This window comes from Stappia stellulata DSM 5886, assembly GCF_000423705.1.
In the GTDB taxonomy this organism is placed as follows: Bacteria; Pseudomonadota; Alphaproteobacteria; order Rhizobiales; family Stappiaceae; genus Stappia; species Stappia stellulata.
Genome location: NZ_AUIM01000014.1, coordinates 1 through 51,252, shown reverse-complemented (window position 1 = coordinate 51,252; position 51,252 = coordinate 1). Strand labels below are relative to the sequence as shown.

Annotated in this window: 52 protein-coding genes, 1 tRNA gene and 2 pseudogenes; 23 read left to right on the top strand and 32 right to left on the bottom strand. The window is 63.1% G+C overall.

Going from position 1 to position 51,252, the window contains the following annotated elements:
• Together G572_RS26445 and G572_RS0112150 are read left to right on the top strand one after the other, a co-directional pair.
• Positions 1-289: pseudogene (locus G572_RS26445) on the top strand (methyl-accepting chemotaxis protein); the annotation flags it as partial.
• Positions 290-513: 224 nt separating this feature from the next.
• Positions 514-2,949 (top strand): methyl-accepting chemotaxis protein, encoded by a 2,436-nt coding sequence (locus tag G572_RS0112150; RefSeq protein WP_169391312.1) that lies wholly within the window; start codon positions 514-516, stop codon positions 2,947-2,949.
• A 65-nt stretch (positions 2,950-3,014) separates the two neighbouring features.
• On the opposite strand, the gene G572_RS0112145 is transcribed toward G572_RS0112150, so the two are convergent.
• Positions 3,015-3,500, bottom strand: coding sequence for an Lrp/AsnC family transcriptional regulator (locus tag G572_RS0112145; protein WP_037546752.1), 486 nt, complete (start codon positions 3,498-3,500; stop codon positions 3,015-3,017).
• 189 nt (positions 3,501-3,689) lie between these two features.
• Between G572_RS0112145 and G572_RS0112140 the strand changes: the two genes are divergently transcribed.
• The gene (locus G572_RS0112140; protein WP_029058719.1) at positions 3,690-4,628 is read left to right on the top strand and encodes a nucleoside recognition domain-containing protein; all 939 of its coding nucleotides are present in this window, start codon (positions 3,690-3,692) and stop codon (positions 4,626-4,628) included.
• Between the two features lie 91 nt (positions 4,629-4,719).
• Here G572_RS0112140 and G572_RS0112135 read toward each other — a convergent pair whose 3' ends face one another.
• From G572_RS0112135 to G572_RS0112120, 4 genes are all read right to left on the bottom strand, one after another.
• Complete coding sequence (locus G572_RS0112135; RefSeq protein WP_029058718.1) at positions 4,720-5,517, bottom strand: FAD binding domain-containing protein; 798 nt, start codon at positions 5,515-5,517, stop codon at positions 4,720-4,722.
• Between the two features lie 115 nt (positions 5,518-5,632).
• Positions 5,633-8,002 (bottom strand): xanthine dehydrogenase family protein molybdopterin-binding subunit, encoded by a 2,370-nt coding sequence (locus G572_RS0112130; RefSeq protein ID WP_037546749.1) that lies wholly within the window; start codon positions 8,000-8,002, stop codon positions 5,633-5,635.
• A gap of 197 nt (positions 8,003-8,199) precedes the next feature.
• The gene (locus G572_RS0112125; protein WP_029058716.1) at positions 8,200-8,688 is read right to left on the bottom strand and encodes a (2Fe-2S)-binding protein; all 489 of its coding nucleotides are present in this window, start codon (positions 8,686-8,688) and stop codon (positions 8,200-8,202) included.
• A gap of 129 nt (positions 8,689-8,817) precedes the next feature.
• Positions 8,818-9,618, bottom strand: coding sequence for an SRPBCC family protein (locus tag G572_RS0112120; RefSeq protein ID WP_029058715.1), 801 nt, complete (start codon positions 9,616-9,618; stop codon positions 8,818-8,820).
• A 338-nt stretch (positions 9,619-9,956) separates the two neighbouring features.
• Here G572_RS0112120 and G572_RS0112115 point away from each other — a divergent pair, with 338 nt between their 5' ends.
• Together G572_RS0112115 and G572_RS23615 are read left to right on the top strand one after the other, a co-directional pair.
• Positions 9,957-10,901 carry a class I SAM-dependent rRNA methyltransferase gene (locus G572_RS0112115; RefSeq protein ID WP_029058714.1) on the top strand — a complete coding sequence of 315 codons (945 nt, stop codon included), beginning with the start codon at positions 9,957-9,959 and terminating at the stop codon, positions 10,899-10,901.
• A complete protein-coding gene (locus G572_RS23615) occupies positions 10,898-11,773 on the top strand; it encodes a TrmH family RNA methyltransferase (protein WP_037546747.1) in 876 nt (291 codons plus the stop codon). Before G572_RS0112115 ends, G572_RS23615 begins: the two co-directional genes overlap by 4 nt.
• A gap of 19 nt (positions 11,774-11,792) precedes the next feature.
• On the opposite strand, the gene G572_RS0112105 is transcribed toward G572_RS23615, so the two are convergent.
• The gene (locus tag G572_RS0112105) at positions 11,793-12,128 is read right to left on the bottom strand and encodes a hypothetical protein (RefSeq protein ID WP_029058713.1); all 336 of its coding nucleotides are present in this window, start codon (positions 12,126-12,128) and stop codon (positions 11,793-11,795) included.
• A 144-nt stretch (positions 12,129-12,272) separates the two neighbouring features.
• On the opposite strand from G572_RS0112105, the gene G572_RS0112100 reads away from it, so the two are divergent.
• The 3 genes from G572_RS0112100 (at position 12,273) to G572_RS0112090 (ending at position 13,925) form a co-directional block, all read left to right on the top strand.
• Entirely contained in the window at positions 12,273-13,139 is an 867-nt protein-coding gene (locus G572_RS0112100) for an SDR family oxidoreductase (RefSeq protein WP_029058712.1), read from the top strand.
• 61 nt (positions 13,140-13,200) lie between these two features.
• Positions 13,201-13,587 carry a type II toxin-antitoxin system RelE/ParE family toxin gene (locus G572_RS0112095; RefSeq protein ID WP_029058711.1) on the top strand — a complete coding sequence of 129 codons (387 nt, stop codon included), beginning with the start codon at positions 13,201-13,203 and terminating at the stop codon, positions 13,585-13,587.
• A complete protein-coding gene (locus G572_RS0112090; protein WP_029058710.1) occupies positions 13,584-13,925 on the top strand; it encodes a helix-turn-helix domain-containing protein in 342 nt (113 codons plus the stop codon). Before G572_RS0112095 ends, G572_RS0112090 begins: the two co-directional genes overlap by 4 nt.
• A gap of 193 nt (positions 13,926-14,118) precedes the next feature.
• On the opposite strand, the gene G572_RS26250 is transcribed toward G572_RS0112090, so the two are convergent.
• From G572_RS26250 to glpK, 4 genes and pseudogenes are all read right to left on the bottom strand, one after another.
• Positions 14,119-14,751: a hypothetical protein gene (locus G572_RS26250; protein WP_156884584.1), complete on the bottom strand. Its 633-nt coding sequence runs from the start codon at positions 14,749-14,751 to the stop codon at positions 14,119-14,121.
• Between the two features lie 212 nt (positions 14,752-14,963).
• Positions 14,964-15,887: pseudogene (locus G572_RS26670) on the bottom strand (M12 family metallopeptidase).
• A 422-nt stretch (positions 15,888-16,309) separates the two neighbouring features.
• Positions 16,310-17,080, bottom strand: coding sequence for a DUF1194 domain-containing protein (locus tag G572_RS0112080; protein WP_084650100.1), 771 nt, complete (start codon positions 17,078-17,080; stop codon positions 16,310-16,312).
• A gap of 154 nt (positions 17,081-17,234) precedes the next feature.
• Positions 17,235-18,749: a glycerol kinase GlpK gene (glpK, locus tag G572_RS0112075; protein ID WP_029058707.1), complete on the bottom strand. Its 1,515-nt coding sequence runs from the start codon at positions 18,747-18,749 to the stop codon at positions 17,235-17,237.
• Positions 18,750-18,943: 194 nt separating this feature from the next.
• Between glpK and G572_RS0112070 the strand changes: the two genes are divergently transcribed.
• Positions 18,944-20,209, top strand: a complete 1,266-nt coding sequence (locus tag G572_RS0112070) for an MFS transporter (protein WP_084650098.1) — start codon at positions 18,944-18,946, stop codon at positions 20,207-20,209.
• 59 nt (positions 20,210-20,268) lie between these two features.
• On the opposite strand, the gene G572_RS0112065 is transcribed toward G572_RS0112070, so the two are convergent.
• On the bottom strand, positions 20,269-20,469 hold the full coding sequence (locus tag G572_RS0112065; RefSeq protein WP_029058705.1) for a cold shock domain-containing protein: 201 nt from the start codon (positions 20,467-20,469) through the stop codon (positions 20,269-20,271).
• A 461-nt stretch (positions 20,470-20,930) separates the two neighbouring features.
• Between G572_RS0112065 and G572_RS0112060 the strand changes: the two genes are divergently transcribed.
• Positions 20,931-22,535 (top strand): B12-binding domain-containing radical SAM protein, encoded by a 1,605-nt coding sequence (locus G572_RS0112060; protein WP_029058704.1) that lies wholly within the window; start codon positions 20,931-20,933, stop codon positions 22,533-22,535.
• Between the two features lie 28 nt (positions 22,536-22,563).
• Here the strand turns inward: G572_RS0112060 and lepA are convergent, their stop codons facing one another.
• Positions 22,564-24,369, bottom strand: a complete 1,806-nt coding sequence (gene lepA, locus G572_RS0112055; RefSeq protein ID WP_029058703.1) for a translation elongation factor 4 — start codon at positions 24,367-24,369, stop codon at positions 22,564-22,566.
• 109 nt (positions 24,370-24,478) lie between these two features.
• Positions 24,479-25,309: a hypothetical protein gene (locus G572_RS0112050; RefSeq protein WP_029058702.1), complete on the bottom strand. Its 831-nt coding sequence runs from the start codon at positions 25,307-25,309 to the stop codon at positions 24,479-24,481.
• A gap of 128 nt (positions 25,310-25,437) precedes the next feature.
• Between G572_RS0112050 and G572_RS0112045 the strand changes: the two genes are divergently transcribed.
• Complete coding sequence (locus tag G572_RS0112045; protein ID WP_029058701.1) at positions 25,438-25,764, top strand: hypothetical protein; 327 nt, start codon at positions 25,438-25,440, stop codon at positions 25,762-25,764.
• Positions 25,765-25,833: 69 nt separating this feature from the next.
• Here G572_RS0112045 and G572_RS0112040 read toward each other — a convergent pair whose 3' ends face one another.
• Positions 25,834-26,724 (bottom strand): hypothetical protein, encoded by an 891-nt coding sequence (locus G572_RS0112040; RefSeq protein WP_037546742.1) that lies wholly within the window; start codon positions 26,722-26,724, stop codon positions 25,834-25,836.
• Positions 26,725-26,908: 184 nt separating this feature from the next.
• Between G572_RS0112040 and G572_RS23610 the strand changes: the two genes are divergently transcribed.
• The gene (locus tag G572_RS23610; protein WP_029058699.1) at positions 26,909-27,250 is read left to right on the top strand and encodes a hypothetical protein; all 342 of its coding nucleotides are present in this window, start codon (positions 26,909-26,911) and stop codon (positions 27,248-27,250) included.
• A 153-nt stretch (positions 27,251-27,403) separates the two neighbouring features.
• On the opposite strand, the gene G572_RS23605 is transcribed toward G572_RS23610, so the two are convergent.
• The 4 genes from G572_RS23605 to G572_RS23600 form a co-directional block, all read right to left on the bottom strand.
• Entirely contained in the window at positions 27,404-27,670 is a 267-nt protein-coding gene (locus G572_RS23605; RefSeq protein WP_029058698.1) for a sterol desaturase family protein, read from the bottom strand.
• 53 nt (positions 27,671-27,723) lie between these two features.
• A complete protein-coding gene (mepA, locus tag G572_RS0112020) occupies positions 27,724-28,851 on the bottom strand; it encodes a penicillin-insensitive murein endopeptidase (protein WP_084650096.1) in 1,128 nt (375 codons plus the stop codon).
• 107 nt (positions 28,852-28,958) lie between these two features.
• Complete coding sequence (locus tag G572_RS0112015; RefSeq protein WP_029058696.1) at positions 28,959-29,996, bottom strand: patatin-like phospholipase family protein; 1,038 nt, start codon at positions 29,994-29,996, stop codon at positions 28,959-28,961.
• 126 nt (positions 29,997-30,122) lie between these two features.
• Positions 30,123-30,932, bottom strand: a complete 810-nt coding sequence (locus G572_RS23600) for an alpha/beta hydrolase (RefSeq protein WP_037546761.1) — start codon at positions 30,930-30,932, stop codon at positions 30,123-30,125.
• Positions 30,933-31,058: 126 nt separating this feature from the next.
• Here G572_RS23600 and G572_RS0112005 point away from each other — a divergent pair, with 126 nt between their 5' ends.
• The 5 genes from G572_RS0112005 (at position 31,059) to G572_RS0111985 (ending at position 35,545) form a co-directional block, all read left to right on the top strand.
• A complete protein-coding gene (locus tag G572_RS0112005; protein ID WP_029058695.1) occupies positions 31,059-32,225 on the top strand; it encodes a glycosyltransferase family 4 protein in 1,167 nt (388 codons plus the stop codon).
• Positions 32,226-32,824: 599 nt separating this feature from the next.
• Entirely contained in the window at positions 32,825-33,367 is a 543-nt protein-coding gene (gene infC / locus G572_RS0112000) for a translation initiation factor IF-3 (RefSeq protein WP_245566212.1), read from the top strand.
• A gap of 288 nt (positions 33,368-33,655) precedes the next feature.
• Positions 33,656-33,853, top strand: a complete 198-nt coding sequence (gene rpmI / locus G572_RS0111995) for a 50S ribosomal protein L35 (RefSeq protein ID WP_029058693.1) — start codon at positions 33,656-33,658, stop codon at positions 33,851-33,853.
• Positions 33,854-33,891: 38 nt separating this feature from the next.
• The gene (rplT, locus tag G572_RS0111990) at positions 33,892-34,251 is read left to right on the top strand and encodes a 50S ribosomal protein L20 (RefSeq protein ID WP_029058692.1); all 360 of its coding nucleotides are present in this window, start codon (positions 33,892-33,894) and stop codon (positions 34,249-34,251) included.
• Between the two features lie 235 nt (positions 34,252-34,486).
• On the top strand, positions 34,487-35,545 hold the full coding sequence (locus G572_RS0111985; protein WP_029058691.1) for an aromatic ring-hydroxylating oxygenase subunit alpha: 1,059 nt from the start codon (positions 34,487-34,489) through the stop codon (positions 35,543-35,545).
• A 24-nt stretch (positions 35,546-35,569) separates the two neighbouring features.
• Here G572_RS0111985 and G572_RS23595 read toward each other — a convergent pair whose 3' ends face one another.
• The 5 genes from G572_RS23595 to G572_RS26245 all read right to left on the bottom strand — a co-directional run bounded on the left by G572_RS23595 (position 35,570) and on the right by G572_RS26245 (position 39,742).
• Positions 35,570-36,544: a zinc metalloprotease HtpX gene (locus G572_RS23595; protein WP_051242272.1), complete on the bottom strand. Its 975-nt coding sequence runs from the start codon at positions 36,542-36,544 to the stop codon at positions 35,570-35,572.
• A 93-nt stretch (positions 36,545-36,637) separates the two neighbouring features.
• Entirely contained in the window at positions 36,638-38,128 is a 1,491-nt protein-coding gene (locus G572_RS0111975; protein ID WP_029058690.1) for a methyl-accepting chemotaxis protein, read from the bottom strand.
• Positions 38,129-38,161: 33 nt separating this feature from the next.
• Positions 38,162-38,452: a hypothetical protein gene (locus G572_RS23590; protein ID WP_037546738.1), complete on the bottom strand. Its 291-nt coding sequence runs from the start codon at positions 38,450-38,452 to the stop codon at positions 38,162-38,164.
• A gap of 250 nt (positions 38,453-38,702) precedes the next feature.
• Positions 38,703-39,365 carry a peptide-methionine (S)-S-oxide reductase MsrA gene (gene msrA, locus G572_RS0111965; RefSeq protein ID WP_208979104.1) on the bottom strand — a complete coding sequence of 221 codons (663 nt, stop codon included), beginning with the start codon at positions 39,363-39,365 and terminating at the stop codon, positions 38,703-38,705.
• Between the two features lie 53 nt (positions 39,366-39,418).
• Positions 39,419-39,742: a hypothetical protein gene (locus G572_RS26245; RefSeq protein ID WP_029058688.1), complete on the bottom strand. Its 324-nt coding sequence runs from the start codon at positions 39,740-39,742 to the stop codon at positions 39,419-39,421.
• 572 nt (positions 39,743-40,314) lie between these two features.
• On the opposite strand from G572_RS26245, the gene G572_RS0111955 reads away from it, so the two are divergent.
• Together G572_RS0111955 and G572_RS0111950 are read left to right on the top strand one after the other, a co-directional pair.
• Positions 40,315-40,404 (top strand) — tRNA-Ser (locus G572_RS0111955).
• 479 nt (positions 40,405-40,883) lie between these two features.
• Positions 40,884-42,005, top strand: coding sequence for a DUF3800 domain-containing protein (locus G572_RS0111950; RefSeq protein WP_029058687.1), 1,122 nt, complete (start codon positions 40,884-40,886; stop codon positions 42,003-42,005).
• A gap of 54 nt (positions 42,006-42,059) precedes the next feature.
• On the opposite strand, the gene G572_RS0111945 is transcribed toward G572_RS0111950, so the two are convergent.
• The 8 genes from G572_RS0111945 to G572_RS0111915 all read right to left on the bottom strand — a co-directional run bounded on the left by G572_RS0111945 (position 42,060) and on the right by G572_RS0111915 (position 48,996).
• The gene (locus G572_RS0111945) at positions 42,060-42,440 is read right to left on the bottom strand and encodes a hypothetical protein (RefSeq protein WP_037546735.1); all 381 of its coding nucleotides are present in this window, start codon (positions 42,438-42,440) and stop codon (positions 42,060-42,062) included.
• Complete coding sequence (locus tag G572_RS0111940; RefSeq protein ID WP_029058685.1) at positions 42,440-43,765, bottom strand: recombinase family protein; 1,326 nt, start codon at positions 43,763-43,765, stop codon at positions 42,440-42,442. Before G572_RS0111940 ends, G572_RS0111945 begins: the two co-directional genes overlap by 1 nt.
• The gene (locus G572_RS0111935) at positions 43,762-44,262 is read right to left on the bottom strand and encodes a DUF2924 domain-containing protein (protein WP_029058684.1); all 501 of its coding nucleotides are present in this window, start codon (positions 44,260-44,262) and stop codon (positions 43,762-43,764) included. The genes G572_RS0111940 and G572_RS0111935 overlap by 4 nt, the downstream gene beginning before the upstream one ends.
• Positions 44,259-44,480, bottom strand: a complete 222-nt coding sequence (locus G572_RS26240; protein WP_156884582.1) for a hypothetical protein — start codon at positions 44,478-44,480, stop codon at positions 44,259-44,261. The genes G572_RS0111935 and G572_RS26240 overlap by 4 nt, the downstream gene beginning before the upstream one ends.
• Positions 44,481-44,855: 375 nt before the next feature.
• Positions 44,856-45,683 (bottom strand): HNH endonuclease, encoded by an 828-nt coding sequence (locus tag G572_RS26235; RefSeq protein ID WP_156884580.1) that lies wholly within the window; start codon positions 45,681-45,683, stop codon positions 44,856-44,858.
• Between the two features lie 3 nt (positions 45,684-45,686).
• On the bottom strand, positions 45,687-47,408 hold the full coding sequence (locus G572_RS25935) for an ATP-binding protein (RefSeq protein WP_084650094.1): 1,722 nt from the start codon (positions 47,406-47,408) through the stop codon (positions 45,687-45,689).
• Between the two features lie 183 nt (positions 47,409-47,591).
• Positions 47,592-48,317, bottom strand: a complete 726-nt coding sequence (locus G572_RS0111920) for a hypothetical protein (protein WP_029058682.1) — start codon at positions 48,315-48,317, stop codon at positions 47,592-47,594.
• A 1-nt stretch (position 48,318) separates the two neighbouring features.
• The gene (locus G572_RS0111915) at positions 48,319-48,996 is read right to left on the bottom strand and encodes a LexA family transcriptional regulator (protein ID WP_037546733.1); all 678 of its coding nucleotides are present in this window, start codon (positions 48,994-48,996) and stop codon (positions 48,319-48,321) included.
• Positions 48,997-49,104: 108 nt separating this feature from the next.
• On the opposite strand from G572_RS0111915, the gene G572_RS0111910 reads away from it, so the two are divergent.
• The 4 genes from G572_RS0111910 (at position 49,105) to G572_RS23585 (ending at position 50,957) form a co-directional block, all read left to right on the top strand.
• Positions 49,105-49,788 carry a hypothetical protein gene (locus G572_RS0111910; RefSeq protein ID WP_029058680.1) on the top strand — a complete coding sequence of 228 codons (684 nt, stop codon included), beginning with the start codon at positions 49,105-49,107 and terminating at the stop codon, positions 49,786-49,788.
• A 214-nt stretch (positions 49,789-50,002) separates the two neighbouring features.
• Positions 50,003-50,212 carry a helix-turn-helix transcriptional regulator gene (locus tag G572_RS0111905; RefSeq protein ID WP_029058679.1) on the top strand — a complete coding sequence of 70 codons (210 nt, stop codon included), beginning with the start codon at positions 50,003-50,005 and terminating at the stop codon, positions 50,210-50,212.
• Entirely contained in the window at positions 50,209-50,568 is a 360-nt protein-coding gene (locus G572_RS0111900) for a hypothetical protein (protein ID WP_208979103.1), read from the top strand. The genes G572_RS0111905 and G572_RS0111900 overlap by 4 nt, the downstream gene beginning before the upstream one ends.
• The gene (locus G572_RS23585; protein ID WP_208979102.1) at positions 50,565-50,957 is read left to right on the top strand and encodes a hypothetical protein; all 393 of its coding nucleotides are present in this window, start codon (positions 50,565-50,567) and stop codon (positions 50,955-50,957) included. The genes G572_RS0111900 and G572_RS23585 overlap by 4 nt, the downstream gene beginning before the upstream one ends.
• Before the next feature lie 35 nt (positions 50,958-50,992).
• On the opposite strand, the gene G572_RS0111890 is transcribed toward G572_RS23585, so the two are convergent.
• The coding region (locus tag G572_RS0111890) for an integrase core domain-containing protein (RefSeq protein ID WP_029058677.1) at positions 50,993-51,252 on the bottom strand (260 nt) is incomplete at its 5' end.

Sequence of the window (51,252 nt, the reverse complement as noted above, 5' to 3'; positions counted from 1 at the left end):
CATCGGCGAGATCGCCCAGATCATGCAGGAGGTGAACGGCTACACCGCCTCCATCGCCAGCGCGGTGGAGCAGCAGGGCGCGGCGACGAGCGACATCTCGCGTTCGGTGCAGCAGGCCGCCCAGGGCACGGGCGCGGTCACGAGCAACATGACGCGCCTTGCAACGACGGTGGAAAGCACGAGCGCCGCCGCCGACAATGTGCTCTCCGCCTCCGGAGCCATGTCGCAGAACACCGATGCGTTGCGCGGGGAGATCGACCGCTTCCTCACCGACGTCGCCGCGGCCTGATACCCGCTTCCCGCAAGGGGACGACGACACGCGATCGACGGCGGGACGAAAGTCCCGCCGTTCTTGTTCATGCTGCCGTTGCGACAGAAAATCTTCCGACGTGGAATACTTCTGTTTTCCAGAATCGTAAAAGTTGCCAATGGCCAATATTACGCGTCGCTTTACCGAAGATTCACATAAAGCCGGCTAGGGTGCCTGCAATGAACTGGTGTTGGAGGATGGGGATGCCCCGGCTACTCAAAATTATTGGAAACCTCGGATTTGCAGCCAAGATCGGTGGCGGATTCGCAGTTGTTTTGCTGCTCACGGCCATTGTCGGCGGCGTTGGCGCACTGACGATCGGAAGCCTGACCGACCAGATGAAGACCTCTGAAGTCGCCGCCGATGTGATGGCGGGACTTCAGGATGCATCGGCCGCACGGGAAGCCTTCCTGCGCACCCGCGATCCTCAGGATGCCGCCAGAACCGCAGAGTTCGTCGCGAAGCTCGACGGCAAACTGCAGAAATTTCGGGCATCCGTTTCCGGTTCCCCCGAGGCGGCCGCGGAGGTCGACAGCGCGCTTCAGGCGGTTTCCGTTCTGAAGGCGGATTTCGACAGGATCGGAACCGAAATCGAAACCCAGAAACAGCTGCTCGCCACGCTCACCGAGTCGGTCGAAAAGCTCGGCAGCCTCGCGAACATGATCAACGCCGATATGCAGGGCGAGCGCCGCGACGCCAAACGCGCGGCCGTGCGCATGTCCGCCACCCGACGCAAGGTGGATGAAATCGGCCAACTGGTTTCGGAAGTCCGCGAATCCGCATTGCGCGTCCAGTATCTGTTCCTTCTGTCGACAACATCGACGGCAAGCAACGTCATGGAAGACACGCTCGCCGAAACGGGAAACCTGTTGGCCAATGCCAAGGCGTTGACCAACTCCAGCGTCGAGGGCATCGATTCCGAGCTTATCGAGACGCTCGCGGGCGAGGCCGGCGCACTGGAAGCCGCGCTGACCAAGCTTAGCGGCACCAGCTCCTTTGCGGAGGTCCATCAGCTGCGCCGCGAGATCAAGGACAGGCTGGGCGGCATCACGCTGAATGCGGCGGAGATCCAGACCGCCGCGCGGACCGCCATCGCGGATGTTCAAAAGTCCGCGCAGGCAAGCTCCATCGAACAGATCAAGGTGGATCTCGTTTCGGACTATGGCGGGGAACTCGCCGAACAGTCGGTCAAGGTCAAGGCCTCGACCCTGGGGCTGATTTCCGGGCTCGGCCAGGCGACGGCCGACCAGGTTCACAGCGAACTCGGCGAACTGACGCGGGTTGCCGGCATGATCAATTCCGCCGCCGCCAGATTTCCTGAAGTCGCGAAGATGGTCGACGAGATCCAGACCGAGATCGCCGCCTATCGCGAGGCCTTCGATTCCATGCTTGCAAGCATGGAGACAGTCACCGCGATGACCGGCGACCTGGGCGTCGTGGCCGGCGAAATGCGCAGTCAGGTTTCCGGTGTCGCGGCCCGTCAGGCCCAGGATGCCGCCGGCGCCGGCACCGCGAGCTTCTGGACCATCACCGTCACGCTGGCGATCGTTGCCGGCCTCGGCGTGCTTGTCGCGGTCGTGCTGTCGCTCGCCATCACCCGTCCGACCCGTCGCCTGACCGCGATCATGGGCCAACTGGCGGAAGGCGACACCGACGTCGAGATCGACGGGGTGGAACGCGGCGACGAGATCGGCGCGATGAGCCGCACGCTCGAGGTCTTCCGCGACAATGCCCGCGAACGCGCCCGCATGCGGGCCGAACAGGAACGCGAACAGGAAGCCGCGGCCGAGCGCCAGGGGCGCGTCGATACGCTGATCGCCGACTTCCGCACCCAGGTGCAGGAACTCCTGACCTCGGTTGGCGACACGGCCTCCGGCATGGAAGCAACCGCACGCGACCTGACGCGGATCGCGGGTGAAAGCGCCGGACGGGCGCAAGACACCAGCAACGCGAGCGGCACCGCCACGCAGAACGTCGAAAGCGTGGCAACGGCGGCGGAAGAACTCGCCGCCTCCATCGCCGAGATCTCGCGCCAGGTCGGCCAGACCACGCAGGTCGTCGGCGAAGCCACCGAAGGCACGCGGCGCACCAACGAGAAAGTCGCGGGGCTTGCGGAAGCCGCCAACAAGATCGGCGAGGTCGTGACCCTGATCCAGGCAATCGCCGAGCAGACCAACCTCTTGGCGCTCAACGCCACCATCGAGGCGGCGCGCGCGGGCGAGGCCGGCAAGGGCTTTGCGGTCGTCGCGGCGGAAGTGAAGGAACTCGCCACCCAGACGTCGAAGGCGACCGAGGAAATCGGCGCCCAGATCGGCGCGATTCAGGGCTCGACCAAGGAAGCCGTGGAAGCGATTGCCGCCATCACCGCCACGATGCAGGAGGTCGACAATTACACCTCCGCCATCGCCGCGGCGGTGGAACAGCAGGGATCCGCGACCAACGAGATCTCGCGCAACGTCCAGAACGCGGCAACGGGCACGACGTCGGTCTCCGCAAACATGGGCGAACTGTCCAACGCGGTGGCCGAAACCAATGCATCGGCGGACATGGTGCTGGTCGCCTCCAGCGACGTCGGCGAAAAGACGCGCGACCTGCGTGAACAGATCGACCGTTTCCTGAACAATGTCGCAGCCGCCTGACCCTCGACAACGCGGATCGAAGCAGCAAGACGGCCCGGGCACCCTGCCCGGGCCGTTTTCGCATGTCAGGAACCGGGCTGCGGGCTGGACGCCGCCGGAACGACCGGCTCCTGTTTCAAGCTTCCCATGATGAAATGGGTGGTAAAGGCCGCGACATTGGGGTCGTCGTCGAACAGGCGCCCGGCCAGCGCGTTGAAGGCAGCCATGTCGGCGACATCGACCTGAAGAACCGCACTCACCTGTCCGGACACGCTGTAGGCCATCGAGACGGCCGGTTCTTCGCGCAGTTTGCGCTGGAAGGCCGTCCGATACTCCGGCGCATGACGCACGAAGGACACGGTGACGATCGCCGAAAGCGCGTTTCCGAGCGCGCGGGCGTCTACAAGCGCCACGACCTGGCGCACGAGGCCGGCCTGTTTCAGCCGCTTCACACGACGCAGGCAGGCAGACGCCGAAAGACCGACACCTTCGGCCAGCCGCGCATTGCCGATGTCGGCATTGCGTCGCAACGCGTTCAAGAGCTGCCTGTCGATGCGGTCTGTCTCGATCATGTGCCTGAAAATTGCCTTTCGCTTCGAAGAACGCAAGTTTCGCGCGCACGGCCGGTGCAGAACGCCGGCAGTGCGCGCTTGGCAGGGTATAGCTTGCAACGGTCGCCCATGCTACGCGGTCACGCGCATCGCGGCGGCCGGTTGCACTCCCCGTTGCCGCCGCCCCTTCCAGGACAAGGCCACCGGTTCATGCCCGCCTATCTGCACTCCCTCACCCGTCGCTGCCTTGGCACCTTCTTCATGCTGGTGAAGATCATGCTGCCGGTCATGCTGCTTGTGCGACTGGGCGACCTGTACGGCCTGAGCGACATGCTCGGCCACGGGCTTGCCCCGGTGATGGGCCTGGTCGACCTGCCGGCCGAGGCCGGACTGATCTGGGCGGTCACGCTTCTCACCGGCCTCTATGGCGGTGTCGGCGCCTTCGTCTCGCTGCAATCCGACATGCAGCTCACCGTCGCGCAGATCAGCATCCTGTCCTCCTTGATGCTTTTCGCCCACGCGCTGCCGGTCGAACAGGCGATCGTGCGCCGGGCCGGTGCCAGCCTTCTCGCGACCACGGGGTTGCGGCTCGGGGTCGGGTTCGCCTATGCCGCCTTTGCCGCCTGGGTGTGCCGCACGACCGGCGCCCTGTCCGAGGTCGCGACGCCTGACTGGCTGCCCGCGGGCGTTGCCACCTCAAACTGGGGCGATTGGGCCGCCGCCACCGCACAGTCGCTGCTCAGCATGCTGGCAATCATCGTCGCGCTGTTCCTGCTGCTCGACCTGCTGAAGGCGTTCGGGATCATCGACCGGTTGACCCGCGCGCTCAATCCCGGCCTCAGGCTTCTGGGGCTCAATCCGGATCTCACCCCCCTGACCACCATCGGCCTGCTGCTCGGCCTGTCCTATGGCGGCGGGTTGATCATTCAGGAAACCATGGTCCGCAACTATGACAGGCGCGACCTGTTTCTGGCGCTGAGCTGCCTCTCGCTCTGCCACTCGCTCATCGAGGACACGGCCATCATGCTGGCGGTGGGCGCGGATGTCTGGATCGTTCTCGTCGGCCGCATCGCTGCAACCGTCCTTGTCATCGCCGTTCTGGCGCGCCTCCTGCGCCGCACCCGCCCCCATGTCACCGCCGGAACCTGAGCGACGCGGTTTCCGTCTCGCAGCCAAGAAAAAGCCCGGGCGCAAGGCCCGGGCCGTTTCTTCGTCACGCGGCAGAGACCGTTCACGGGCCTCAGGCGCAGGCGGCGACCGCGCGTTTGGCCATCACCGTAACCAGATTGGCGCGATATTCCGCCGAGCCGTGAATGTCGGCCAGAAGCTGGTCCGGATCGGTGGTCACACCGGCAACCGCATCGGCCGAGAAGGACTGCGCCAGCGCATCCTCAAGGCCGGCATGCCGGAACACGCCATTCTGCCCGGCGCCGGTCACCGCGACCCGCACGCCGCCATCGGTCCTGGCGACGAAGACGCCGGCCATCGCGTAGCGCGACGCCGGGTTCGGGTATTTGGCGTAGGCGCAGGCTGAGGCCTTGGGGAATTCCACCGCTGTCACGATCTCGCTCTCGTCCAGCGCGGTCTCGAACATGCCGGTGAAGAAGTCCTCGGCCGAAATCTGCCGGGCATTGGTGTGGATCGTCGCGCCCAGCGCAAGCGCGGCGGAGGGGTAGTCGGCGGCCGGATCGTTGTTGGCGAGCGACCCGCCGATCGTGCCCATATGGCGCACGTGCGGATCGCCGATATGGCCGGCAAGGGCGGCAAGGCCCGGCAGCATGCGCTTGACGATCTCGGAACCGGCAACCTCCGCATGGGTGGTCGCGGCACCGATGCGGATGCCGCCACCGCTTTCGGTGATGCCCTTCATGTCGGCGATATGGGTCACGTCGATCACGTCGGACGGCGCGGCAAGGCGCTGCTTCATTGTCGGCAAAAGGGTCTGGCCGCCGGACAGAACCTTGGCGTCCTCGGCCGCGCCAAGCTTGGCGGCGGCATCGTCAACGCTGGTCGCGCGGTGATAATTTGTTTCGTACATCCTGGGTTTCTCCTCACCCGTCTTGTCCTGTCGGGCCGGCGCCAGGGTCCGGCGCGCCCGCTCGTCGTCGGGCCGCACTTCGGGCAATCGCCCGGAGTGCGGCTGTGCTTTGCGTCTATTCCGCCGCCTGCGCCGGCTGGGCGCTCTTGAGCGCGCGCCAGACGTTGGCGGCCGTTGCCGGCATCTCCAGCGCGTTGGTGCCGATGGCATCCGTGATCGCATTGATCACCGCCGGCGGCGAACCGATGGCGCCGGCCTCGCCGCAGCCCTTCATGCCGAGCGGATTGCCCGGACATTCGGTGACCGTCGTCATCAACCGGTAGGAGGGCACGTCGTCGGCGCGCGGCATGGTGTAATCCATGTAGGAGGCCGACAGCAGCTGGCCGTCCGCGTCATAGGCGGCGTTTTCCAGAAGCGCCTGTCCGATGCCCTGCGTCAGGCCGCCATGGACCTGACCTTCCACGATCATCGGATTGATGATCGTGCCGAAATCGTCGGCCGCGACGAAATCCACCACCTCGGTCTTGCCGGTCTCCGGGTCGACCTCGACCTCGCAGACATAGGTGCCGGCCGGGAAGGTGAAGTTGGTCGGATCGTAAAAGGCGCCTTCCTTCAGGCCCGGTTCCATGCCTTCGGGCATGTTGTGGGCGGTATAGGCGGCAAGCGCCACCTGGAAGAAGGGAAGCTCCTTGTCCGTGCCGGCGACCTTGAAAGTGCCGCCCTCCAGCGTGATGTCGCCCTCTGAGGCTTCCATCAGATGGGCGGCGAGCTTCCTGGCCTTGGATTCCACCTTGTCGAGCGCCTTGGAGATCGCCGACATGCCGACCGCGCCGGAACGCGAGCCGTAAGTGCCCATGCCGAACTGCACCTTGTCGGTGTCACCATGGACGATGGACACCGTGTCGAGGCCGACGCCGAGACGCTCGGACACGAGCTGGGCAAACGTCGTCTCATGGCCCTGGCCATGGCTGTGCGAGCCGGTGAGGACCTCGATGGTGCCGACCGGATTGACCCGCACCTCCGCCGATTCCCACAGTCCGACGCCGGCGCCCAGCGACCCGACGGCCTGGGACGGCGCGATGCCGCAAGCCTCGATGTAGCAGGACAGGCCGATGCCGCGCAGCTTGCCGCGCCGTGCGGCTTCCGCCTTGCGGGCCGCGAAGCCGTCGTAGTCGATTGCCTTCAGCGCCGCATCCAGCGAGGCGTCATAGTCGCCCGCGTCGTAGCACATGATCACCGGCGTCTGGTGCGGGAAGGAGCGCACGAAGTTCTTGCGGCGGAACTCGGCCGGATCCATGCCGACCTCGCGGGCCGTCGTTTCCATCACCCGTTCCACCAGATAGGTCGCCTCCGGGCGACCGGCGCCGCGATAGGCATCCACCGGCGTGGTGTTGGTGTAGACCGTCTTCACGTTGCAGTGGATCGCCGGAATATCGTACTGGCCCGACAGCAGCGTCGCATAGAGATAGGTCGGCACCGAAGACGAGAACAGCGACATGTAAGCGCCGAGATTCGCCACCGTCTTGACGCGCAGACCGATGATCTTGTTGTCGGCGTCGAGCGCGACTTCCGCTTCCGAATGGTGGTCGCGGCCATGGGCGTCGGTCAGGAAGGCCTCGGTGCGGTCGGACGTCCACTTGACCGGCACGCCGGTCTTCTTGGAGGCCCACAGACAAACCATCTCTTCCGGATAGATGTAGATCTTGGACCCGAAGCCGCCGCCGACATCGGGCGCGATCACCCGCAGCTTGTGCTCCGGCGCGATGTTGTAGAAGGCGGAGAGCACCAGACGCGCCACATGCGGGTTCTGCGACGTGGTCCACAGCGTGTAATGCTCGTCGGCCTCCTCGTAGTGGGCGAGCGCGGAACGCGGCTCCATCGGATTGGGCACCAGACGGTTGTTGCGGATCTCCATCCTGGTGACATGGGCGGCGGAGGCGAAAGCGGCCTCGGTCGCGGCCTCGTCGCCGATCTCCCAGTCGTAGATCAGGTTCCCTTCCGCTTCCGGATGGATTTGCGGCGCGCCGGGCTTCAGCGCATCGAGACTGTCGACCACCGCGTCGAGCGCGTCGTAGTCGACGACCACGGCATCGGCGGCATCGCGGGCCTGGGCGCGCGTTTCCGCGACAACCACGGCCACGGCCTGGCCGACATGGCGCACCGTCTCGTGCTCCAGCGCGCGCCAGGCGCCCATCTTCATCGGCGTGCCGTCCTTGGAATGGATCATCCAGCCGCAGATCAGATTGCCGACGCCGTCGGCCGCCAGTTCCTCGCCGGTCAGAACGGCGATCACGCCGGGCATCGCGCGCGCCGCATCGGCATCGAGCGAGGCGACCTTCGCATGGGCGTGCGGCGAGCGCACGAAGGCGGCGTGGCACATGCCGGCCACGTTCATGTCGTCGGTGTAGCGCCCCTTGCCAATGATGAAACGCTTGTCCTCGCGCCGGGTGACCCTTGCGCCAATGCCTTCAGCTGAACCTGTCATGTGCATCCTCCCATGCGGTCTCCGGGTGGCCGCTCGGCAGCGCGTGGAGACCCTTGACCAGTGCAATCCCTCTAGGTGTCCGTTTGCCCGTCCCCGACGTGCGGGGATCGGCGGCTTCACCGGCGGATCCGCGTCCGCATCCCTTAACGCTCGGCCGCACGCGCCCCCCGCGCGCGCGGCCAAAGCCGCGTCGGGGCCTATTCGGCCGCGGTCTTCATCCCCGCCATGGTCTCGCTCGCCGCGGCAATTGCCTTGACGATGTTGTGATACCCGGTGCAACGGCAGATGTTGCCCTCCAGTTCCGCGCGGATCGCCGCCTCGTCGAGCGGTGCACCGAGACGGTTCACCATGTCGACGGCGGCCATGATCATACCGGGCGTGCAGAAACCGCACTGCAGGCCGTGATGCTCGCGAAAGGCCGCCTGCATCGGGTGCAGCTCGCCACCGGAGGCAAGCCCCTCGATGGTGGTCACCTGCGCGCCGTCCGCCTGGGCGGCCAGCATGGTGCAGGACTTCACCGCCTTGCCGTCGACATGCACCACACAGGCGCCGCATTGCGACGTGTCGCAGCCGACATGGGTTCCCGTCAGGCCCGCGCCATCGCGCAGGAACTCCACCAGAAGCGTCCGGCCCTCCGCCGGTTTCGACACGCTCTTTCCATTCACGGTCATGGTCACATTGGCCATGCTGTTCCTCCCTCTCAAACGTCAGACCCGCTCGTCGGGCACTCGTTCCTGATGTTCCGTTGCCTGTCGTTTCGTCGCCGAGTGTAGCGCCGGGCCGGCACCCGGCAATTCGCAAAAACCGAAAAGCTGCTAGCTCATCACCGCCAGAATGACGATCACCGCCGCAAGCGCAATGAGACCCCAGACCATGGGACCGCCGAAGGCCCCGCGACCGGCAGCCGTCTCCACTTCGGTCTCGACCTCGTGCATCGCCTTTTCCACCCGCTCCTCGACGTCATGCGCGGCCTCGCTGACCGATGATGCAAAGGACTGGTCATCCTCGCCGGAGGCGGATGTCTGCTCCTGTGTCTGCTTTTGCGACGCCTCCTGCTCCTGGGGCGCGGGGGCAGGCGTGGGCGCAAGCGCGGTTTCATCCGCATCCGCAACCGGCTCGCCCGCCGCGGCGGCCGGCGCGGCACTTGCCGGCGCCGCAGCGTCCGAGGTGCCGGCGTCGCCCTCCACGATATCCTTGAAGTTGGAGAAGAACTCGTCGGCCATCTTGCGCGAGGTGGACACGATCAGCCGGCTGCCGAGCTGGGCGAGCTTGCCGCCGACCTGCGCCTTGACCTTGTAGGTGAGCACCGTTTCCTCGCCGTCCTCGGCGAGCGACACATCGGCCGCGCCCTTGGCGAAGCCGGCAACACCGCCCTTGCCCTCGCCGACGATGGTGTAACTCTCCGGCGGATTGAGGTTTTCAAGCGTCACCGAGCCTTTGAAAGTGGCCTTCACAGGGCCGATCTTGGCGACGACGGTGGCGGACATTTCGGTGTCCGAACTCTTCTCCAGCTCCTTGCAGCCGGGAATGCACCGGCGCAGGACATCGGGATCGTTCAGCGCGTCCCACACCGCCTGTCGGGAGGCGCGGATCCGATACTCGCCACTCAAGTCCATAAAAAACATCCTCCGGCTGGACCGTCGCAAAACCGGGCGGTTGCGGCAATTTACAGCACAACCCTACACGCCCCGCAAGCGGTCACTCTGTCACTTGGCCGCTAGCTTGGCCAAGCCGGAGCACGCTTGCAAGTCTTTGAAAGACAATTGGCTGCAAAGTTCTCTTTGGTGCAGGGCAGCAGAAGGAGGGGCAACGCCCGCCAATCGGGCAATACGGCCGTTCGCGCCGCTTGCACCGCGCCCGGAGGGGCGAAACGGGTTTCGCTTTTTCCCAAATTGCTCTATGGCGATCCTGCAACACCCCGACAGTCCGAGCCGCCTGAAAAGAGGTCCCTCGCGTGACCGACGCCCCCTCCCCGCTTCGCCCGGCCGCCGCCGGTTCTCCGCCGCACGCCGCATGGCCGACCATGCTGGAAACCCGCGGCTGGGACGATTATGCGCTTCTCGACTTCGGGCTGGGCCGCAAGCTGGAACGTTACGGCGATGTCGTTGTCGACCGTCCCGAACCCCAGGCAATGGGCCGGCGCCACCTGAGCGATGCGACATGGGACGCAGCCGATGCCGTCTTCACCGGCCAGGACGACGACGACGGGCCGGGCCGCTGGCGGCTCAACCGCGACCTGCCGGAAACCTGGGAGATGCGCTACGGCAAGGCCGCCTTCCTGGGGCGGTTCATGTCGTTTCGCCATGTCGGCGTCTTTCCCGAGCAGGCCGCGCACTGGCAGTGGATGGCGGACATTGTGTCCGAGACACCGCGAGAAAAGCCGCTCAAGGTCTTGAACCTCTTCGGCTACACCGGTCTCGGCTCGCTGATTCCGGCGGCCGCCGGCGCGCAGGTCACCCATATCGACGCCTCGAAAAAGGCCATCGGCTGGGCGCGCGAGAACCAGGAGCTTTCGGCCATGGCGGATCTGCCGATCCGCTGGATCTGCGAGGATGCGATGAAATTCGTCGCCCGCGAGGTCAAGCGCGGCAACACCTATGACGGCATCCTGCTCGACCCGCCGAAATACGGACGCGGGCCGAAGGGCGAGGTCTGGGAGCTGTTCGACAGCCTGCCGGAAATGCTGCCGATGATCGAGAAGATCCTCGCCCCCGACGCGCGTTTCGTGATCCTCACCGCCTATGCGATCCGCTCCAGCTTCGTCGCCCTGCACGAGATCATGGCGGAAACGCTCGAGACCCGTGGCGGGTTGCTGGAATCCGGCGAACTGGTGCTGCGCACGCCCGACGACGGCCGCGCGCTGTCGACCTCCATGTTCAGCCGCTGGAGCATGCCATGAGCGAGCGTCCGCCTTTCTCGGACGCCGCTTCGCGGCGGGTCGCCGGCAGCGTCAAGCAGATCACGTCGTTTTCCAATCCGCTGGTGAAGGACATCAAGGCGCTGGTCGCCCAGCGCAAGCACCGCCAGCGCAGCGGCCGTTTCGTTGCCGAGGGGCTGAAGCTTGCCACCGACGCGCTGGCCGCCGGCTGGACCGTCGACATGCTGGTGCTCGGTCCCGAGGCGCGCGAGAGCGCTGCGGCCCGCGAGGTCGCCGCCACCGCCCGCGCCCGTGGCGCCACCATCCTCGAAGTGTCCACGCCCGTGCTCGCGGCCATGACCCGGCGCGACAATCCGCAAATGGTGGTCGGCGTCTATGAACAGCGCATTCTCGACGGGTCGGCCCTGACCCGCGCGCTCAAGGCGGATCCCGCCGCCGTCTGGGTGGCGCTCGACCATGTGCGCGATCCGGGAAATCTCGGCACCATCCTGCGCACCGCCGATGCGGTCGGCGCGAAGGGCGTCATTCTCGTCGGCGAAACCACCGACCCCTTCGCGGTGGAGGCCGTGCGCGCCACCATGGGCTCGCTGTTCCACGTGCCGCTGGCGCGGCTCACCCGCGCCGCCTTCCAGGAGATGGCGAAGACCTGGCCAGGCACGCTCGTCGGCACGCACCTCAAGGGATCGACCGACTACCGCGCGATCGATTACGCCCGCCCGACGCTGCTCCTGATGGGCAACGAACAGGCCGGCCTGCCGGACGAGATGGCAAACGCCTGCACCGCCCTTGCCCGCATTCCCCAGGTGGGCGAAGCCGACAGCCTCAACCTGGCCGTCGCGACCGGCGTCATGCTCTACGAGATCCGTCGCGGTGACCTTTCGCTCGACGCCTGAGGGCGCGTGACGGCCGCGATCAGCGATCGAGCCTCAACGTCTTGTCGGCGCCGAGCACCTCGATGCCCTTCTTGCCCATCGTATGGGTCACGTCGAGCGCTTCGGTATAGGGCGCGACCGCCGGCAGCACGATGCCCGACACGCAGCCGACCACCTCGACGCCCCAGTAGTCGGGCTGCATCACATAGTAAAGCGGCCGCAACTCCACCCGCATCGACACGGTGGGTTTCTCGCCGCTGACGACCAGAAACACGCGCTTGCCGCCATCCTCCGTCCGGAGTTCGGCCTTCTCGAAGTCGATCAAGCGACAGCTTTGCGAGGCCGGTTGCGCTTGAAGCTTTTGCATAATGTCCATATTGCCCCCCTGGGAGCCGGTTTTCGTCACCCGAAAACCGGATGGAAAATGTCAAAAAACAGAATTTGAAATGCGTCTGTAAAAGGCAAAGTTACGCGCCTGACGCTAGGTTAGCACACTTGCATCCGAAAGGAACGCCACCCCATGCGCCTGTTTGTCTTCGGCCTCGGATTTTCCGCCAACGCCTTCGTCGAGCGTATCGCCCCCGACTGCGCGTGGATCGGCGCCACGACGCGCAGCGCGGAGAAGGCGGAGAAGATGCGCGCACGCGGCATCACCCCGTTCCTGTTCGACGGCACGACGCCTGGCGAGGGCATCGCCGAGGCGCTTGCAAGCGCGACCCATGTGTTGGTCTCCATCGCGCCTGACGCGGAAGGCGATCGCGTGCTGACCCATCACGGCGCGGATCTCGCCGCCCATCCGCCCGAATGGATCGGTTATCTCTCCACCGTCGGCGTCTATGGCAATCACGACGGCGGCTGGGTCGACGAGGAGACGATCTGCAAACCCGTCTCCAAGCGTTCCGTGCAGCGCGTCGCCGCCGAAACCGGATGGACAGTGCTTGGCGAAAAAGCCGACATCCCGGTGCAGATCTTCCGCCTCTCCGGCATTTACGGACCCGGACGCAATGCGCTGGCGACCCTGGAAAAGGGCAAGTCGCGCCGGCTGATCAAGCCGGGCCAGGTGTTCAACCGCATCCATGTCGCCGATATCGCCGGCGCGCTTCAAGCCGCCCTGTCAAAACCGCTCGCGAGCCGCATCTACAATGTCACCGACGACGAACCCGCCCCGCCGCAGGATGTCGTCGCCTATGCCGCCAAACTCATGGACGTCCCGCCCCCGCCGGAACAGGATTTCGAAACCGCCGACCTCACGCCGATGGCGCGCTCCTTCTACGGCGAAAACAAACGCGTCTCCAACGCCCGCGTGAAAAGCGAGCTCGGCTATGCGTTCCAATACCCCACCTACCGGCAGGCGCTCGACGCGCTGTACCGGGAGGGGTGGGAGTGAACCGGTTTCCAGCAATTCCAAACTGGTTGACTCATTATGAGTAATTACTCATATTAAGTCCATGAACAACAAGCGCCGCTCGCTTAAGCAACTCCGCTGGATCGGTTCCAGCTACAATGACTTTATGGAGTTTCCCGAGCCGGTGCACGACAGCGTCGGATATGCCCTGCATCGAGCGCAGGAAGGCAAGGCACCCCGGAACGCCAAGAAACTGAAAGGCGCGCAAAGTGGCGCTGTAGAGGTGATCGCAGACCACGACGGCGATACCTTTCGCGCTGTTTACACGGTGAAATTCGCGAAGGTGGTCTACATCCTCCACGCCTTCAAGAAGAAGTCGAAAAAAGGCATTGCAACGCCCAAAACGGATCTGGACCTCATCAAGCAGCGACTGCGGCTCGCAGAAGAGGATTACAAGCTGAACCCGCCGCAACTGGAGCCGGAAACATGAGCAACGAACAGGTGAAAATCGGCAGCCGCAATGTCTTTGCGGATCTTGGCTATACTGATCCGCAAACGCAGCACCTCAAGGCGCAGATCGTCAGCGAGATCGAGGACATCATCAGCGATCGCAAACTGACCCAAAAGGCCGCTGGCTCGGTGATGGGCATTTCCCAGCCGGAAGTGTCACGAATGCTGAATGGTCGGTTCCGCGAATACTCGGTGGAACGCCTGATGGGCTTCCTCACGCTGTTCAATCGCGATGTCGAGATCGTGGTGAAGCGCCGCGACACGGAGACAGGCACGGGGCAGGTGACCTTTAGCGGCGCGCAGGCACTTGGTGTTTAGACCCCGCTCCACAACTGCCATGTGACAACTGCGGCAGAATGGCGCTGACCGGTCACACAAAATTGTCTATAAGCCGGTTTGTTCAAGTTGCTGACTAAGTCGCAAATCCGAAGGTTTTTGCAACGGTTTATCACGCCCTGCTATTTCAACGACTTAGGTGTAGCAAAATTTTGTCGCAAAACGATCTTTGATTTTATGACGTTGCAGCATGATTGATCCATTGACCAATGTCAGGAAAGTCCCTTGTTGTTTCCGCGATGATACGGTCAAAAATTAGCTGATCACCAAAATGATGAGCAGCGATTGATAGGTAGTAATTCCTGCCGTCGTGAGGGAGGTAAACGATCCACTCACCTGTTAGTCGGTTGTCAGCATTCCTCTGCTCTAACGGCTCGTGAGTCACACGCCTAGCGACCTCATCGATCATCTCTTTTGTTACAATATCCCCTTTGTCAGGATGCATTGCTGACTCAACGATTTGTGACAGTCCATTTTTTCCAAGACCAAGCAGCATGTTATGGACGAGAAAACGGGCAGCAAAGAAATGTTTGTGCCACAACCCTTTTAAAGGTGGGTTTCGGAATGGTGCAGCAGGCTTGACACCTTTAGGTTGCTCGCCATTTTCAAGCTCTTTTACTGACTCAAGGATTTCGTGGGGACTTATGCCGAACTCGAAATCCATGATGTAAAGGTCGAGCAAAAATAGCCTGCTCATTCGTGATTTCAGATTGTTGTCCGATACATACATATCGCGAAAATCATATAATCGTTCATCGGTGACGGTTTCCGTTTTTCCGTCTTTCAATTCAACAGTCCACGTAGCCATGTAGCCTCACAAAATTTGATTTTCATTCAACTTCCAGTCTGTCGCAGAAACCATCCTTTTCGCGACTCCCGCAAATCGGCTCTTTCAGCCTTCAAAAGCAGAAAATTGAGCCATCTTTTTGCGACAAGGTTTTGCGACAGCTAAGCCGTTGAAATAGCAGGGCGCGAAAAACCGTTGCAAAAACCTTCGTTTTTGCAACGGGAGAAGTCCGATTATTCGCACTGTTGCCCATTTGAAGGTGGGCCAAATTTAGCTTCGCTAATGCGCCTTGATTTCAAGCTTACAGCGGTTCCAAATTCAATTACTGCATTTGGTTCAGGGAATTGCGAATAAATCTCATTGTGATAACAAGTCCATTCGCAGACACCGACTGTGCACCAAGGCCGATTTAGTTTTCCTTCAATCAAGATTGGTCGCACCCCATATCTGTTAAAAATATGTTCCGTTCTGGCAATATCAGTTACAGAAATGGTTTGAAAATCTGGAACTCTTACCAACAAGATGTCACTAGGGTCCCGACCATAGGCGTCGACCATCCCCATTTTGTCAGATTCCGATATGTAATCTCGTTGTCCCATGCGGCAGTCTGGTTCGTCACCGAGTACGGTAATCGTATCCAATTTTGCAGGCTCTTTTGACAACCCATTTTTGGCGTAGTGCATTATCGAGCAATAGTCGTAGAACCCGAAGACCACAGAGTGTTTTGTAGAGACTTTATCGAATTTGTGATCTGCATCATCTTCAATATTATCTCAGTTAATTTTCACAAACTTGTCTCGTTCTGGAGAATTGTGCTGGTGTGCAAAACCAAGCGCATGAGCAATCTCATGTGCTATGACCCCTTCAATATCTCTATTTGCTAGCTTTAATTCCTGCTCGCCACCAATTCGTCCAACATAGGAGCTGTTTTCGTCATCTGATGATACGACCAAAATGTAATCCTTATGGAAATCCTTGTATTCGATACACTTGACTTTCGAGTATACTGACCAGAGAGCGCAGCCGTTAAAAAACGATGTCTTATCTGCTTCATCATAAGCATCTTCAAATTTGATAGGTAAGATTCCATCGGGCCACTTCCGCACGTCTTTTCGCAGAACTGACAGAGGACCTTCTCCATCAACCTCAATAAGCATGTCATCCATTATCTGAAAATAACGTCCATCATGCTGTTGAACGGCGAAATCTTCTATATCCTGCGCGGTAGCAGGTGCTATAGAGAATACCGACAATATCGCGGATAATATTACAGTTTTTCTAAAATTCATGATTGCCCCTATCGTGGTTCAGTATTTACTTTCTAAGTCTCTCTCTTTCCAAAGTCATTGCAAGCGCTGTTTTTCGTTCATCAGGTGTGCAGACCATCCATTTTGCAACATTCGGGTTCTTGATCTGATCGCCAGAATTTAAAACTCATTCGAACCAGACTCACTTGCCTATCACTAATCCATTTCATCAATGCAGAGTTGCATATGAAGCTCTTTCACGAATTTGAACGCTATTGCCGAAATCGCCTACGGAACTCTTGCGGCGGGGCTATATTCCGCCTCCCTCCCCCTCACCGCCCCGCAAATTCCCGCTCCGGCGTCTTCCCGGCAATCTCCAGGATCAGCTTCTTGCGCACGGCGTCCGCGAAGGTGGCGGTGCTGTCGGCGGTGACGACGAAGGAGCCGGGGCCGCCGATGATGCGTTCGGCGAAGGCGTCTTCCAGCACATAAGACGCCGGGCGGCCCGAGCAGTGGCGGCAGAGCACGGCCAGCCCGTTGATGACGATGCCCGACGCCACGACCTCGGCGCGCGCCGTTTCCAGCGGCGGGCCGTTCCAGTTGTTGGCGCTGTCGGCGGAAAGGTCGATCACCCGGCGGATGCCCTGATACGCGTTTTCTTCGATCATGCGCTTGCCCTTCAGAAGCGCCGCGCCGATGGCGTTGCGCCCGAAGGCGCGGCGCGGCGGCACCAGAAGCGCGGCCGCGAAGGCCTCGGCCGAGGTCGCGCCGTCGATCACCGTCCAGTCGACGACAACGTCCTGCGAACCGGCATCCGCCCATTCCACGTAGGTCACGACGATCTTGCCATGGCCGTTGCCGGCAATTGCCGAAAGCACAGCCGGATCGGTGATCGCCCGGGCATAGCCCTCGCGCTGGAAGCGGATTTCCGCGTCGTCGATGGAGCCGGTCGCATCGGCCAAGAGGACGAGTTCCAGATCGAGATAGGTCTCCTGGGCGCGTGCCTCAGGGAGCAGCATGGCCATGGCGAAGACCGCGGCAATCGCGCCGCAGGCAAGGCGGGCGGCATGGCGGCTGCGGTTTCGGATCAAGAACGCGGACATGGCGACCTCCGGACAGGCGGGCGGGGCGGGCAACGCCCACCCTTACCTTGCGGGAGGTTTAGGCCGGCGACCACCGTGTGCGCGGGAAAAACCGCATGGCGATTGCGCCGCTGTGCTTTCCCGCTCGCGCTTTCGCCTGTCCCCGGGGCATCGCTCAGCCGTTTGTGCGCGTGCGCCTGACGGCATCCTGCCAGCCGGCATAGAGCGCCTCGCGGTCGGTCGCGTCCATTTGCGGCTCGAAGCGGCGGTCGAGGCGCCAGCGTTCGGCAAACTCGGCCTCGTCGGGCCAGACGCCGGCCTTGCGGCCCGCAAGCCACGCCGCGCCCAGCGCGGTCGTCTCCAGCACCTGCGGCCGGTCGACCGGCGTGCCCAGGATGTCGGCGAGAAACTGCATGGTCCAGTCGGAGGCGGTCATGCCGCCGTCGACGCGCAGCACGATGGCCTCCATTTCCTCGCCCGCACCGGCGATCTGCCGCGCATCGGCGCGCATGGCGTCGATCAGGTCGCGGGTCTGGTAACCGACGCTTTCAAGCGCGGCGCGACAGAAGTCCGCCGGCCCGCTCCCCCGCGACAGGCCGAAGATCGCCCCGCGCGCGTCCGGATCCCAATAGGGGGCGCCAAGCCCGACGAAGGCCGGCACCATGTAGAGCCGGTTCTCAGGGTCGGCCCGCACCGCGAGATCCTGGCTTTCCGCCGCGCTCCCGATGATCTTCAGCCCGTCGCGCAGCCATTGCACGGCGCTGCCGGCGACGAAGATCGAGCCTTCCAGCGCATAAGTGGTCTTGCCGTCGAGCCGATAGGCGATGGTCGACAGCAGCCGGTTTGTCGAGGCGACGCGGGTTTCGCCGGTGTTGATCAGCGCGAAACAGCCCGTGCCATAGGTCGATTTCACCATGCCGGGGGCGAAACAGGCCTGACCGACGGTCGCGGCCTGCTGATCGCCGGCAACGCCGAGGATCGGCAGTTCGGCGCCGAAATGCTCCGCCTCGACACTGCCGAACATGTCGGCACTGTCCTTGACTTGCGGCAGCATCGACATGGGCACGTCGAGCAGACGGCACAGCTCCTCGTCCCAAGCGTTCTCGTCGATGTTGTAAAGCAGCGTGCGCGAGGCGTTGGTCGCATCCGTCACATGCGCTTGTCCACCGGTGAGCCGCCAGATCAGCCAGCTGTCAACGGTGCCGAACAACAGATCGCCGGCCTCGGCGGCCGCACGCGCGCCCTCCACCGTGTTCAGGATCCAGGCAAGCTTGGTGCCGGAAAAATAGGGATCGAGCAGCAGCCCGGTCTTCTGCGTGACCATCGGCTCGTGGCCTTCGCGCTTCAACCTTGCACAGAAATCGGCCGTGCGCCGATCCTGCCACACGATGGCGTTATAGACCGGCTTGCCGGTCTTTCGGTTCCAGACCACCGTCGTTTCGCGCTGGTTGGTGATGCCGATGGCGGCGATCTCCGCCACGCCGCCGGACAAACCGGCCAGCGCCTCGCGACAGACCGCCAGCGTCGAGGTCCAAAGGTCTTCCGGATCGTGCTCGACCCAGCCCGGATGCGGAAAATGCTGCGGAAATTCCTGCTGTCCCGTCCCTACGGATCGAAAGGTGTCGTCGAAGACGATGGCTCGGCTTGACGTGGTTCCCTGATCGATTGCGAGAATGTGTTCGCCGCTCACGTGGCCCTCCCAGGTCAGGTCATGGACCCGCAAATCTGCCCATAACCCATGTTCGTTTTCTTTCCTTATTGGTCGAAACGACAATCAAACGAAACCAAAACAGGGTCAATCGAAAAGCTCGCCATTTGACCGTCGCCGTCGCAGCGGAGCGCCCCCTGCCCGGAATCGACCTTTCAGGCCCGACGGTGCTATGGATGGCGGACACGGCGAGATCACGCAAGAGTCCGACAGCGGGCCGGCCGGCGTTTCTTGCAAGATCCTTCAATGCGTCGCGGGGCACAGCCATAAAAACGCTCTCCATTTCCCTGCTCGCGACGGCTTGCGTCGCAGCGCTTTCGCTGTGGTTTTCCTCCGCCGCGGTTTTGCCGGAAATGCTCGCCGAGACGGCGATTTCTCCGACCCGTCAGGCGCTTCTGACCAGCGGGGTGCAGGTCGGCTTCGTCCTTGGGGCGCTGTTGTTTTCCGTGCTTGGCCTTCCGGACAGAATTCACCCGGCGCGCCTGTTCGCCGCCTGTGCGGCGGCGGCGGCCCTCGTCAACGCCTCGCTTCTGATCGCCCCCGTCGGCGGCAATGCCGCCATTGCCGCGCGGGTCGCAACCGGGGCTCTTCTGGCTGGCGTCTATCCCGTCGGCATGAAGATCGCGGTGGGCTGGGGCACGCGCGACCGGGGCTTTCTGGTGGGGCTTCTGGTCGGCGCGCTGACGCTTGGGTCCGCCTCGCCGCATCTCGTCGCACTTGCCGGCGGCGCGGACTGGCGGGTCACGGTCACCGTCACCTCGCTCGCCGGGCTCGCGGCCGCCCTGCTGGCGCTCGGCGTGCGGCTCGGTCCGTATCACGCACAGGCCGCGCGCTTCGACATTCGCGCGGTCACCCGCGCCTGGACGGACCGGCGCATCCGCCTCGCCTATGCGGGCTATCTCGGCCACATGTGGGAGCTTTACGCCGTATGGAGCTGGGCGGGTGCCGCGATGGCGGCAAGCTTTGCCCTGCGCATGGCGCCGCAAGACGCTTTGCCGCTGGCACGCATCGCCACCTTTGTCGCCGTTGCGGCCGGCGGCATCGCCTGCGTCGCCGCCGGATGGGTGGCGGACCGCATCGGCAAGGCGCAGGTCGCGATCCTCGCGCTCGCCGTCAGCGGCAGTTGCGCAATCGCTGCCGCCCTCACCTTCGGCGGGCCGGTGTGGGTCGTGGTGCCGGTGTTCGTTTTGTGGGGGTTTTCGGTCATTCCGGATTCAGCGCAATTCTCGGCGCTGGTGGCCGATTTCGCACCGCCGGAGGAAGCGGGCAGCCTGATGACCCTGCAAACGGCGCTCGGCTTCGCCCTCACCTTCGTCACGGTGCAGGCCGCGCCGCTCGTCGCGGGCGCGGCAGGCTGGCCGCTGATGCTGGCGCTGCTGGCCCTGGGGCCGGCCTTCGGCCTTGTCGCGATGGTGCGGCTTCGGCGCATGGCGGAGAGCTGAAACGCAAAGCGCCGCGCAATGCGCGGCGCCCGGTTCCTGACAATTGCAGGCGTCGTCTCTTACAGGACGCGCAGATTGTCCGCGACAGAGGTGCCGCGTGCATATTCCAGATCATAGGCGACAAGCTGGCCTTCGCGCAGCGTCGCCTGGCCGGCCTTGCGCACGGCATCGATATCGACATGGACGAAGTCGCCTTCGTCTGCCTGGATCTGACCGACGCCACTGCGCAGGTCGAACCATTTTACGTTTCCAAGTTCCATTTCAGTTCTCTTTCGTCTTCTTGTTGTTGCTTCTTCAAGCTTGAGATTGTTCCCGTGCCGGACCACCCGGCCGCAAATCCCAATCGCTTCGGTGCAGGCCGGTGGCCGCATCGAACAGTCTGGAAAGGCGTGACATTCGGGGCGCAGCCTGCCCTCGAAACGGGGATCCGGGCTGCCGAACCGAGGCTGGCGCTCCCTCAGGAGCCGAACAGCGTCAGCGAATAATGAACAATCATTGTTAAGAATTGGTGACTATTGCGCAAAATGCAAGCCCTGTCTTTTTTTGCAGGGCAAAGGTAGCACTTCACACCTTCCCTTCGGGCGTTTTCACGCGCTTGTTCGAGCCGTCTTGCGTGGTAAGGTTGCGCAACGCCGACGACATATCTCATACGATGATACGGACATGCGCATCGGCCGTTGGCGATCCGGGCGGGCGAGCAGCAAAAGGCACGGAGACCTCAATGACTGCCAGCGTAAACGTGTTGCTGCTCTATCCGCAATTCCAGGCCGGGTCCTTCTGGAACTACAAGGCGACCTGCGAGCTGGTCGGCGCGAAATATCCCGCCCCGCCGCTCGGCCTCATCACGGTTGCGGCGATGCTTCCCGACCACTGGTCATCGCGGCTCGTCGACCGCAACACGGGCGATCTCTCGCCCGGCGATCTCGACTGGGCCGACATCGTGTTCACCGGCGGCATGCTGCCGCAGCAGTCCGACACACAGGCGATCATCGCATTGTGCCGCGAGGCAGGCACGCCCGTCGTTGTCGGCGGACCGGACGTCACCTCCAGCCCGGATCATTACGCCAATGCGGATTTCCGCGTGATCGGCGAGGCGGAAGGGGTTTTGGAGCGGTTCATCGAGGCGTTCGAGCGCGGCGACCGATCCGGCACCTTCGAGGCGGAAAAATTCAAGGCCGATGTAACGACGACGCCGGTGCCGCGGTTCGATCTTCTGAACTTCGACGACTACGTCCAGGTCAACGTCCAGTACTCGCGCGGCTGTCCCTTCACCTGCGAGTTTTGCGATATCATCGAGCTCTACGGGCGCAAGCCGCGCACCAAGACCAACGACCAGATCCTGGCCGAACTTCAGGCGCTTTACGATCTTGGCTATCGCGGGCATGTCGATTTCGTCGACGACAACCTGATCGGCAACAAGAAGGCGGTGAAACAGTTCCTGCCCGAGCTGATCGCCTGGCAGAAAGCGCAGGGCCGGCCCTTCGAGCTTTCGACCGAGGCCTCGCTGAACCTGGCCGACGACGAAGCGCTTTTGACGATGATGCAGCAGGCGGGATTTTTCATCGTCTTCATCGGCATCGAAAGCCCCGACCCGGACGTGTTGAATGCCACCCGCAAGAAGCAGAACACCCGGCGCGACATCGCGGCGAGCGTGCACAAGGTCTATGACGCCGGGATCATGGTGATCGGCGGCTTCATTGTCGGGTTCGACGAGGAGAGCGACCGGGTGGCGGACGAGATCGCCGGACTGATCCAGGAAGCGGCCATCCCCGTCGCCATGGCCGGCCTGCTCTACGCGCTGCCGACGACGCAGCTTACCCGACGGCTCGCGGCACAGGGCCGCCTGCACGCGGAATTCGACGTGGCCGACCCCGATCACGAGGAGGGCGACCAGTGCACCGCCGGCCTCAATTTCGAGACACTGCGCCCGCGCGCGCAGATCCTGGCCGACTATCGCGACGTCGTCGCGCGGGTCTATTCCCCGCAAGCCTATTTCGCCCGGTTGCGGGATGTCGTTGCACGGCTGGACATGTCCGGGCCGAACGGCGACACCTTCACCGCCCGGCTGGGGAGCGACCTGAAGATGCTCGGCCGTCTCGTCTGGTCGATCACCCGTCATCATCCGGAGCATCGCGGGCACCTGTGGCGGATGATCGCCTACACGCTGCGCACCAATTCGCGCGCGCTCAACCCGATGCTGCAGATGGTGGCGCTCTACGTGCACCTCGGCCCGTTCGCGCGTTCTGTGGTGGAGCGGATCGACGCGCAGATCGCGCAGATCGAGGCCGGCGACTGGCAGCGCCCGACCCTGGTCGCGGCGGAGTAAGCCCCGCCGCACAGTCCTGCGCGCAGTCCTATTCGTCCATCTTGAGGGCCTTGATGAAGGCTTCCTGCGGGATTTCGACCTTGCCGAACTGCCGCATCTTCTTCTTGCCTTCCTTCTGCTTTTCCAGAAGCTTGCGCTTTCTGGTCGCGTCGCCGCCGTAGCATTTGGCGGTCACGTCCTTGCGCAGGGCGGCAATGGTCTCGCGCGCGATCACCCGGGCGCCTATGGCGGCCTGGATCGGGATCTTGAACATGTGGCGCGGGATCAGGTCCTTGAGCTTCTCGCACATGGCGCGGCCGCGCCGTTCGGCCTGCGAGCGGTGGACGAGCGTCGACAGCGCGTCGACCGGCTCGGCATTGACCAGGATCGACATGCGCACGAGGTCGCCCTCGCGGTATTCGGAAATCTGGTAGTCGAAGGAGGCGTAGCCCTTCGAGATCGACTTCAGCCGGTCGTAGAAATCGAACACCACTTCGTTGAGCGGCAGGTCGTAGGTGACCATGGCGCGCGTGCCGACGTAGTTAAGGTCGACCTGAACGCCGCGCCGCTCCTGGCACAGCGTCAGGATCGCGCCGAGGTAGTCGTCCGGCGTCATGATGGTGGCGCGGATCCACGGTTCCTCGATCGTGTCGATCTTCACCGGGTCCGGCATGTCGGCGGGATTGTGCAGCTCCACCATTTCGCCGTCGGTCAGATGCATGCGGTAGACGACCGAAGGCGCGGTCGCGATCAGGTCGAGATCGAACTCGCGCTCCAGCCGCTCCTGGACGATTTCCAGATGCAGCAGCCCCAAAAAGCCGCAGCGGAAGCCGAAGCCGAGCGCGGCGGAGGTCTCCATCTCGAACGAGAACGACGCGTCGTTGAGGCGCAGCTTGCCCATGGCGGCGCGCAGGTCCTCGAAGTCGTTGGCATCCACCGGGAACAGTCCGCAGAACACCACCGGCTGTGCCGGCTTGAAGCCCGGCAGCGCCTCGGCGCAGGGCTTCTTGTCCTCGGTGATCGTGTCGCCGACGCGGGTGTCGGCCACTTCCTTGATGGAGCCGGTGATCACCCCGATCTCGCCCGGACCGAGGTCGTCGGTCATCAGGAACTTCGGGGTCATGACGCCGACGCGGTCGATCTCGTAGGTCGCGTCGGTGCCGAGCATCTTGATCTTCTGGCCCTTCTTCATCCGCCCGTCGATGATGCGCACCAGCACCATGACGCCCAGATACTGGTCGTACCAGCTGTCGACGAGCAGCGCCTTCAAGGGCGCGTCCGGATCGCCTTCCGGCGCCGGCAGACGGGCGACGATGGCCTCCAGAACATTGTCCACGCCAAGGCCGGTCTTGGCCGAGATCATCACAGCGTCGGAGGCATCCAGCCCGATCACGTCCTCGATCTGCTGCTTGATCCGGTCGGGTTCGGCGGCCGGCAGGTCGACCTTGTTGAGCACGGGCACGATCTCGTGGTCGTTCTCGATGGCCTGATAGACGTTGGCGAGCGTCTGCGCCTCGACCCCCTGGCTTGCGTCGACGACGAGGAGCGACCCCTCACAGGCGGCGAGCGAGCGCGACACCTCATAGGCGAAGTCGACGTGGCCCGGCGTGTCGATCAGGTTCAGCTTGTACTGCTTGCCGTCCTTGGCCGTGTAGATCAGGCGCACGGTCTGCGCCTTGATGGTGATCCCGCGCTCGCGCTCGATATCCATGGAATCGAGCACCTGCTCCTTCATTTCCCGGCTGGTCAGCGTGCCGGTCATCTGGATCAGGCGGTCGGCCAGCGTGGACTTGCCGTGGTCGATGTGGGCCACGATGGAGAAATTGCGGATGTCGGACAGGGTCTTTGTGCTCATGCGCGCTCGTTTACCATCGCCGCACGCGCCGGCAAAGGGGAATAGAGCGGCAGGGCAAGGAAAAACGCGGAGGGATTGAGACCACGGGGCGGAGGACGGGCACACAGGGTCACGGCGGAGCGGTGCAGGCGCGGGAGAGATGCGGGACGGCGACGCCCGAGGCTGCCGCTTGCGGCGGATCGTCCGCGCGCGCCTTCATCAAAAGAAGCAAGTCTTCATAAGACATGCCCGTTAGACCCAGCGTCGTCATGCGGGCTTGCAAATGCTGCCGATCCTGCCCGGACAAGACGATCTCCCCGACGCGGAGATAGGTCTCCATGTCGCGAAATGCTGGCGGATAGTCCTCGCAAAAGGCCAGTCGGTAGAGTGTGCGATAGGCGTCGCGGCGCTTGCGCAGCAGATCAACCGATTGCCCGAGCCGCGCGCTTTCCGCGCCCAGCGCAGCCTCATCGGCTGTTCCCGGCAGGTCGACAGGTTCCCAGGAGCCGGTCTCCCCGAAAGCGCGGCTTGCGACTCTTTTTAACGCGTGACGCGCAACGCAGCGGCGACCGGCGGTCGAACGATCGATGACGAGATCGAGGGCAAATCCGACCGAGATGTCGTCGAACACCGGTTCGAGATGGGGGTGACGCTCGAGAAAGCCGCGCTCGGCAAACCCCGTCATATGCCAGCAATAGCCCTCGTCCTGCAGGCGAAAGAACAGCTCCAGATCCTCGCCGGCAAGGCCGCGATGCATCGGCCAGTCGAGATAGGGCCGCAAGGGGCTTTCGGCATGGCCTGCGTCCGGCGAGCCCAGGTTCCAGCGCCAGCGGTCGTAAGCCGCGGCGAAGTCCTCTGCGGAAAGCTCCTGTGCCGCGGCCTCCATCGCCTGAGCGACGGCCACAGACGGCACCGCGAACAGCCATGCAATCACCACTGCCAACCGTATCGCGCCGTGCATATCCGCTCCGCTGTGCTTGCAACCAAATACAATCATAGAGTGCTCTCTTAAAATTAACACAATCTAATCCCCGGTGCCGTTTCAGCGCCAATACTTGGGCCCTCTCCATGACACGGAAAGGCAGATAAATGGCACTTCTGGCGGACGATCCGAATGCATGCTCACGTCTGAACGATGAAATGCGGCATTGGAGCCGGGTGATCGACGGGCTCAAACAGGACATTCGCCGCTATCGGAACGAACGCGAAGGCGTCACCGAAAGCCGTGTGCGCGCCCGTATCGAAAACGGGCAACTGCGCGTTCTCGACACTGGCGAAGAAGACGACCGCAAGAGACGCGCAGACGAATTGGACCGGCTCATCAAGGAAGCAGAAAACGAGAAAGAAGCTTTGATGAGGGATCAGACGCGACGGGAAAGCGAATGGGCGCGCCTGCGATGCGACCACCGTCCATGACAAGCACGTCCGACGGAACGCAAGGGCGCGCCTAAACACCTCGACCCGCCTTGCCGGTCCGTCCCCGACCTATCGGCACCGCTCAACCGCCATCGGGATGCCGCGCCGTCCGGGAGGCTGCGCGGCCTGCTTGGCGCGCGGCTCTGCCAGCGGGCGGTTCGCGCGCTCTTCCGCCTGCACGCGCATCGATGCAATCCTCTCTTCGTAAGTCGCCCCCGTCAGGCCCAGCGCCGACAGGCGGGCGCGCAGATGCTGACGGTCCTGCGCGGACAGCGCGATCTCGTTGACTTCCAGATAGGTCTGCATGTCGCGAAGTGCGGGCGGATAGTCCTCGCAAAACGCCAGACGGTGGAGCCCGCGATAGGCGTCGCGGCGCTTGCGCAGGAGATCCGCCGGCTGCCCGAGCCTTGCGCTCTCGGCCGCAAGCCTGTCCGGATCGGCTGTTCCCGGCAGCTCGACAGGTTCCCAGGAGCCGGTCTGGGCGGGCGCCTTGACCATGACGTCAAAGAGCTTCTCCTTCGCCTTGCAGCGCCGACCCGCGCGCGTGTGTTTTTCGACGAAATGGAGAGTGAAGCCGACGGACACCCGGACATCCTCGAAGGCCGCGCGCAACTGCGGATGCGCATCGAGAAAGGCGCGCTCCGCAAGCATCGCCATTTCCCAACACCAGCCCCCCTCCTGAAGGTCGAAAAAGACACGCAGGTCCATGCCGCGCAGTCCCTTGTGGAGCGGCCAGTCGAGATGGGGGCGAAACGGGCTTTTTTCGTGCGTTGCATCGAGATCCGCGCCGGAGCGAAGCACCCAGATCTTGTAGGCGTCGAGAAAGGCTCGCGATTCAGCGGCCATCGGGGCGTCGGGCTTATCCTGTCCGCCTGCCTCGGCCATGGCAAGCCACGCGCCGAGCCAGATGCCGAGCCCGACACCGATCGCCCGCAGGCACTGTCGCAAGCCTCTCAGCATTCCCCTCCTCCCGATCAGGGATCAACCGGATACAATCATAGAGAGAATTTGCGGCGGAGCACAAGAAAACGAAAGCGCCAACGCAGCAAGCCTCCGACAGACCGTCACGGATGACTTATCCTCCGCGCGTCAAGGCACCGCATAATCAGCCGTCTTCTGTCTCTGTTTTGAAAGGAAGACCGGAATGTCCTTGCGGCAAGATGAAACCACCGCATCCTCATCAAACAGGCGTGAGCGCTGCGAGAAACTCGCATTGAGGATCAGAAATGCCGAATACCTGATCGACTTTTACAAATCCGAAATCCAGCGAGATCGGGACGAATATCGAGAAATCGGAAACGAACGGGTTCGCGCCCGCATCGAGAACGGTGTCCTGCGCCCTCAACCGGCGATGGACGATGCGGACCTCAAGCGGCGCAAGGAAGACCTCCGCCAGCGAATTGCAAAGACGGAACGAGACATCAATGAACAGTCGCAGGTTCTGGCACGGGCCCGTGAGGAAGCGACACTAATCGGCTGCAGGTAGCCCCCTTCACAGCTCCGGCGCCCCCGCAGGCGGCGCCGCCTCCCTTTACCCCCGGCCCTCACCGTCCCGCCGCCGTCTTGTCGCCCTGCGCCGGTTCGCGCGCACCCTCAAACGCGCGCACCATTGCGTCATAGCCCGGGTGCACCGTGCCCATCATCCGGTCCAAAGCGAGAAGAAGTTGCCGTAATTGTAGCGAAACGTCGAATGATGCAGGTCGTGGAAGGAGGTGCAGATCATCGGCGAGGGCCAGCGGAAGCTTGGCGCGGCGAAATACTCGAAGCCCGAATGGCCGATCATGCCGGAGACCCGGTCGAACAGCTGCTGCGCGAACAGCGCGAGCGCGGGGATCGGCAGCACGAACCACACGACGAGATAATAGCCGTGCTCGATGATCGTATCGACGGCGGCGCAAGGCCGCATCTTCTCAAGACGAACACTTGCACACGACCGCCCGCCCCTCGCCGATCCTGTGCCTATCGCGCCACCAGCACCTGCGTGCAGGCGTTGGGCAGGCCGGCCATGGTGATGTCCTTTTTCTTTTTTGCCGGCGTCTTTTTCTTTGACGGGTCTTTCGGCTTTTTCGGGACCCAGGGCTCGTCGGAGAGCCACCAGGAGAGCGCCTTGCCGCAGCCGTCGCCGGGCGGCGGCGGGGCCTGGTTCTTGCAGCCCGCGCTTCCCGACGGGCATTTGATACGCACGTGGAAATGATAGTGGTGGCCCCACCAGGGCCGGACCTTTCTGAGCCAGGCCCGGTCGCCGGTCTCGAACTCGCAAAGCGCCTTCTTGATCGCCGGATTGACGAAGATGCGCGCGGTACGCGGATCCTGTGCGGCGCGGCGAATGAGACGCGCGCGGCTGTCGGACCATTTGCGCGGGTCGACGCTGCGGTCGGCGCCCTTCACGTCGAGGCGGCCTTTCAGCATGGAAATCGCCGACATGGATTCGCGTTCGTCGCGGGTCAGGCGGCGGTCGGGCATTTCCGTCAGCCAGATGTCGGCGTCGAGCCCGATCTGGTGGCTGGCGTGGCCGGATAGCATCGGCCCGCCGCGCGGCTGGGCGAGATCGCCCACGAGCAGCCCGTTCCAGCCGAGGTTCGGTGCGTCCATGGCAAGCCGCTGGAGCAGATCGATCAGCTCCGGGTGCCCCCAGTTTCGGTTGCGCGACAGGCGCATCACCTGCCAGCTCGGTCCGTTGACCGCAAGCGCACTGGCGCCGGCAAGGCAGCCGCGCGCATAGGAACCGATGGAGCGGGCTGCGAGCGGCGCCGGTTCGGCCCGGGCGCCGAACAGCGTCTTGGCGACCATGTCCGGGCGGATGGTCTGGCGTGACGGGACCAAAGCCGGCGGCGCGGTCGCCTCTCTTGCCAGGGCGCGGCGGTTGTCGGGTGCGGGCATTGGCAGCGGGGCGGAGGCCGTGACGACGGCGGTGCTGTCGGGCACGGTCTCGGGCGCGGTGGAGACGATCCGGGAGATGTCGACCGGAGGCTTCTGCTTCGGCCGCGGAGCTGCGTCGACGGCGACGGCCGTTGCAAGTGCGAGGAGCGCGCCGAGACCCGCGACCCGCAGCGTCCGGCGGAGATTGTTCGAAATCGCCCTTGCCATGCTTGCCACTCCCGAAAATCACCGCGCCCGACCGCGTTGCACGATGCGACGCGCTTGCCAGTCTCACCGGAGAAGCGTTTACGTTCGGTTAACCATGATTGCGTTCGTCAGTCCTCGCGTTCGCTCAGGCCCTCCGCCAGCCGGTCGAGCGCGGTGGTGTTGTCGCGGATGATCCGGTCGGCGGCACCGTTCAGCTCGATAATATTGCCGGGCCGGGTGTTGTCGAGATCGTCGGCGCCTTGCGGCAGTGCGCCGTCGAGGCGCAGGACGCTCGCGACCCCCGCTTCCGCCAGCACGCGGGTCGCCGCATAGGCGGTCGTGGCTGCCTGCCCGTGGCTCGCCATCGTGACCAGCGGCACACCGTTTTTCGCCGACAGCCAGCCGAGCGGCCCCCAGCCGACGGCACGGGTGTAGCTGAAACGCGGCGCAAACTGGCTGCCCGTTCCAAGCGAGACGATCACCATGTCCTCCGCCGCCCAGCCGAGCTTGCGCCCCTCCAGATAGGCCGCCATCACGGGATTGTTCATGAACAGACTGCCATCGACGAGCACGCGCTCGCCGCCCGCCCCGCCGATACGCTCTGTCTTCATCGGCTCGAACAGCGTCGGAGTGGCCATCGCCGCACGCACCGCTTGCCAGACGTAGAAGTCCTCCGGCCGCTCGCCGTCGCTCTCGCGCCCGTTGCTCATGATCACCGGCGCGCGCGCCTCGATGTCGTAGGCAGGCAGCGCCAGCCGGGTCAGCGCCGAGGCAATCGACGTCCAGCCGAATCGCTCCTTCAGCAGCCGCTCCAGCGGCCGCGCATCGTAGCGCTCGTCGAAAGGGGCCGAGGGATTTGCCACCAGGCGTTCCAGCAGGCTGCGTCGCCGCAACACCTCGCGCGCCTCCACCTCGAAGAAGCGTCGCAGTTCCTCCACGGTGGCCGCGGGCGCGCCGCTGCGGTCGTCGGGCTTCGGCGCGGCGATGCCCGCGGCGACAAGCGCGCCGGTCGAGGCGCCCGCCACGAGGTCGACATAGCGATGCAGCGGGGCAGACTTGCCGAGGGTGCGCAGGCGCGCCTCCAGCGTCTCCAGGATGCGCAGGGGAATCAGCCCCCGGATGCCGCCGCCGTCGATCGCCAGAATGAAATGCTTGCGCCGTGCCATGAAATCCTCGCGTTGCCGGACCGGACGCAAACCGTGCGCCGGTCTGTGATACTGCCGCGCCAAACCTTGGCAGGAAATACGACGAAGCGATGGCCCGTCCGGCAAAAATCGCGCGGCTGGAGCGATTCAGCCTGCACCAGCTTCCAGCGCCGCGGCCTGGCGGTCAATGGCGGCGATCAGGCGTGCGATATCGGCGGGGCGCGACAGGCGGTGATCGCCGTCCTTGATCAAGGTCAGCACGACATCGTCGAGGGCCAGACAGTCGACCAGACGCAAGGCATGGCGCCAGGGCACCGCATCGTCGCGCTGTCCCTGCAAGATGGTGACCGGACAGCCGGTCTCGATCGGACCGCCGAGCAGCAGGTTGTCGCGGCCATCCTCGATCAGCGCGCGCGTGATCACATAGGGGCTGTCGTCATAGTCCGACGGACGCTCGAAGCGCCCTTCGCGCAGGATCGTGTCGCGGATCTCGTCGGTGAACTCGTGCTTCCACATGAGTTCCTCGGTGAAATCCGGCGCCGGCGCGATCAGCACCATGCCGGCGAGACGCGCGGCGAGATCGCTTCGGCCCTTGAGCGCGCGCGCGAGCAGAAGCGCGATCCAGCCGCCCATGGAGGAGCCGACGACGATGGTGGGTTCGCGGCAAAAGGCGTCGAAGACCGCGACCGCTTCCTGCGCCCATTTCGAGATCGTGCCGTCCTCGAAGTCGCCGCCCGAAATGCCGTGGCCGGAGTAATCGAGCCGCGTCACCGCCCGGCCGGTCGTGCGGGCAAAGGCCGCGATCTCCTCCGCCTTGGTGCCGGCCATGTCCGACTTGAAGCCGGACAACCAGAGGATCCCGCATTTTCCCGGCGCGCCGTCCTCGCGCAAAACCGCGATCTCGCGTGCATCGACCCCCGTGCCCACGGTGATCGTCCGGGCGTCGTCCTCTTGCATCATTTCCTGCCTCCGCTTGCCGATGTCCCGACCGATGTGGCACACAGCACGGGCTTTGAGAAGCCGTCGCCCGCCGCATCGGTCCAAAACCGGGACACGGGCCCGCGCCCGCCGACAGGACCCGCCGTGACACGCCACACCATCTTGCAGGTTATCCCGGAACTCCAGACCGGCGGGGCGGAACGCACCACGGTCGATATCGCCGCAGCCCTTGTTGCAGCGGGGCAGCGCGCCGTGGTTGCCTCCGCCGGCGGACGGCTGGTGGACGAGCTCACGGCGGCGGGCGCCACGCATGTGACGCTGCCGCTCGCCGCCAAATCGCCGTTTGCGATGTGGCGCAACATGCGCGCTTTGAAGCGGCTGATCCTGAGCGAGGGCATCGATCTGGTGCATGCGCGCTCGCGCGCGCCGGCCTGGTCGGCGCTGTGGGCGGCAAGCGCCTGCGACGTGCCCTTCGTCACCACATATCACGGCATCTACGCACAGAAGAACGCGGCGAAGGCCTTCTACAATTCCGTGATGGCGCGCGGCGATACGGTGATCGCCAACTCGCGCTACACGGCCGAGCTGATCGCCAGGCGGCACCCTTTCGCCAGGAGCCGCATCACCGTGATCCCGCGCGGATCGGATCTGTCCGCGCTTGCGCCGGAAGCGGTGTCGCCGGACCGCCGACAGGCGCTTGGCGCGCGCTGGGGACTGCCCGCCGACACGCCGGTGATCCTCAACCTTGCCCGGCTGACGAACTGGAAGGGGCAGACAGTGCTGGTCGACGCACTCGCCCGGCTTGCCGCCGAATCCGACCGCCCCTGGACCGCGATCCTCGCCGGCGACGACCAGGGACGCGGCGACTACACGCAAAAGCTCCGCACGCGGATCGCCGAGGCCGGCCTTGAAGGTCGCATCCGCATCGTCGGCCATTGCGACGACGTGCCGGCGGCGCTTGCGCTCGCCGATCTTGCCGTCGTCGCCTCCATCGAGCCCGAGGCCTTCGGCCGCGCGGCGGTGGAAGCCCAGGCGGCCCGCGTCCCGGTGATCGCCACCGATCTCGGCGCCGCGCCGGAAACCGTACTGACGCCGCCGGAGGTCGCCGAAGACGCGCGCACCGGCTGGCGTATTCCGCCGGGCGACCCGCAGGCGATGGCGCGGGCCATCGGCGACGCCCTTGCACTCGACGACAAGGCACGCGCGTCCCTGACGGAGCGCGCGGCAGCCCATGTCAGCGATCTCTATTCGCTGGAGGCCATGTGCAGCCGCACCCTCGCGGTCTACGCAAGGCTGCTCGAAGCCACCTGACACGAAACCGCGCCCGCCTCGGGCCACGCGGCTCGTCTGCAGCTCATGTGCAGGACGCGCCCGACCTCGTCGCGCATCCGGTCCGGCCGTTGCATGAGACTTCGCGCCGAGGCCTTGGCGGTTTCCGCCCGCGCTCCGATTCGTTCCGTGGCGTCCCGCGCACTCACGACACGGTCTTGGATTTCCTCTTCCCCCGCGGGAATCGCCGGAAATCCAGGAAGAAATTCCCTTTTGTTGAATGAACCGAAATCAATTCAATATATTCAATTTTTATACTCCCGCGCATTCAGTGTCGCCGGCACGCCGAGCAATCGGGCGGCCGGACACAGCGAGCGTCGGCGCTCATGCAATGCCGGTTGACTTTGGCGCGGATTCGCTGGATTTTCGTGGACGGTGAGCGGGCTGCAGGGTCCAGTGCTTCCCGGCGCGACGCGTTGGGGATGTCTTGTGCCAGCTCCGGATTGAGGCGTAGCGCCTCCGCCGGGGTTGCGCGCGAGGGCGTGAAGGCGCATATGGCACAGGGTGCGCCAGCCGACACGTCCGACAAAGACCGTTTGGCTCGCCGCACGTTGTTGAAACAGTTAGAGGAGATCGCGACCATTCGCCGTCCATACCGCGCACCGCCGCCGACCAAGGAAGGCCCGCGCACGAACCTTGAGATCCGTGTCCGCGACGTCCAGCTCATTGACCAGGACGGGCAGAACCTCGGCGTGACCCCCACCGAAGAGGCAATGAGGATGGCTGAGGAAGCCGGTCTCGACCTCGTGGAGATCGCTCCGAATTCCTCGCCCCCCGTCTGCAAGATCCTCGACTTTGGTCGCTACAAGTACCAGAGTCAGAAGAAGGCGGCCGAAGCCCGCAAGAAGCAGAAGGTCGTTGAGGTCAAGGAAATCAAGATGCGTCCGAACATCGACACCCATGACTATGAGGTGAAGATGCGGAACATGAAGCGGTTCTTCGATGAAGGCGACAAGGTCAAGGTGACCCTTCGCTTCCGGGGCCGCGAAATGGCGCACCAGGATCTTGGCATCGCCCTTTTGAACAAGGTGCGCGACGAGACCTCCGAATTCGCCAAGGTGGAATCGCATCCGCGCCTCGAGGGCCGGCAGATGGTCATGGTGATGGCGCCGATCGCGCGCTGATCGCCGACACGCGACTTTGAAGCACAAGGTCCGGCCCCCGGCCGGACCTTTCGCGTATCTGCCTGCCGGCTGTCTCGGCAGGGATACGATTGATGGGGGCAAGGAGCGACAAGGCGCTTGTGTTTTCGCACATGCGCGCCTATAAGCCCGTGTCCCGAGCCGCCCGGCTTCGCGGGACTATTGGTTTTGCCCGAGGTCTCGCGACATAAGGGCATGCCGTGGCGGTTCGAAACAGCTTCCAACAACAACCGGTGGACTTCAGCCTCCGCCGGAAAGAAAGGATGCAAAATGCCCAAGCTGAAGACGAAGTCCGGCGCCAAGAAGCGCTTCAAGCTGACCGCGACCGGTAAGGTCAAGACCGCCCAGGCGGGAAAGCGGCACGGCATGATCAAGCGGTCGAACAAGTTCATCCGCAATGCCCGCGGCACGACGACCCTGTCGGAGCCCGATGCCCGCATCGTCAAGCAGTTCCTGCCGTACGGCTGAGCTGACGACGTTCCCACTATTCCTGGAGTTAGAAACCCATGTCGCGTGTCAAAAGGGGCGTCGCCGCCCACGCAAAGCACAAGAAGGTCATCAAAGCCGCCAAGGGCTATTATGGCCGTCGCAAGAACACCATCCGTGTCGCCAAGCAGGCCGTGGAGCGCGCAGCGCAATACGCCTACCGCGACCGCAAGGCCCGCAAGCGCAATTTCCGCGCCCTGTGGATCCAGCGCATCAACGCCGCCGTGCGTGAAGAAGGCCTCACCTACGGCCGCTTCATCGACGGTCTGAACAAGGCCGGCATCGAAGTCGACCGCAAGGTTCTCTCCGATCTCGCGATCCGCGAGCCGGACGCGTTCAAGGCGCTGACCGAAAAGGCCAAGGGCGCGCTGTCGGCCTGAGCCGACGTCGACCGAGCCTGACGAACAAGGGGCGTGTCCTGCGGGCACGCCCTTTTTGCATTGCCCCGGACAGCCGGTTGCGCCCCGCGCAGCTTTTCCGGCCCCGCGCGTCTTGAGCGCAGCTTTTCCGGGCCCGCGCGTCTTGAGCGCAGCTTTTCCGGCCCCGCGCGTCTTGAGCGCGCGAGACGGACCGGCTACGTCATGGGGCATCCTTGTCCCGCTGGAGTCATTTCCGATGCACAATCTCGAAGCCGACCTTTTGCGCGGCCTGTGGTATGTGGCGTGCCCCTCCTTCGAGATCAAACCCGGCAAGATGCTGGGAAAGACGCTGATGGGCGAACCGCTGCTGATCGCGCGTGCCGCAAATGGCACGGTGTTTTGCCTGCGCGACATCTGTCCGCACCGCGGCATCCCGCTGCGCCACGGCTGGTTCGACGGCGAGACCGTGCAATGCTGCTATCACGGCTGGAAGTTCGATACCGATGGCGTGTGTGTCGACATTCCCTCCACTCATGAAACCCAGACGATCGACTACTCCAAGATCAGCTGCGGCGCCTATCCGGTGCGCGAGCAGAACGGGTTGATCTGGATCTATTTCGCGGAAAACGGCGAGGCGCCGGAAGACGGCCGCCAGCCGGAGCCGCCGCGTCTGCCGGATTTTCCCGCCGACGCGCCCCCGCGGCTTCACATCATGCTGCCCTTCGTGTGCTCGGTCGATCATGCGGCGCTCGGCCTGATGGATCCGACCCATGCCGCCTTCGTGCATACCTCCTGGTGGTTCAAGAAGAACGCCGCGAAACTCAGGTCGAAGGAAAAGCTGTTCGAGCCGGCCGAGCTCGGCTGGGCCATGGCGCGGCACAAGCTGCCGCCGCAGAACATCGCCTACAGGATCCTGGGCGACGACGTCACCACCGAGATCCGCTATGCGCTTCCGGGCCTCAGGATCGAGCACATCCAGGGCAGCCGGCACAGTGTCGTCGGACTGACGGCGATCACCCCGGTCGACCGCTCGCACACGGAGGTGCGGCAGATGTTCTGGGCGAGCATGGGCTGGGTCGGGCCGTTCAAGCCGCTGATCCGGCACTTGATGAAGGTGTTCCTCGACCAGGACCGGCGCGTCGTCGTGCAGCAGCGCGAGGGGCTGAAGCACAACCCGCGCCTCATGCTGATCAACGATGCCGACACGCAGGGGCGCTGGTGGATGCAGCTCAAGGACGAGTGGACGCGTTCGGGCGCGGAAGGCCGCCCCTTCGCCAATCCGGTCAAGGGGCGCACCCTGCGCTGGATGAGCTGAGCCGACCGACGGCCGTTCGTCCGCTCAGTACCAGGCGCCCAGCCCCCTCAGCCGGCGGCGCGGCGCGCCCGTATCCGGCACCGGCGAGTGCCCGCGCACATGCGGGCGGCCGCCCGTGTCCACCCAGCGTCCCGGCTCGGCCCTGAGGGCCTTCAGCCGGCGCACCCGCTCCTCGGTCTGCGGATGGGTGCGCAATACGGACGGGTCGGGGATGCGCGCGCCCTGCGGCATCATCGCCTCCCACATCCGCCCCTGGATGCGCTCCAGCTTCCGAAGCGCGCTCGCCAGACCGTCCGGATCCCCGGTGAGCGCCGCAGCGCCCAGGTCCGCCTCGTATTCGCGCGTGCGCGACAGGCCGAGCTGCAATGCAGTGCCGAGCGTCGGTGCGACGATCAAAACGGCAATGGCCGCATAAGGCACATCGCCGCCGCCGCTCAACAGCCCCGGCAGGTGAAAGATCACCAGAAACAGCCCGAGCACGGACATCACCGATGTCATCCGGCTGACAATGTCGGCCAATGCCATCACCCTGATGTCCTCATGCACGATATGGGCAAGCTCATGCGCCATCACGCCGACGAACTCGCGCGCGTCGAGGCGGGCGATCAACGCATCGGTCATGCAGATCACCGCCTCGTCGCGCCGGCCGGTGGAAAAGGCATTCATCATCCGGCTGGGCACGCGGTAGAGCCGCGGTGGCGCGGCAAGCCCGGCCCGCTCCGAAAGGAGCCGCACGATCCGGTAGACTTGCGGGTAGTCGTGGCGGGACAATTCGCGGGCGCCATAGAGCCCGAGCACCATTTGCGGCGACACGTGCATCGCCATGACGAGCGACACGCCGCCGCCGAGCGCGGCCCACACGACCCCCGTGGGACCGGCAAGCGTGAAAGCGCAAAGGCCAAGCAGCAGAATGGCGCCGACCGCCAGGAACAGCGTGTGCGCGCGGTTGCGGCGGCGGTAGCGGTCGCGGGTCTCGGGGTCGATCGAAACGGGCAGCATTCCGCCTTCATACAGGAGCGCGGGCGGAAAGCGAAGACCGCGCCGGAGGCTCTCCGGCGCGGCCTGGAAAAAAGGGATCGGGCGGCGTCCGCGTTATGACGCGACACGCTCCAGGAAGCGGTCGACGGAATGGCGCACCGCATCCGTTTGACGCGTGACCTCCTCGATGGTGTCTTCCATTTCGGTTGCCGCCGATGCCGTACGCGACACGGCCTCGCCGAGGCCGGCAATGTTGCTCGACACCAGGCCGGTGCCGGATGCCGCTTCCGCGACATTTCGAGAGATCTCGCCGGTCGCGGATCCCTGCTCCTCGACCGCAGCCGCAATCGACGACGTGTAGCTGTTGACCTCCTGCATCGTCTCCGCGATCTCGGCGATGGCGGAGACCGCCTGCTCCGTCTCGGTCTGGATCGCGGTGATCTGGGCGCCGATTTCCTCGGTCGCCTTCGACGTCTGGGTGGCGAGCTCCTTCACTTCCGCCGCGACGACCGCAAAGCCCTTGCCGGCCTCGCCCGCGCGCGCCGCCTCGATGGTGGCGTTGAGCGCCAAGAGGTTGGTCTGTTCGGCGATCGCCTGGATCAGGGTCACGACCTCGCCGATCTTGTTGGCGGAATCGGCAAGCCGCGCGACGCGCTCATTGGTGCCCTGCGCGCCGTCCGTGGCCCGCGCGACGATGTTGTTGGTCTGGGCGATCTGGCGCGCGATCTCGGCGATGGAGGATGACAGTTCCTCCGCGGCCGCCGCAACGGAGCGCACATTGGCGCTCGCCGTTTCCGAGGCGGAGCCCGCGGCCTGCGACTTGCCCGAGGCATCGCCGGCGATGTCCTCAAGCGAACGGGCCGCCTGCAGCATCGCGTTGGCACGGGCCGTCACGTCGTCCAGCTTGGCCTCGATGTCCTGGCGGAATTCGACGATCCCGGCCTCGATGTCGGCCTGACGGGCCAGATCGGCCTCGCGGCGCGCATCGTCCACACTCTTCAGTTGCTCGCTCTCGTGACGGGTGGCGTTCGCCTCTTCCACGGCGGTCATCGCCGCCGCGAAGGTCGCCTGGATGCGCGCGGTCAGCCAGATAAGGGCGCCGGTTTCCATCACCACGATAGCTGCGTGAAGAACCACCCGCAGGAAGTTGGATCCGTCCGGAAACACCATCATCGGCATCAGGAAGTTGAACACCAGATGGTGAACGGCGACGACGGCGGAAAAGGCGACCAGCGCGCGCCAGTCGACCCAGCCGGCGAGGATCGCAAGCGCCGCGAAGAAATACATGTGCCCGTCGATCTGGAAGGAATGCGCCGGATCGCCGCCGCCCATCGCGGCCACGAGAAGGCTGACAAGGCCCGCCATGGAGATTGCACTGACGATGCGCACGGGCACGCCCGTGCCCTCCCTGATCCAGGCTGCGGTCGTGGCCGCGCCCATCAGCAGGGCTGCGGCACTCACCAGAACGGCGGAGACGTTGTCGCTGCCCCAGGCGACACCCATGACGACGAGAACGTTCAACCAGACGAACATCACGAAGACCTTGGCGAAGCTCTTCCGCATTTCGTCCAGGCCGATCACCTTCGTTCCCACCATCTCATCCATTGCTCAATTCGCCTCGGTTGTGCCGTCCCGGCATTAAAGACAGGCTTCCGCCACGCTCGGCGACGTCACCAGAAATGCGCCCGCCTGGTACAAACGATCCACGAAATCCCCGCCCTGGCCACTGGCGACGGCAATCCAGTTTCCGGACCCGACCTGCAGCAGGTCGCCTCCGGCTGCGGCAACGATCGCGGCAGCCGGCGTCGACCCCGGCCAGACGACCACCGCAACGCGGCCGTCGGTGCCCGGCGCGAACATGCCGATCGCCATCGCCGCGACAACAAAGACAGCATAGAGCGTCAGGAGAATGTACCAGGTGCGGGTCATCTCGCCTCTCGGAAGCGGCCGGACGATCCGCAGAATCAGGCACGCATCTTCCGTCAGGTGAGGAGGATGCCGCACAACCTTTAACAGGCCATGAAGCGACTTATCCGCTGCAGGGATTGGTATTACTTCGTAGTTTTGTGCGCCATGCCGTCGTCTTGACCCGAAGCCGGCAAGAAAAAGGCACGCCCGCCGGGCGTGCCTCCGATTGTGCTGTGCCGGGGGGAGCCTTGCCCGACGGCCCGAGATGCCCTCAGACGAGCGAGGCGGGCGCGGGACAGGTGACGCCTGTCCCGCCCAGGCCGCAATAACCGCCCGGGTTCTTGGCGAGATACTGCTGGTGCGGCTCTTCCGCGAAATAGAACGCTTCCATCGGCTTGATCTCCGTGGTGATGGCGCGCGCATGCCCCGCCTCGCGCAGTGCCTGCGTGTAGGCGGCGGCCGTTGTCTCTGCGGCGTCCTTCATCTCCGGCGTGGTGTAATAGATCGCCGAACGATACTGGGTGCCGGTATCATTGCCCTGACGCATGCCCTGCGTCGGGTCATGCCCCTCCCAGAACGCCTGCAGAAGCGCTTCACGCGACAGTTTCGCGGTGTCGAAGACCACGCGGACCACTTCCGTATGGCCGGTGCGTCCGGTGCAGACCTCATTGTAGGTCGGGTTCGGCGTCGGCCCGCCGGCATAGCCGACCGCCGTGACCGCGACGCCGGGAAGCTGCCAGAAGAGCCGCTCCGCGCCCCAGAAGCAGCCGAGCCCCAGAAGCACCTCCTCCTGGCCCTCGCCCGGCGAAAGGCCGATGGGCACCCCGGTGACCGCATGGTGGCCCGGGGTCATGATCGCCGTGTCGCGCCCGGGCAGCGCAGCGTCGCGATCGACGAGCGAGAACTTGTTGCTGAGCATGGTCATGAAAGACATGGACGTCTCCTGTCGAGGGCCGGCGTGTGGCCCCGTGAATGCGGCTGACCGCCTTAAACCAAGCTGGCCCGCCGGCGCGAAAACCAGCGTCGCTCGCCCATCCAAAGAAGCAGGAAGCCGAGCGGGGCGAAACTGGCCCAGACCGGTGCGGTCAGCAGCGTCTGGATCACCGGATCCCAGAGAAAGGGGGCGACATGACGCTGCACCGCCGCCTGGGCGGTGTTGAGCGAGGCCGGAGCGAAGTCATACCAGTACTGCCCGAGCGGCGTCGTCACCCAGGCCGTGGCGGCAATCGTCTTGGTGCCGTCGATGACAAGCGCCACCAAGGCCATCGCGACGAACCAGAGACCGATCAGCCGCGCCAGAAATCGAAACATGTGCAACCCCTTCCGTGTCGAACGCACACCCGCCCGACGGGCCGCGCGTGCATCGCAGGCGATCGCCCGCCGCATCGCTTTCCGGGCCGGCCGGACCGGTCCCCGGGGTGCGGGCGCCTGTCTTTCGCGCTTGCCTTGCCGTGAAAGATAGGCGCGCGCCGTCCACTGTGCAACGCCGTGCGGGCGCGCATCGCGAAAGCGTGAGATCGCGCGAGCGCGCCACGCGGCCCGACCCCACCCGGCCGAAAGATGCACGCGCGCGACCTCACGCCGTTTCATCCGCGATCCGGTCTCCGCCGGGACCGGCCCTGCCAAGGGATCCTGGGGCCACAAGGCGTTGGAAACGCGAAGATTCCAGCATGCCGGCGTCCCCGGCCGGGGCGTGGGTGTTGAAAAGGACCAGGCAAGGCGGATCAGCGCTTGAACTTAGTCGCGCGCTCAGTATAGTGCGCGACTTGCGGACGGCATTCGCGTGGCTTTTCAAGGCGCGAAGAGGTCGGCAAGAGATTCGTCACTCGACTGCCGGAACCGGGCTTTTGCCACGTTTTCACACCGCGTGACGGGTTGGCTGCGGAGAGGTGGCCGAGTGGTTTAAGGCGCACGCCTGGAAAGCGTGTATACGGGAAACCGTATCGAGGGTTCGAATCCCTCTCTCTCCGCCATTATCCCCATTGCGAACCAGTGACACCGCCCTGACGGGCACGGATTTTTCCTTGTTATCAAAGGGGTTTGCGGAAACCGACCGAACCTCATAGACGCGCCGCCAGGCCGAAGCTGGGCTCAGAATGGCCCTCAGTCTCAGTTTGGGCGAACCTCGCTCGCTCCGGTTCGGTCCTGTTTTTATATTGTATTTCAATGCTCTACCGCCGAGCGCCGCTAAAACCCAAGCATGCGATCCGAATGACGCCGAAGGCTACATAGACGGAACACGCGGTAGGCGCGTTGCTCGGGATGCCAGCGTAAACAGGCGGATTGCTGGGGCTGGTTCGCTACCATTTTTTCTAAGGGAAGCTAACGTGCATTGAAGCACTTCCGAGGCTCGGGGGTGGGGATCTTTTCTCATCCAATGCGACAGCGCGGGTGCGGCCAGATGCGCAACATGCTACTTGCTTCAAGCAATAGATTTGAAAGCTGAATGTCCATGTACTGTTTTGTTGACGAGAGCGGAAATACCGGATCGAACCTCTTCGATGACAATCAACCGACGCTCTACTACGGAGTGATTACTTGCAAAGTGAATCTCGATGTAGTTGCCGAGCCGATGCTGAGAGGTCTGAGACGCAAGCTTGGAGTGGATCGACTTCACGCCAACGAACTCGGCGTCGCTCGGCTGTCAGAAGTTGCTTCCACAATTGCGAAATTTAGCACCGAGCGGGACGTCAGGTTTTCGCTCTACAAAGTATCGAAGCCCGATCACGCCGTTATCAGCTTTTTCGATCAGGTTTTCGACTCCGGGATCAACAAAGCTATCACATGGCAGCACTACTGGACGCCTTTGCGCTATGCGCTTCTCTTCAAGGTCGCACACCTCTTTGATCGGGCAACTGCGGAGAAGGCATGGGCGGCGCGGCAGGAGCGACATCCAGCCAGGTGCGCTGAACTCCTAAAAGAGATCTGTGCGACCTTGTTGGAACGGGTCAGCTGGTTGCCGGATCAACGATCCAGAGAGCTGGTTTCTGGCGGGCTGAAGTGGGCAGCGGCGAACCCGTTTGAGATCGACTATGGCGTCAGCAATAAGGATTCGGCGTTACAGATATCTCCGAACTTGGTCGGCTTCCAACAGGTACTCCAGTCGGTTGCGGAGCAGGCCGCGCGTCAGTCCAGAAAGGTGCGGGCAATAACGGTTGATCGTCAAACCCAGTTCAACCGCGCCCAACTCGAACTGTCCGAGATTTACCAAAAAATGCGAGGTCACAAAGGGGATATGGGGCCGGGAATGCCGTCGTTCGACATGTCGAACATGCCCGAGGTATCGCCGATCTTTCGGCCAGGCGATGAGAGTGCCGGTTTGGAACTAGTCGATGTGACACTGTGGATAGCGAAGCGTTGGGCCGAGGAAAAGCCGCTGTCGCCGGAGCTCGCTGGTTTGTTCAATTTACAGGCAAAGCGCGGTCGAACCGATGAGGTTTCATTTGAGGGGCTGGATAGAAGGTGGCGGCATCTAAACGAACTGCCGATGCCTGATGGCCCGTTGCCTGGGGAGATGCAGGATTTGATCAGGAAGTGGGAAGAAGAACGCCTCGATGCTATTTCCGGACTCTGACAAAGGTTATGCCTGATCGCACTCCATACGATTGGGCTCGAGAAGGCCAGAGCGTCAGTCAAACACCCGTTCCGGCTGCTCGGCCCACTGCAGCTCCGCCACGCCGCAGAGGTCGAAGATCGACAGTACCGTGGGCTCACGTCGCAGGACCAGTCGCTCCAGCACCGATGGTGCGAGCCATACCAGCCGGATCACGCGGCTGACATAGCGATCGGAGATGCCTTCCGCTTTGGCGAGATCGGCGATGGTGTTCACGTCGCCGCGCTCCAGCCTGTGCCGCCAGTCCCAAGCGCGGCCAATGGCACGCAGAAGGCGGGCGTCCTGGCCGCGCTCCATGGCGACCTCGATCTCCTTGGGCGGCAGAATGCGGGGGCGGCCGCCGCGATTGCGAAGGGTGAGCGGGATGTGGACGCGCAGGGTTTCGGGCTCTGCCATCACGCCACCTCCGACTTGGCTGGGGCCACAAGAGCGGCAATTGCACCCAAACCCTCGTGGCGGAGATCGACCGCCAATCCGGCCTCGCTGGCGGTAACCCGCGCCACCAGAAGCCTGACCACGCGCGCCTGCTCGGCCGGGATCAGTGCCTTCCACATCTCATCGAACTGGGTGAGCGACGCGCTGATGTCGGCCTCGCTAAGGTCTGGCCGATCCTTGCGCAGGGTCCGCGACACACGTGCTGCGACCTCCGGGGTGCGCAGCAGGCGACGGATTTCGCCGACCACGGCATCCTCGACCATGCCACCCGGCAGCCGCTGCGGGCCGCGGATCTCGGCCTTGGGCCGTTTCTTGATTGCGTCCATCGAGACATAGTAGCGATAGCGCCGCGTGCCCTTCTTGGTGTGATGGAGTGTCATCGCCACGCCGGTCTCGGTGAAGATCAGTCCGCGCAGCAGCGCCGGTGAGGGTTCCTTGGCAACGGCAACCCGTTTGACGCGGTTGTTTGCTATGACATCGTGCACCTCGTCCCACAGTGGCTGGTCGATGATCGCGTCGTGCTCGCCGGGATAGGCCGTGCCCTTGTGCACAGCGAGGCCGCGATAGACCTTGTTGTGCAGGGTCTTGAGGAGCGAGGTCTTGTCGTAGGGCCTGCCGGTCTTGGTCAGGATCGCGCGGGCGTCCAACTCGCGGACCACCTGCGCCGTGGAACTGGACCGGGCATAGAGCGTGAAGATAGTCCGCACCGTCTCGGCCTCGTCCGGGTCCACAATCAGCTTGCGGTCCTTCACGTTATAGCCGAGCGGCACGGGCCCGCCCATCCAGATGCCCTTCTTGCGCGAGGCCGCGACCTTGTCGCGGATCCGCTCACCAATCACCTCGCGTTCGAACTGGGCGAAGCTGAGCAGGATGTTCAGCGTTAGCCGCCCCATGGACGTGGTGGTGTTGAAGGACTGGGTGACAGACACGAAGGTAACGCCGTGCTTGTCGAAGATCTCGACCAGCTTGGAGAAATCCATCAACGCGCGGCTGAGGCGATCGATCTTGTAGACCACGACGATGTCGATCAGCCCGTCCTCGATATCGGCGATCAGGTCCTTCAGAGCGGGGCGTTCCAACGTGCCGCCGGAGAAACCGCCGTCGTCGTATTTGTCGCGCAGGCAGACCCAACCCTCGGCCTTCTGGCTGGCGATATAGGCCTCGCACGCCTCCCGCTGGGCGTCGAGACTGTTGAACTCCATGTCGAGCCCTTCCTCGCTCGACTTGCGGGTGTAGATTGCGCAGCGCAGGCGGCGGGGCGGTTGCGGCTGTGTTTGGCGCGTCATTTGCTGATCCTCGGGCGTGGGGTGAAGCCGAAGAACTTCCAACCGTTCCAGTTCGCACCTGTGATGGCCCGCGCCGCGCCGGAGAGCGATTTGTACCGGCGACCTTGCCACTCGAAGCCCTTTGTCAGCACCGTGACAGTGTGCTCGACGCCATTCCATTCACGGACCAGCTTGGTGCCCGGCAAGGGACGTCGTGGGTCGGTCATCACCTGACCGGGTTCTCCGGAAGCCACTTCCGCCGCCAGCGCATCCAGCGTCCGCCGGGTGTCGCGGCCAACGCCGCCGAGGGCCAGTTCCTGGATGCGGTAGCCAAGCCGCAGTTCGAGGTTCTGGCGGCTGGTGTTTGGCGCAGGCGCATCAAAGATTGCCGCCCATTTCTCGCGCAGCTCCGGCACGGTCATGGCCTTCAGCGCGACCAGGTCCGCAAGGACAGCGTGGTCCTGCGCAGGACCAAGATCTGTTCTCTTTCCTACTGATTTCGTTTTGGTTTTCGTCATTCGTCCTCTCCAACTCGGGTTCGCAACTGGTGACGACGACGGCGAACAAGGGCGAGGATGTCCAGCGAACTGTCTCCGTCGTTCGCAGAATTCTCGTTTATTCTAGGAGGGTTGGTGCGATCCACGGCCGTGGCGAGGATCCGGGCAAGTTCAGCCAAACGCTCGTCGGTGGTGAGCGTATCGGGTGGCGGGGCGAAATTGACGTCGTTGTCTGGCATGGCGGGCGAACCTCAGGAGCTGTCTTGTCCTGTGGTGGCCGCGATGCGGATGGGATTTCAAGTTAAAACAATGGGTTGTCGTAGTGCCGCGAAACTAAGAGAAGCCAAGCGTTCGTGTGGTTTGGGTAGGATTGATGGACGTGCCACGGGCTTCCGTCGCACCAAGGATCAACGTCGAAAATTCGCAGCAGGCGGATTTTGCTAAATCGGAGAGCGGCGAGGCTTTATACTGGTATTCCACCAGCATGGAACTCAGTTCTCACAGCGCCACGAGTGTAAAGTTGCGCATCCGGAAACGGACTTGGTCAGGCGTATAAAAAAGGGAGGCGGCGGTGCGACCACGCAATACAAAGAATACCTTAATTTCAGCTTAGGTCACGCCACAGGTGGAAGAACGGCGGTGATCGCTTCATCACACAGATATTGAATTGCGTCCGGATTGCGCTGAATGCCACGAAAGAGAGCTGCTTGCCAGCTATTCTGACCCTTTGCGGCACATGCCACCCGAAGTTCTTGATCGACCTGAGTCGTTATACTGGCGATGCTCGGTTCAGTATCACGAATTTTGATTTGTGTTGGAAGCGATGACCATTCGGTTGCCATCGATAATTGAAACTGCGTCCCCAAGACATTCTTCAAGTGGAACTCCACAATTTCGTCGCGTGGCACTTCAAGGCCTGGAAGGCCAAGTGGAATAAACCTAGCTGCCTTGAATGGCGGTACGATCTCTACGTACCAAATTTCCTGTCCGGCCCAGTCGTCAAAGTAGGGATGAATGAAGCGCCGAGGCTCACCACCATGAACAGTAGTTCCCTTTCCACCGGAGTTGCAGTGGCTGCATGCGGGGACGAGGTTTGCCCGCATGATCGAAAACTCTGGATAGACTGTGCGAGGTAGGTAGTGGTCGAGATCACCAGTTACTGGCGACCCGCAAATCGGACACGACTTCAGCCCCTCTTTCCTTCGCATGCGCCGAAGCTCACCGGAACCCTTGCGAGTGTCGTAAAGGGAGTATTGGCGGTCGCCTACACCGGGGCCGAAGTCGCTCGGAGCAACGGCAAAAGGACTTCCGGCATTTGCCTGGTATGCCTTATACGCGGCGATCCAAGCGGCTTGGTGGGGCTCCCACTCAGGCTTCTTGGCTAGTCTGTTGATTTCCGCCTCATCATCTTCGGCGGGGACAGGAAAAGGCAGGTGCTGCATGTCTCAGGCTTCTGGTTCGTCATTCTCTGGCCCGTCAGCCTGTGGTTCTGCCAGCCGACGAGCGATGAAGGAAAGGCTTTCCGAATTAAGTTGGTCCCCAAATCGTTCGATGACACCTTCAATACCAAGTTCACGCCCAGTCTGGTCGGCCCAATCAGTCAAGGTTTTCTGAAAGCCATGTGACATGGACGTATCTCCAAATACAAACTGAGAAATGCTGTCGATGGTAGCGCCGAATGTCTGCATGCGAGGCTGGTCGATGCGGATCTGACGGTTCTCCAAGGTGAGGACATTGACGCAGTTTCGAGGCGTTTCGCGCACCACATATGCTGAGTGCGTCGCAATTATTGCAATTGATCCAGTCGACTGCAGTAGATTATCAAGAATTTCCATGAGGTTAGAGATAAAGTTTGGGTGAAGATGTGTTTCGGGCTCGTCCAGAAGAAGCAAGCTGCCCTGTTCAATCGCTGACGCTGCCTGAGCTGCGAACCTCATCATTGCATACTCACCGCTGCTGAGGCGACGCACTTGGCCGTGTTCATTCAGAATTACTGCGGCTCGATCCCAGTCTATTTGGTGGATCAGGCGGATTGAGTTCTGTTCGTTCAGTGCCCTGCGAATAGGAAAATAGTCTTGCCCCCCGACGTCGATGGCATGAGGCAACCTGTCTTCTGCAGCCTGGGCAAGAATTGGCAGGTGAAGGCCCCTCCACAGCCCAATGGAGTTAAGAGCCTCCTCAATAACATCCATTCGAGATTTGTCGTGCAAGGGTCCGAAGGCGTTCAACTCGTCAGTTTTTCGACATGCAACTAGGGCGGCCAGAAGAGAATCGTTCTGATCGTCAATTGGAGAATTCACCGCATAGTACTCATAATCGATACCGCGCCACGCCCCAATTGATCGAGGGAAAGGATCCGTCGGAACCGAAGAGAATACGATTACCCGAGAGGGGTTCAGGCTGGGCATAAACCGTTGGCGCCCAATCTCCTCTCCTAGAGAATTGTGAAGCCCATCGACAATTGCCTTAAGAAGATGTGTCTTTCCAACACCATTTCGGCCTATTAGAACAGCGGTTCTGTTTCGAAAGACTGCATCGGGGTGGAAGTGGAATGGCAGCGTATAGGCGTTGTCCGCACTGAGCATTCGGGCCGAAAAGACGAAATTTGCAGCCAATTCGGCCACCGGAGGTGGCGGGTCGGGCCTAAAGTGGCGACCGCCACGTCTGAGAGCATCATAGGCACCACCGAGCCGAAGAGCTCCAAAATGGAAATCTTCGGTACTTATCAGTTCGAGGAGCTCAGGATTGTTCCCCTCCGTCCGGGCGACCGTGGCATCGTGCATCATCCGCAATGCGCTTATTCCAACATCGAATCCAAGCGCTCCAATAACATCACGGTACATTTCGACATCAGGTAATAGCGTAGCGAAAGGCTGTTCAACGGCGTCTACTTGCAGGACGTTGCCGTACTGTTCAAAGAGCTCAGCGAAAACAGCCGAACTGCGGTGCCTTCCCTGGAACATCACCCGCATGTGAAAGTCTAAGGTACCTCCTGCCACGGGACGAACGTATAGTTTGGCAAAGAAGTTGCGACCAAAGTCATTCCAACCCGGGTTGTCGTTGTCGGGTATAATCGCAATAACGGGCGTGGGAAAATCTTCCAGGTTCGCAATGGATCGCGCAAAGAACACGTCGACGGGCGCGTCAGCCGGGATTGGTTCGGGCATTTAGTATTCTACTCCTCCACGGCGTCTTTTAGAAAAGGCTAGATTAGCCATGTTGAGGCGCCGCACAATGCGCGGAGGTGAATCCCACACCATGGGCTGACCTCCGACATCCTTTACTTTCAGATCCAACGTCTGGGCTGCCTTCGGACGTTTGGCCCGAGTTTCATAACGAAGCAATGGCTGTCAGTGCCTTGTCGCCCCGCTCACTATATAATCGGTCTCCAACCGCAGTGCCGCCCGCCATAATGGCGTCTTGGTGAAAACGCTTTGCTCGGTGCTCCGGAAGCCCTTGGCGCGGTCCATGTACAGCAACCCGGCCCAGCAGAGAGGCCGAAGCACCTGGATATAGAGGCTGCTCAGCACATCGTCGAAAGCACCGGTTGGATCCGGCTCGTCGAACAGCACCTGTCGGAGGTAAGCGCCGGTCGCGCCGTCCTCGGTCTCGACGTTCAACACGTTCAGGAACACGTCCCAGTTGCCCAAGATCGGCTCTTCATCGAAACGCGAGAAGCGGGCGTGATTGACCTCGAATAGGTAAAACGGCGTGACGATACCGAAGATGCGACCAGGATGCCCGACCAGTCCCTGACCCACCTTGCTCAGCTTGAACTGTCCCTTGTAGTGCCGCCCGATCTTCAGCGCGATCATCACATCGTGCAGATCCATGAGCGGGCCAAAGTCGATCTCGTTCAGCACCTTGTTAATGGCGAAGAGGTCTTCCTCGGAATAGCTAGGCCAGTCGAACTCCCGCGCTGCCCAATGCACGAATACGCGATTGAAGGCCTTCGACGGCGTCAGCCCGATGCCACCATGCTCAGTGATGTAGGCGAAGGTCTTATCGAGCGCCCGCACCATCGGTGAATGCGCCAGCGCGGGGTCTGCATCGTCGATCTGGCGGAATTCGATCATCTCAAATCTCCCGCGCGAACCAGCGGATGCGGCCGATGATGTGGATTTCTTCGGCGCTCCGCTCGTAGGGACTGTAGAAGCCGTTGTCCGAGATCACCCGCACAGCGGGCGGATCGCTGTTGGGCACATGCTCGAGCCGCTTGGCGACAAGCCCCATCCCATCGTCCAGCACGAAGATCCCGGGTGGGTTCGGCGCTCGACGTGTCATGTCGACCAGCACCGTGTCCCCATCTAGCAGGGTCGGCGCCATGCTGTCGCCCTCGACGTGCATGATGCGCAGCTGCGACGGGCTGGCCTTGAGGCTGCCCTTTATCCAAGACCGGCGGAAGTGATAGGCGCGGCCCGGTGTGTCGTGATCCTCAGTCACCACGGCACCACCGCCCATAGAGGGGCGTGGGCTGGCATGGGCGATCGCCACGAAGGTCTCGTCAGGGTTCTCGATGAAGGGCGGCTCGCCCTCGACCTCACCGATGCCATGGATCAGCCATTCCCGCTCGACCTTCAGCACGCGAGCGACCTCCGCCAGCTTGTCGATGCCGGGCCGCGCTGAGCGGCCGCGCAGGATGTCATAGACGAAGGATCGATTGACTCCGGCCATCTCTGCGACGTGGGCGGGGCTCAGCCCGAGTTGCTGAGCGCGGGCGCGAAGGCGGTCAGAGAGCGTGTGATGCTCGGCCATGTTTTCCCCAGAGGGCTGTGGATCAAATAGGATAAAACAGGATTGATCGGAGGGCGTCAAGGATTTAGAACATACCCTAAACACTCAATGGCAGGAATCGGGGGTCAGATGGAGATCGAGAAGGCGTATTTTACTCTGCCGGAGATCCTCGATCGCTGGTCCATCTCCGAAGCCGACCTGATCTATCTGGCGGAGAACGACAAGCTGCGGCTGTCGGTGCGTGTCTTCGGTTTGCCGTTGGAACTGGGCGACTATGAGGAAACCGGTAACGGGGAGCGGTTCCGCGTGCCATGGGAGCAGAGCCGCTTTAGCGGTCTCATCGATCTGTATGCGCAGGACGTCTTCCAGCTCTTCCGGTGCAGCGAGGCCCATCTCAGCGATTTTCGTACGCCGCGCGCGTCCTATGCAACCCTCTATGGCGAAGCTGAACCGATCTTCGTGATGATCGGAGATCTGCTGCTAAGGCGCGAGGAACGTGATCGTTTTGAAGCGGAGACTGGGTTCTCCGGCGCAGAGACCGGTCCGCAGCTGCCAATCTTCAGCGCATCACCTGACTATCACGACGTCCGTTGCGGCGGGCACCAGTTTCGCATTGGCCCCATCCAGGCGCAGGTTGTCCGTGCGCTACATGAGGCGGCGCACCGTGGCGAGGCTTGGCAGAGCGGTAAGGCGATCCTGTCGGCGGCTGGCTCGAAGAGCCTGAAAATGTCCGACGTGTTCAAATCCCAGAAGCAGTGGCGATCGCTGATCGAATCAAACGGTCGCGGAAACTACCGCCTGAACTGCGGTTGATTCCGGTCCGTCCCGTTCGAGCGCGTGCGTCCCTCCGGCTCCGCAGTGGGATGCGCCGGGGATGAGAGTGGGATCACCATCCCCCGCCACGGCGTTCGCCGCTGAGTTGCAAGACTCAAACTGATCCCCCTCCGTATCCCACTTAGATCCTGACAACATCCCACAGCAGGATTTCGCATCTTCTTCCCAACGCAGCGAGCGACAGGAGACGAAGATGCAGCTCAAACACCTCAATCAGAAAGAACTGGCCCGGCGCTGGAACATCTCGCACCGCACGCTGGAGCGGTGGCGGTGGGCCGGAGAAGGCCCGCAGTTCATGAAGCTGGGCGGCCGTGTGGTTTACCGCATGGAGGATATCACCGCATTCGAGCAGGACCAGTTGCGCCACAGCACCGGCGCTGATGCGCATGCCGGTGCCGCATGATGGTCCGCCTCGATGATTTTGCGGCCGACCGGGTGGTGCCGTTTTGCGCCGCTAACGGTCTGGACGAGGTCGGACTCTGCGCCTGGATCGCGCAGGCCGAACCCGGCGAGACGCTGATCTATCACCGCGGGTTTCTCGCGGTCGATGCCACCGCCGTCCTGTCGAAACTTCCTGCTGACCGTCAGCGCGCCTTGCGCCAGGTCGCGGCAGCCGCCCTTCGCGCGGCTGAGCAGAACCTTGTCCATCTCGTGCAGGCGCGGATCGGCCCCGACCACTTCGCCTACATCGCCGTCGCCCGGCCCAAACCCCGATCCAGCGGTGCCGCCTTGTCAGTCCGCCTGCTCGAGGCCGCGTGAAGCCCGCCTTCCAATCCTTTTTCACCGATCACGGAGACCATTTCATGCCTTTCCCCGAGAACACCCCCACGCCCGACGATCTGCCGTCCCTCAGCGCAGCCGAAATCGCGGCCCTGCCGGTTGAGCTTCTGGCGATCTTGCAGCGCGAGCTCGATGAGCGTCTGAAGCGCGACAAGGCCGCCAAGACCCGCTTCGATGCCGGACTGGCCGTCCGCTATGCTACCCGGGCCGCCGAAGAACGGCAGGTTTCGGGCAAAGACACCGGCACGGTCCGCTTTGATGATGGCGATTTCACCGTCGTCGCAGATCTGCCGAAGCGGGTGGATTGGGATCAGGACCGATTGGCAGACTGTCCGTCGTCAGAACATTTGGCACAACTTGCGGCGTAAGTTTGCGGAGTGTGGGCCTCGTCTCGGTTTGATGTTTAGGCGGCGAGCTTGCGGTGTTGCAAGCGCCGATGTTCGAGTGTCTTTCGCTTGATCCTTTCTCTTCGCTTGATGATGGCTGCTGCCCTGCCGAAGTAGGCATCGGCGGGTGTGACGTTGTCGAGGCTCTCGTGGTAACGCTGATGGTTGTAGTGTTCGACGAACGCTTCGATTTGCTGTTCGAGATCGCCTGGCAGGAAGTAGTTCTGCAACAGCACACGGTTCTTGAGCGTCTGATGCCAGCGTTCGATCTTGCCTT

Coding starts and splice junctions, on each gene's coding strand:
- G572_RS0112130 (WP_037546749.1), bottom strand. CDS start 8,002: ATGACAGGTTCAGCTGAAGGCATTGGCGCAAGGGTCACCCGGCGCGAG.
- lepA (WP_029058703.1), bottom strand. CDS start 24,369: ATGAGCACAAAGACCCTGTCCGACATCCGCAATTTCTCCATCGTGGCC.
- G572_RS0112065 (WP_029058705.1), bottom strand. CDS start 20,469: ATGGAACTTGGAAACGTAAAATGGTTCGACCTGCGCAGTGGCGTCGGT.
- G572_RS26250 (WP_156884584.1), bottom strand. CDS start 14,751: ATGGCTACGTGGACTGTTGAATTGAAAGACGGAAAAACGGAAACCGTC.
- G572_RS26235 (WP_156884580.1), bottom strand. CDS start 45,683: ATGCAGCACCTGCCTTTTCCTGTCCCCGCCGAAGATGATGAGGCGGAA.
- G572_RS0111910 (WP_029058680.1), top strand. CDS start 49,105: ATGGAGATCGAGAAGGCGTATTTTACTCTGCCGGAGATCCTCGATCGC.
- rplT (WP_029058692.1), top strand. CDS start 33,892: ATGTCGCGTGTCAAAAGGGGCGTCGCCGCCCACGCAAAGCACAAGAAG.
- G572_RS26240 (WP_156884582.1), bottom strand. CDS start 44,480: ATGCCAGACAACGACGTCAATTTCGCCCCGCCACCCGATACGCTCACC.
- G572_RS0112050 (WP_029058702.1), bottom strand. CDS start 25,309: ATGCACGGCGCGATACGGTTGGCAGTGGTGATTGCATGGCTGTTCGCG.
- G572_RS0112135 (WP_029058718.1), bottom strand. CDS start 5,517: ATGTACGAAACAAATTATCACCGCGCGACCAGCGTTGACGATGCCGCC.
- G572_RS0112105 (WP_029058713.1), bottom strand. CDS start 12,128: ATGGACATTATGCAAAAGCTTCAAGCGCAACCGGCCTCGCAAAGCTGT.
- G572_RS0112145 (WP_037546752.1), bottom strand. CDS start 3,500: ATGATCGAGACAGACCGCATCGACAGGCAGCTCTTGAACGCGTTGCGA.
- G572_RS0112120 (WP_029058715.1), bottom strand. CDS start 9,618: ATGGACTTGAGTGGCGAGTATCGGATCCGCGCCTCCCGACAGGCGGTG.
- G572_RS23590 (WP_037546738.1), bottom strand. CDS start 38,452: ATGACCCGCACCTGGTACATTCTCCTGACGCTCTATGCTGTCTTTGTT.
- G572_RS25935 (WP_084650094.1), bottom strand. CDS start 47,408: ATGCCCGAACCAATCCCGGCTGACGCGCCCGTCGACGTGTTCTTTGCG.
- G572_RS0112080 (WP_084650100.1), bottom strand. CDS start 17,080: ATGTCCGCGTTCTTGATCCGAAACCGCAGCCGCCATGCCGCCCGCCTT.
- G572_RS0112060 (WP_029058704.1), top strand. CDS start 20,931: ATGACTGCCAGCGTAAACGTGTTGCTGCTCTATCCGCAATTCCAGGCC.
- G572_RS0112095 (WP_029058711.1), top strand. CDS start 13,201: ATGAACAACAAGCGCCGCTCGCTTAAGCAACTCCGCTGGATCGGTTCC.
- G572_RS0112125 (WP_029058716.1), bottom strand. CDS start 8,688: ATGGCCAATGTGACCATGACCGTGAATGGAAAGAGCGTGTCGAAACCG.
- G572_RS23610 (WP_029058699.1), top strand. CDS start 26,909: ATGTCCTTGCGGCAAGATGAAACCACCGCATCCTCATCAAACAGGCGT.
- G572_RS0112045 (WP_029058701.1), top strand. CDS start 25,438: ATGGCACTTCTGGCGGACGATCCGAATGCATGCTCACGTCTGAACGAT.
- rpmI (WP_029058693.1), top strand. CDS start 33,656: ATGCCCAAGCTGAAGACGAAGTCCGGCGCCAAGAAGCGCTTCAAGCTG.
- msrA (WP_208979104.1), bottom strand. CDS start 39,365: ATGTCTTTCATGACCATGCTCAGCAACAAGTTCTCGCTCGTCGATCGC.
- G572_RS0111935 (WP_029058684.1), bottom strand. CDS start 44,262: ATGACGAAAACCAAAACGAAATCAGTAGGAAAGAGAACAGATCTTGGT.
- G572_RS0111945 (WP_037546735.1), bottom strand. CDS start 42,440: ATGGCAGAGCCCGAAACCCTGCGCGTCCACATCCCGCTCACCCTTCGC.
- G572_RS26245 (WP_029058688.1), bottom strand. CDS start 39,742: ATGTTTCGATTTCTGGCGCGGCTGATCGGTCTCTGGTTCGTCGCGATG.
- G572_RS0111985 (WP_029058691.1), top strand. CDS start 34,487: ATGCACAATCTCGAAGCCGACCTTTTGCGCGGCCTGTGGTATGTGGCG.
- G572_RS0112150 (WP_169391312.1), top strand. CDS start 514: ATGCCCCGGCTACTCAAAATTATTGGAAACCTCGGATTTGCAGCCAAG.
- G572_RS23595 (WP_051242272.1), bottom strand. CDS start 36,544: ATGCTGCCCGTTTCGATCGACCCCGAGACCCGCGACCGCTACCGCCGC.
- G572_RS0112040 (WP_037546742.1), bottom strand. CDS start 26,724: ATGCTGAGAGGCTTGCGACAGTGCCTGCGGGCGATCGGTGTCGGGCTC.
- G572_RS0111905 (WP_029058679.1), top strand. CDS start 50,003: ATGCAGCTCAAACACCTCAATCAGAAAGAACTGGCCCGGCGCTGGAAC.
- mepA (WP_084650096.1), bottom strand. CDS start 28,851: ATGGCAAGGGCGATTTCGAACAATCTCCGCCGGACGCTGCGGGTCGCG.
- G572_RS0111975 (WP_029058690.1), bottom strand. CDS start 38,128: ATGGATGAGATGGTGGGAACGAAGGTGATCGGCCTGGACGAAATGCGG.
- G572_RS0111915 (WP_037546733.1), bottom strand. CDS start 48,996: ATGGCCGAGCATCACACGCTCTCTGACCGCCTTCGCGCCCGCGCTCAG.
- G572_RS0111900 (WP_208979103.1), top strand. CDS start 50,209: ATGATGGTCCGCCTCGATGATTTTGCGGCCGACCGGGTGGTGCCGTTT.
- G572_RS0111940 (WP_029058685.1), bottom strand. CDS start 43,765: ATGACGCGCCAAACACAGCCGCAACCGCCCCGCCGCCTGCGCTGCGCA.
- G572_RS0112140 (WP_029058719.1), top strand. CDS start 3,690: ATGCCCGCCTATCTGCACTCCCTCACCCGTCGCTGCCTTGGCACCTTC.
- G572_RS0112015 (WP_029058696.1), bottom strand. CDS start 29,996: ATGGCACGGCGCAAGCATTTCATTCTGGCGATCGACGGCGGCGGCATC.
- G572_RS23605 (WP_029058698.1), bottom strand. CDS start 27,670: ATGCGGCCTTGCGCCGCCGTCGATACGATCATCGAGCACGGCTATTAT.
- G572_RS0112100 (WP_029058712.1), top strand. CDS start 12,273: ATGCGCCTGTTTGTCTTCGGCCTCGGATTTTCCGCCAACGCCTTCGTC.
- G572_RS0112070 (WP_084650098.1), top strand. CDS start 18,944: ATGGCGGACACGGCGAGATCACGCAAGAGTCCGACAGCGGGCCGGCCG.
- G572_RS0111920 (WP_029058682.1), bottom strand. CDS start 48,317: ATGATCGAATTCCGCCAGATCGACGATGCAGACCCCGCGCTGGCGCAT.
- G572_RS23615 (WP_037546747.1), top strand. CDS start 10,898: ATGAGCGAGCGTCCGCCTTTCTCGGACGCCGCTTCGCGGCGGGTCGCC.
- G572_RS0111950 (WP_029058687.1), top strand. CDS start 40,884: ATGTACTGTTTTGTTGACGAGAGCGGAAATACCGGATCGAACCTCTTC.
- G572_RS0112090 (WP_029058710.1), top strand. CDS start 13,584: ATGAGCAACGAACAGGTGAAAATCGGCAGCCGCAATGTCTTTGCGGAT.
- G572_RS23600 (WP_037546761.1), bottom strand. CDS start 30,932: ATGCAAGAGGACGACGCCCGGACGATCACCGTGGGCACGGGGGTCGAT.